Source organism: Bacteroides acidifaciens (assembly GCF_024623065.1).
Taxonomy (GTDB): Bacteria; Bacteroidota; Bacteroidia; order Bacteroidales; family Bacteroidaceae; genus Bacteroides; species Bacteroides acidifaciens.
Map to the genome: position 1 here is coordinate 1 of NZ_JANJZR010000002.1, position 57671 is coordinate 57671.

The window sequence follows — 57671 nt, forward strand, 5'->3', positions numbered from 1 at the left end:
AGTCCTTGAAATTAGTAGTTTTCATGAGAAAAAGCGACCAAACTTTTCCTTTAAATTACTAAATTTCAGGGACTTTCGCAAATTTAATCACTTAAAAATTAGATGTTTAACAGCATAAATTTAAATTTTGTCATCTACAAAAGTCCTTGATAAAAAAGATTGCGTTGAGTAGACCAGTCCCGCACAGCACCACCTGCTGTAGACCACAAGATACCTTCCTGGAAATCGAGTCCGGTTTTAGAGTCGGTTTGCGCGTTGCTATAATGCACTTCGCCTGTTTCCGGATCTATCCATTTGGTTTGCGTCCCGTGATTCAAGTCATTGACACCACGACCGGCTTCCACAAACACGTTGTCCCACGAAATCATGGCACTTGCGCGTAAGCCTTTTACAAGGAAACTCAAATCCTGTTCCAGTACAAAGTCGGTATTGACACGGGTAGTAGTAAGCATTTCATAGCCTGCATTGGCGAGATTCAACACAGAGTTCGGCGCACCTTGCGAATTGGGTTTGTAATATCCCCACGTACCGTCGGAATAACGGGGCAAGAAAGCGTCTGACGGAGAACTGTAGGCAGCCTGCCACAATTGTGAAGCACCAAATGAATCGTCGGCAACTCCCCACGGTGATTTCTTCACACCGTAAGAACCGAAAATATTGGCTTTCAATACGGTAGTTTTGGTTATCTTGAAGTCCAAATTACTACGTGCGTTGATACGGTTGAATCCATAACCTGCCTGATAACCACGGTTATTGTCCCATTCGCGGAACAAGTCACCTTCGTGCAGAAAGTCTACCGCAGCAAAATATTTGACGTGACGTGTACCACCCGACAGGTTGATGCTCGGATTGTATGACATGGCATAATCTTTGAAAAGCTCTTTCTGCCAGTCAACGTTCGGATAACGTTCGGCCTCTTCCAGATTAGCAGGATGGCGATATTTGTCAATCGTCTCCATCGGCAATACTTTATTCCAAGAAGCAGGATTCAAGCCTAACTCATATTCGGCAGCCTGATTACGCACATACAACGCATCTGCCGACTCCAATCTTCCCGGCAGAGCAGAAACCACTTTAGCCGTCATGTTCATGCTGACGTCAATCTTGGCGCGACCTTCGTTACCGCGTTTAGTGGTTACAAGGATGACACCATTGGCACCCTTCACACCATAAACAGCAGTTGCCGATGCATCCTTCAATACAGATATAGACTGTACGGAACTCATGTCCACACTGCTCATCGGACGTTCGATACCGTCCACAAGGATAAGCGGTTCGCTATTATTCCACGAACTAACGCTACGAATTACAATTTTCGGATCTTCGTCACCCGGCATACCAGTGGAGGCAGAAGTCACCACACCCGGCAAGTTACCCGTCAATGCCGCACCTACATTCGACACACCACCTGCACGCTGTAATGTCTCACCAGTGGTTTGTGCAATAGCACCTACCACACTCGCTTTCTTTTGTTGTCCGTAACCCACCACAACGACTTCTTCCAGTTGCTGGGTGTCATCTTCCAATGTTACTTTAATAAGACCTTTGGAAACCACTTTTACCTCCTGCGGTTTCATTCCTACATACGAAACAACAAGGACGGACTTTTCATTGGGCACAGTCAATACAAAATTGCCATCTATATCTGTGATTGTACCTACTGAATTATTACCTTTTAAAATTACCGAGGCTCCAATGATTGTCTCACCATGACCATCAAGAACCGTTCCCCTCACCGTTATCCCTTTCTGTGCTGATGCTGTTACAAAACTAAACAACATAAGGAGAAACAGGTAAGGAATTTTTTGAATTTTCTTCGTTACATTTTTCATTACCATTAGTTTAAGATGTTAATTAACTACATTGTTTTCTAATCATCATTCTTTTTTAATTGAATTAGCTATCATTATAAATACCACTCATAGTTACTAGTATTTAGATTTATATAAAAAAAATCATTATTTGCAAGTAGCGTATAATCCGATTGTAGCACCGGTAAATCCACCAGCCGTTGTAGTAGAGAGATAACTGGGGTCTACATCTTTACAAAGCAGTTTCCAGTTTTTTTCACCATCAACAGAATAATAGAAATCGTAACCAATTCCTTGAGATACTAATTTCAAATATACCTCATTTGTATCTGCATCTATTTCATCTGAAGCCAATGTCTGCTCCTTTTCACCGATTTGCTTCAGAGAAATAGTTTTATTCTCACCCACTTTATTCAAACAGAAGAAATATTGATGCGTCTCATCTTTAAACAACAACATTCCGGCTGTTTCCTTATCGTCAGAAGGATTGAACAACATACGGGTAGCACATTCAAATTTATGATGTTGTAACCGACGGCAGACAAATGCCGGGGTCTTCTTTTCCGTAGCGCTAATATCCGCACACTTCAAGGTCAGATATCCGGGTGTTTCCGTCAATGAATATAGTTCGGATGCAGAAGTTCTCAAAGTCATCCATCGCATATCAAGTACAGAAGAATCAAAGTTCTCTATTAACTCGAAATTACCATAAGTAACTGTCGTATCGCGTTTCGCACCTTCACGTTTTACAATCATAGGTACCAAATCATCGCCTTGAGTCATATACGGGAATCCGTCTTCGCTCCATTTCACCGGCATCATGAATGTTTCACGTCCCAAATTCTCAAACTGATTATTAATAGGGCGGCAAGCCAGAAAAACAGCCCACCAATCTCCCTCTTTTGTCTGAATCAAGTCAGCATGACCAGCACAAGTTACCGAATTAGGACGGTCAGAATTCAAATGTCTTTGCGTCAGAATCGGATTGTTTTTCCATGGAAGAAATTTACCCATCGGAGAATCACCACGGAAAATCACTTCCGAATGCCAATTCCCCGTTCCACCTTCGGCAGACATCAAGAAATACTTTCCATTTATCTTATACAAATGAGGACCTTCTATCCAGATTGGCTTGTCTGCCGGTTGAGCTCCTTTGTTTACAAGAATCTTACGGGGACCGATCGTCTTATCTGTTTTCACATCAAACTCTTGTATGCGTATGGTACGGTGTCCGCTATATTCAGGCTTATTATCCGGAGCCTCATCATTATTAACAATATATGCCTTGCCATCTTCATCAAAAAAGAAAGAAGGATCAATACCTCCGACTTCCGGCAACATAATAGGCTCCGACCATTCACCAAACGGGTCTTGTGTCTTCACAAAGAAATTTCCGGCCCCTACATTGGTTGTCACCATATAATAGGTCTTGTTATGCGGATTATAAGAAATAGCCGGAGCAAAAATACCGCCACTCACTTTCTGCCCTTCCATATTCACTAATTGCGAAGCACGGTTCAATACATGCCCTATCTGTTTCCAGTTCACCAAGTCCTTGCTGTGGAAAATAGGAACACCGGGGAAATAAGTGAATGTAGATGTTACGAGAAAGTAGTCACCTTCTCCATTTGTGCAAACACTAGGATCGGAATACCATCCCGGCAAAATAGGATTGTAGAAATAGTCCTCACCTGATAGAGGATTGGATATATAAAAGTCATCATTTCCCTTGTAAGAGAAATAATCAAAGAGAGCCACAGATTTTCCAATAGCCGGTAATTGCTGTTCTTTCTTTGAGTTACATGACATCACTGTCATCCCCAACATAAATGCGGAGAGCCAGACGATTGACATTAATTGCATTGCCTGTGTATTCTTCATAATACTTCTTATTTTTTGATAATCAAATACGATTCACTGATCTTTTCTGCAAAGGTATGCCAGTTCACAAAACTACAAATATAATTATGTTACGGGCTTCTTTTCCTAAATAACATCTTTATTTTCAATGTTACATCTATCTTTTCCCTTGTAGCACGCCCCAATAACCATATTGATTATCAACATATTACAATCCTATTTTTTTTTATGAAAAGCTATTTAAATTCCCAATAATCCAGATTGAAAAGTTTGTTTCCTTTCTCTCCTTTAAAGCAGAAATAAAGGTCATGTACCCCCTTTGCATTCTTAATCCGGCATGACATCTGTTTATATATATCCAGTCCTCCTGTCGGTGATATACTGACACAGCCTATTACCGGACCTTCCGTGCTGTCCAGACGAATTTCTATCATTCCGCCTTTTTCAACACAAGCTGCGCTTACACTGAATCTCTTTGCTCCCTTCTTGCCAAAGTCGACACCACGCACACACAGATATTCATTATCATCGATATCGGTGATATACAAACCAACATTCTTATGATTTTCAACTTTAAGCCCATATCCCCAAGCCATTGTTTCGGCTTCCACTCTACGGTAAGGATTAAAGTTTTCAATCTGTTCCAGTTTCGTATCCTGCCAATAAGGCACTTCCTGAATAGTTCCATCCGGATTATAATGCATTTTTGCAACGGATACCGAACGGCGTTCTTTATGGTCGAAAGTCTCCAGATGAAGCAAATCATAATTTAGGCCGAACACATAAGAACTGCCTTTATAATCAATAATTCCGGGATGATTCCCTCTGGTTCTTTCCGTTGGACGCATAATATATCCTTTCGTACTCCATGGTCCGGTAGCTTTGTCACTCATGGCATAGCCAATCCCTTCCGGACAACAAGTAGAAGCGAAAGCCATATAATAACGACCGTTACGTTTATATACCCACGGTCCTTCCTGATAATGTTCCGGTCTATCAGCCAATTTAACTATTTCCCCCGAATATGAAATCATGTCCTCATTCAACTTTACATAATAAACATTCGGATTGCCCCAATACATATAAGCTTGCCCGTCATCATCAATAAACACGGTAGGGTCAATATCATCCCAATGCTCCTTTTGCCAAACCAACGGTTTGTTCAAAGGGTCTTTAAAAGGACCGTAAGGAGAGTCGGATACCAATACGCCAATACCATTACCGTGAATCGGGCAATACATGTAAAACTTACCATTACGCTCGATGACTTGTTCTGCCCAGGCACCGTTATCACGTTTCACCCAATCAAAACTCTTCAGAGAAGCGACCGCTCCGTGATCGGTCCAATTGACCATATCGGTGGAGGTATAAAGCAACCAGTCCAACATTTTGAATCCTTCGGCATCATCCTCGTCATGGGTTGTATAAAGGAAAACGGTATCGTTATATACCATCGGAGCCGGATCAGCAGTATATTTTGTTTGTATAATAGGATTTTGTGCAGTTCCCGAAGTGGCGGCAGCCATTGCCAACAAAAACGACACGCCTAAAAATTTTAAGTTTCTCATATTCTTTTATTTTAAATGGTTATTGGGTTATCAATACTCCACCATTGCAAGGAATAGCCAACTGTAATTCTTGTTTCTTTCCTATTTCTATTTGTTTTACGCTACCCTGCAATGCCTTATCATCACTAAACAGTCTTACCTTTTCTCCATTGGAGAACATCGGCAAATTAACTTTAAGTTTCAGTGTTTCCTTCTGCGCATTTACTCCGGCAATATACCATTGGTCTCCATGACGACGGGCAAGAATAACGTATTTACCAGGATAACCGTCAATGAAACGTACCTCGTCCCAAGTCGTGGGCACCTCTTTCATAAAATCAATAGCCCACGACGGAGCATCGGTCAGATTATTCGGTGCCAGGGCGAAATGCTGTACCGGACTCTGAAATAGCACCGCCGTAGCCAGTGCGTAGACATCCGATGTCATCCGCCGGCTTCCCCGCGGAGCATTATCCGCATTATAATATTTGTTCAATGCACTACCGCCGAAATCCATGCTACCTACCGTGTTACGGATAAACGGATGCAGGGTGGCATTAAAAGCCTCATGATCACAGCTGCCTTGAGAGAAATGAAGATTTTCACTAGCCAATACAGCCTCGCTCGATGCGAAGTTAGGATACATACGTTCCCAGCCACGAGGCAAAGTACATCCATGGAAAATAACCAGAAGACCGTACTCGTTTGCATCCGACAAGATATCTTCATACAGCTGCATAGTCATTTGCTTGTCACCTCCGAAAAAGTCAACTTTTATTCCACGGATACCAATGCTTTGCATCCATTTCATCTCCTTGCGTCTGGCTATGGCATTATTCATAATCCCGCGCGGAGTTTGCGGAGCATCATTCCAATACCCATTCGAGTTATACCACAAATAAAGAGCTACCCCTTTGTCCTTCCCATATTTAGCCAATTCTTCCATTTTATCACGTCCTATTTGTTTATCCCACAAGGCATCCACCAGCACAGACTGATAGCCCATTGCTGCCGAGAAATCAATATACCGGAGTTGCTCTTCATAATTGGTACTTCCATCCATACCGATAATCCAGCTCCATGACCCCTTGCCATACGTATACTCTCCTTTTGCCTGATAAAGCGGTTTTACAACATCAAAAGGAACCGTTGTCTCCACTATCGGAGCCAAAGTCTTGCCCACAGTGATAGTACGCCAAGGCGTCTCGCCCGGTAACGCTATCCCCGGAGAAACCGTACCATTCCCATTCGCTTCACCTTCTTGCGGAAATCCGATTGTATACGTTCCTCCTTTGTGTCCCAACAGACGGCTCGCACAATATCCACCATTTACTCCCGTTTCGGAAACAAGCACCCAACCGTTATCCCCATTACGGAACAGACAGGGAAATGTGTATCCTTCTCCCCAGCCATTCTTCCCTGCGGCATCATCTGCCGTATAAGACGTCTCATAACTTGGAGAAGTACGGGCAAATCCTCCCATCGGTTTACTTTGCGGACAAAGGAAAGTGGTGGTTCCGTCAGGAAACACAAATCCTGTGGCTTCTTGCTCAACCACGCAGCTTAGTGTCTCACCTTGCGGATACATCTTATATTTAAAAGCAACATCGTTATTACTTATGCGGAATATAACGTCATAAATTGTTTTCCCTTGTTGTGTAAACGAAAATACAGCTTCATTCGCCACATAACGAACCTTGCTCTTTTTAATAGAAGTCAACTCGTATGTTTCATCTATTTTATTGGTTGAAACATTCTTCTCCAGCGACATCCCCGATGAGAAATCTCCTATATTTGCAACCATCCCCAATGGAGATGGTTGCAAAAAGAGAACATTGTCATAACTAACAGAATAAGAAGGTCTTCCATCCGTATCTGAGACTGTTACTACCAGCTTCCCATCAGGACTTGTTACCTGTTTATTTTCTGCACTTGCAACGCTACTCCCCAATAGCATAGCCATTACTATAAAAAACTTCATCCTATTTCTACTTTTCAGATTCTTTTCTACTGACATAATCACACATTTTATTTACAATCAAAACTTTACAGAAACTGCCTTCCCACTATAATCAACGCTTTTTTGAGTTCCGTCCTGAAGGGTTACAGTAAACTTACGGTTCTTCAACATTCCCTCATACGCACCTTTTCTTGCCCCTATCGTCAATTTACGAGATGCATTATTCCAAGAGATTGGAATTTCCGTATAAGCTCCTTTTTCGTAATTATAATTATCAAATTCATCTTCATATAAAATGAAGTTTCCATTCGCACCCGCATACACCTTCAATTCAAGATGATCCCACGGTTTTTCAGTTGCATACTGAACTTGTGGACCGACAGGAATGATACTACCCGCTTTTACATACAATGGAATAACATCCAGTGTAGTCTCTTTGGCAATTTCCTTTCCGCCTTCGTGTTTCTCGTTCGTCCAGAAGTCATACCATAGCGTTCCTGTTGGCAAGTATATGTTAGTAGATTTCGTTTCCGTGAAATCCACAGCAACGTCAGTTTCCGTTTTTTTCGCTCCATCTCTGTTCCATCCTTCTTCTTCGGAGACTTTTACTACAGCTTCCGGTGTATATTGTGCATGAGCAATCGGAGCCACAAGAATCGATTTACCAAACATATATTCGTCATTGATATCCCACACCTTTCTGTCGTCTACAAAATCCATCATCAAAGCGCGCATAAAACTCGATTGACGATTGCTCACCTCCCAGGAAGTAGAATAAATATAAGGCAACAGAGAGTAACGCAAACCTATCATCTTCTCAATAGCATCATATACAGGCTCGCCCTTCTTTCCGAACTTATAGATTTCCCTATAAACATCCGTCCCGTGCGAACGCATCATCGGATTGAACGTTCCAAACTGCAACCAACGCACATAAAGCTCCTGATACAATGGATTTTTCGAAGCACTATCATCATTCCAGCTTTTATTATAATGTCCTGCAAAAAAGCCGCCAATATCACTGTTCCAGTGAGGCATACCACACAAAGAAAAGTTTAATCCGGCAGGAATCTGATTTCTAAAACTCTCCCATGTGGAAGCTACATCACCACTCCATACATTTGCACCATAACGTTGCTGCCCCAAGAATCCCGAACGGGTTAAAATAAACACGCGTTTGTCCGAAGTCACTGCACGCTGATGGTCGTAAACCCCTCCGACAGTCATCAACGGATAAGCATTGCGCACCTTACGGAACGAGCCCAGATAGGTTTTGGTATCCATATCCTCCGGCTTCCAGTCCAAATGGTCGGGTTCGGTAGAGTCCATCCACCAGGCATCCATCCCCAGTCTGAAAATTCCGTCATTCAGATATTTCCAATAAATATCACGCGCTTCGGGATTGTAAGCATCATACACTCTTACACCGGAAGGATATTCCATGTTGGGGGGCCATGACTCCAATCCCGATTGCGGCCAGGTAGTGAAGTCAAACAACATCCCTTTTTTGTCCAATTCTCTATAAGGTTTGGTCATCGGTCCGAATGACGACCAGATAGATATAGCCATGTGTGCGTTCATCGCATGGACATCCTCAATCATCTTTTGAGGATTATTGAAAGTCGGATTCTGAAAATCCATCGCATTCCACAAATAGTTATGCCCCCAATATTGCCAATCCTGAATAATGCCATCCAAGGGAATACCCAATTCACGATATTTACGAACAACGTCTACCACTTCCTCCTGGCTTTTATATCTTTCTTTACTTTGCCAGTACCCATAAGTCCATAAAGGAAACATCGGTGCTTGCCCGGTCAGGTTGCGTACCTGTGCTATCACACCGTCGGCATTCTTCCCGTACATAAAATAATAGTCTACACAGTCACCTACTTCAGAACGGAAAGATGTTTCAACTTCGTTGTCCGTAAAAAGAGTCGGCGAATAGTTATCCCAAAACACACCATATCCTTTAGTAGACTGGAAGAAAGGTGACACATCTTCCACATTTCCCTGTATCAGATTTTTAGTCATGTTCCGCTGAATCATCTTTCCATTTTGCAATTGTCCCAAACCATAAATGGCTTCCTCCTTATCCAATACAAAAGGTTGATAAACCTGATAAGTTTTTGTCCCGGCATCATCGAAATCGATAAACTGCATACCGGATTTCTCTGCCAATAACACTTTGTCATCCTTTGAGAAATAAGAAACAATTCCCGTCCCGGTGTCCACACTGACACTTAGTTCGCTGGTGTTCAATACAATCTTATTATCTTGTATATCAGCCTTGAAACTTACCTTTTCGGGTTTGGCAATTACAGAAAGACTCTGTTTTTCATAGGCAACCCCTTCCGGCGACTTTATTACTCTCGCCACAGCAGGCGCAAAGAATTGTACTTCTATATCCACCGCATTCACAGTGGTCTTAATGCCGGACGATGTTTTCTGATAGTTCTGTGCGAATAAGATATGGGTGCTGAAGCATACACATATACCCCAAAACAGATGATGTATTTTCATAATTATAGAATGATAAGGTTTCTAATTAATTACCAACAGATGTTGCATACAAGCCAATCATTGCTCCTGTAAAACCACCAGCCACATTGGTAGAAAGAATATCACCGGAAACGGTTCCTCCTACATTGGTAAAACTTTTGCCATCAATCGAATAATCAAAACGATAATCATCTCCATTGGCTGCCACTTGCAGTGTCACAGGTTTCTCTATTTCTATTTTCACCTCAGCCAGGACACTCGCTTGCCCTTTTTCGGTTCTTTGCAGCATCAGGTAATAGTCTTTTCCCTTTTTAGTGATACCGAAAACATAGTGATATCTTTCATTTTGATAACATGTTATACCGGCAAAGTCTTTCTCATTTTTCGGCTTGTACTCCATGGTCGCTGCCGCTGTAAACTGATTATGCTGCTGACGGTAGAACAAGGTAGAAGTAGGTTTCACTTCATTGATATTCGTAGTAAAAGGGATGATGCGCAACCCTTTACCGGTCATATCAACAAAATCTTCACGAGGCCCTCTAAGACCGATCCATCTTAAGTCTAATGTCTTATCGGAAAAATCATCCTTAAAGACAAAGTTGCCACTAGGCAAATAACCGTTTTTCCCTGTCTGGTTCTCTACTCCCGAAGGCATCTTCAATGTAGGTTTCATAGGGATAAGCCCATTCTCGAAAACGGGAAATGTTCCGCTCCAGTCCACCGGAAGAATAAAAGTTTCGCGTCCGGTATTCACTCTGTTCTTCTCATTGGGGCGTATTCCTAAAAATACACCATAATATTTTCCGTCGGGTCCCTCCACTAAGTCTGCATGACCAGCCCAGTCTACTTTATCCGCCCGGTCTGCAGGAAAATAACGTTGAGTCAAAATAGGATTATTATTTGCCGGAAGATAAGGTCCTTTCGGATGATCACTCACAAAAATGACTTCGCTATGCCAGCCTCCGGTTCCTCCTTCGGCACACATTAAATAATAACGTCCGTCTTTCTTATAGATATGAGGAGCTTCAATCCATACCGGCTTTTCTTCTATATTGACGCCACCGTTTACGATGATCCGGTCTGTTCCCGGAACCACTTTATCATTTTCCACATCATAATCCCATATTTTTATGACACGGTGTCCCGAATAACGTTCTTCTCCCTGAGCAGGAGCATCATTATGCACCACGTATGCCTTGCCATTATCATCAAAGAAAAGGGAAGGATCAATGCCTTCAAATTGAAGTTTGACCGGATCACTCCAGCCATTCTCCGGATTCTTTGTCTTTACCACCATATTTCCAAAGCCGCCGGAAAATTGAGTGGTTATCATATAGAACGTATCATTATGGGGATTATATCTTATAGCAGGAGCATATACACCGGCACTAATGCCACAATCTTCAACCTTTAATTGTGACGTTCTGTCCAGCACATGACCGATTTGTTTCCAGTTGACCAAATCATTAGAATGGAAAATAGGCACCCCGGGAAACATGGCAAAAGATGAGCACACTAAATAATAATCATTCCCTTTCCGCGTTATACTCGGATCGGGATAGCAACCCTGCAAAATAGGATTATAGAACTCACCCGGCTTTAAAGGATTGTTTTGATAAATAGCATCCTCTCCCTGATAAATAAATTGCGTAAAGACAGGAGCATTTTTCGTTATTTTACCCTTGCCACTCACCTCCATATTAAAAAACAGCATAAAAAATACGACAAGCGCCACGGATTGCCAACCCGACAAAATCAATTTTAATGTTCTCATAATATCACTTTTTATTTTCTATAATTTTCTGTTCCATAGTAGTGTTTGCAAATGTATCGATTCGGTTTTATCATATATGTAGAATCATGATACAGGCATCTATATACAGGTTACATTTATCACAGACACGTAACATTCTTCTTTTTCGATGTTACACCAGTCTTAAATCCATAAAATGATAAGAGGTATGTCAGATTGAAAAGACAACTAAGGACAATTGCCTGTGGAATGAGAAGATTTCACGATAAGTATTAATGGAAAGGATCTGATCTATTAATAATAAACTTGCTCCCTATTAATTGAAAACTTCTGCAACTCAGTATATAAACTTGTTTTTTCTTAATTACAATCTATAATTGCAAGCTTTGTTTATAAAAACAGAACTTGCAATTATATAAACGCAAGCTTCATTTATAAAAACAAAACTTGCGTTTATAGTTTGCAATAGGCGCAAAACAACTTTACCAGTAACTAAAAACAGGTTTACCGGTAATGAAGAGTAATTTTTCTATTAATGAATCACACGTGAAGTAGCTCTATATATCTCATAGGATAGAGAGGCAAACAAGGGCATTTGACTATGAGAAATACCTTGATATGCCCCCAAATAGGATGAGAATAAGAATAAAATAAGGAGGAAAAGTATGAGAAATGAATTTCCGGAAAGTATTTCTCATAAGAAACATACTTGATAATCTGCGTATTATCTAAAATGATGAGAATATGAGAAATAAAAGAAGAAAATCTTTTCTAGTAGGAAGCTGTCTAAAAAGTCAGTTCTATCATTATTCTCCTCCTTCCTGAAGGAGGAGTACCCGTAGGGGGAGGTGGTAGGTAAATATATATAAATACATAAGTATGTCATCTACAATAAGATAGGAAGAGCCTCGTTTATCCTACCACCCCGTCCTTCGGACACCCCTCCTTCCTGAAGGAGGGGAGTTAGAGTTACTGGCGACTTTTTTAGACAGCCGCTTATTTATATCAGCAGTAGAAAGTAAATAATTCCAATGTATTGGATAAAATCAGGAAGTATGATTATTGCACGTTCATCACTATCGCTTTCAACTGATTTTCATCGGAAGAGCCTCCATACAGCAATTCATACGTACCAGCCACCGGATGCATGGTATTAGTCGCCTCATCAAACCATTCGAAACTCTCATAGGTAAGAGGAATGGTTACTGATTTAGTTTGCCCGGCAGGAATGTGGACACGCTTGAAAGCACGCAAGGTATAACGAGGACCGTCTTTATCTGCCGGAGACCGCAGATAAACCTGAACCACTTCATCTCCGTCGCGCTGCCCTACATTACTTACCGGAACAGTCAGCGTAACCGTTTCTCCATTTCCAATCGTATTCTTACTTAGATTAGCCTCACCATAAGTAAACGTAGTATAACTCAGCCCATGACCGAATGGGAAAAGTGGTTGCTGTTGCATATACCGATAGGTACGCCCCTTCATGGAATAGTCTTCAAAGTCCGGCAATTGATTCACATCCTTATAGAAAGTGACCGGCAAGCGTCCGCCGGGATTATATTCTCCCCAAAGAGCATCAACGATAGCCGTACCACCCGCCTGTCCCGGATACCATGCCTGCAGAATCGCTTCACAAGTAGTTGTCTCCGGCACCAACCCGATAGCCGAACCGGAATAATTGATAAAGACCACCTTCTTTCCTGCCTTCTTCAATGCTTTCAACAGATTACGCTGAACAGCGGGAAGTTCAATATCCGTACGGTCACCACCTTTAAATCCGGGAACAGCAACCGGCATTTCCTCTCCTTCCAGACTTGGAGAAATTCCACCTGCAAAAAGAACCACATCGGCATCTTTTACTTTCTCTACAGCCTTATCCAGATTGATTTCCATCTCTTTGCCCATATCAAAATCGAGGGTTGCCCCTTCATTCCGTTGAGTGAACAGAATTTCGACCTTATATTCTTTTCCGGCTTTTGCCTGCAAGGTATAAAGATTCGTCGGATTTTTTACATATACTTTTTCCGCCACTTGTTCGCCATCGATAATAAGTGTCACCGCACCGTCCAATTGAAAACGAAAAACAACATCACCCGACTGCGAAGGACGAAAGACTGATTCATAACGAGCCGAGAAACTAGTGATTTCCACACCGGGCGCAAATGTAGTAGCCCCTGTTGTCGCAAAATGGAACGGAGTGGAAATCTGATCGGTAGCAACGACTTCCCCTTCACGATCACGATTATTCCAGTATTCTGCCAGGAAACCGGGTTTACCGTTTATGCTACATTCATCAAACAGGCTTTGGAGTGTCTTTCCGTCCACACGGTCACAACCTGGTTCGTATATGATTTGCCCTTCCGGTAGTTTGGCACGGACAGCTTCCAATAAGGTAACCGTATGTGCCGGAATACCGTTATAATTTCCCCACTGCATCACGGAGTCATTGGCATTAGGTCCCATAACGGCTACTTTCAGATGGGTATTCAGAGGCAGGATGTTGTTTTTATTCTGTAAGAGCACCAATGACTCACGAGCCATACGCAAAGCCAATGCCTGATGTTCCTTACTATTCAGCACAGAGGCCGGAATTTCCGACCAAGCCGGTTGTTCGTCCATTTCTCCCAGTTCAAAACGTGCTGTCAACAAACGTTTCAATGAAATATCTATTTCTTTTTCGTCAATCAACCCGGCTTTTACAGCATCCGCCAGTGAAGCATATTCACTTCCACATTCAAGGTCTGTGCCTGTCCGCACAGCAGCGGCCGAGGCGTGTTCCTTGTCCGGATGAGTCCCATGCGTTCCCGGTCTATGGAAATCGGAAATCGCTCCACAGTCAGAGACTACAATGCCTTTGTATCCCCATTCATCCCGCAATATTTGCATCAACAGGCGATTGCTGCCACAACAAGGCTCTCCTTCAAAACGATTGTAGGCACACATCACTTCCTTTACATGCGCTTTCTGTACCAAATCTTTAAAAGCAGGCAGATAGGTTTCCCATAAATCCCGGGGAGCTATATTCTCCGCATCAAAACTATGCCGGTTCCACTCCGGTCCTGAATGAACGGCAAAGTGCTTGGCGCATGCGTGCAGCTTATCATATCCGGCATCTTCCGGTCCTTGCAAGCCACGGACTACAGCCATTCCCATTTGCCCTGTCAGATAAGGGTCTTCACCGTAGGTTTCCTGGCCACGTCCCCAACGAGGGTCACGGAATATATTGACATTCGGCGTCCAGAATGTTAATCCCTGATAGCGTTTCAACACGCCACTTTCACCGAAAATACGCGATTTTACGCGAGCCTCATCGGAAGTGGCATTGAACACTTCATATAATAATGAATCATTAAAAGAAGCTCCCATACCGATAGACTGGGGAAAAACAGTAGCCAATCCGGCACGTCCCACACCGTGCAACGCTTCATTCCACCACTCATATTCTTTAATTCCCAGCCGGGGGATAGCAGGTGACGCATTTTGCATGATTGATACTTTTTCTTCCAAAGTCAACCGGGGCAACAAATCCTCCGCCCGTTGTTCCGCCGTTAAAGAAGTGTCCTGGTAAGGCAGCAACTGCTTACATGCCGAAAACGATAACACCAAACAAACACCCATAATCGGTATCCAACCTCTTTTCATCATATTATATACTTATTAGTTATGATTAATTTGGAAACAAAAATAGCCTATTTCCCAATAAAACAATGTTCCATTGGTGACAAATACATATTTGTGTGTTACATTGACGCATCACAGAACGAATAATCAAAAGAGTCTACATCCACATAACCGCCCACGGAACGTGTAGCATAATTAAATATGGCAAACTTACTGCCCATGAACATACGGGTGTAGTCAAACTTCATCTTAATAGGCAGACCGACAGGTATCCATGCTTTCCCATCAAGACTATAAGAGAAACGAGCCTCATCCCGTCCATTGGTAAAGTCGCCTTCCACACGCAAGTAGACAAGCTCTTTTTTAAGAGGTATACGGGCTTGTTCGGTCATATCCACACGGCTAATGGCATGCTTCGTTTTATCAAACACACTTTTCTGTTCACTCATCACAAGAGACAGTTTATTTCCGTTCTTTTCAATCGTAAGCACACCGCTGTCACCATTAAAAGCCGATAATCCCGCACGGTCACCATCTTTCATCCCCGCCAGAGAGAGACTGACAGTGCCCATGCATTTCGGTCCTACCATACGTTGGGTCAACGTATTGGGAGCAACAAACAGGTTATCTACCACACGGGAGGTTTTCAAACGCAGAAATCCGGGACGATCGGTAAGACTCCATGCCTGATCGACGGGGTTATGATTCCACTGCCAATAGAGAGAAAGCCCGGAAGCGGAAAAATCATCCGAACCGCAGATACCCTCCATTGACATATACGATAAAGTGGTATCATTCGGGATGCGCCCATTCTTGTCTCCCAGCATAGGCCAACCATCTTCCGTCCATGTACAAGGCATGAGGCACGGCACACGCCCTACGCCACCACGATCCTGAAAAATCAGTCCGTACCATTCACCGTTTTTCCCGTCTACGATGCATCCCTGACCAACACCGCCATGCCCGTCGAACTCTGTTTCAAGAATGACACGTTTTTCGTAAGGTCCGGTAATCTTATCGGCACGATAGCATACTTCACGACGCAGACGGCCGGGAATACTCCAATCCATAGAAATCATCAGCAAGTAATATTTCCCATTATGCTTGATGACGGAACTACCTTCCAACAGACCTTGTTCGTCAGCATCCCGTTCAAAGATCTGCTGGTTGATGCCACCGGGAAGCACATCGGTCAAATCGGGTTTCAACTCCGTAAGCTGTCCTGTACCGTGAAAGAGATACACCCGCCCGTCATCATCAAAAAGAAGCGAACCGTCATGGAAATGCGGGGGGCGCGAAAGAAGTTTCCAGGGACCGGCCGGATCTGTCGCAGTATAGACAAACCCACGTCCGGGCGCGCCATTGGCTGTAAACCATACATAGAATTTACCGTCATGATAGCGGATGGATGATGCCCATTGTCCTTGCCCGTAAGCAGTACCTTCGAGCAGATCATAACGGGGACCATCGTCAATGCGGGGAAATACGTAGCTGATAGTTTCCCAATGTTTCATGTCCGGCGAACGCATGATTGGCGCTCCCGGCATCAGGTGCATAGTGGTGGAAACCATATAAAAGTAATCGCCTGCGCGACATACTGACATATCGGGCACGTCAGCATAAAGAATAGGATTACGGTATTGTGCTCCGGCTGATAGCGGGAAGAACCATGTAAAAAGAGTACACAGCAGAATAGTGTTGATTTTTGTTTTCAGCATAATCATCGTTTTTTGTTAACTGGCTATATTATCTATTATTTGAAAGCGAATTATTTGAAAGCGAATTATTTAAATTGCCACCAATCGAAATCAAACAATTCATCGTCACCACCCCGGAAAAGCAAATACAAGTCGTGTATGCCGGTCACTTTCTTCTGAATATCCGCTTGCCACTCTTGCTGCTTCTTATCAGTTGGTGCGACAGGCAATATAGCTATCGGTTTTCCACCCAAATTGTCTACATAAAATTCAATGGTTCCACCTGCTCTTACTTTAGGAAGAGAAGCGACAACATGATTCGCTTCTCCGTTCTTGAAGTCTACGGCACGAAGTCTCAGCCAATCGCCGTTATGAATGGAAGTCAGATAATGATTATTGCCAGGCTGGCGGTCCGTCTTCAAGCCATAACCGAAAGCCATTGTTTCAGCCTCTACCCGTTGATAAGGATTCAGGTTGGCAGTCGGGGTACGTACTCCTTCTTTAGTGAAAGGAATAAAAGGAATCTCACCGTTCTCACCAAACGTGAACTCCTCAATGGCAGTAGACCGACGAAAGCCTCCACCGTTCGGCAAAAGGCCGTTGTGATAGAACATGAAATTCCGCCCTTTAAATTCGATGCTTCCACCATGAATGGTAAAGCTGTTTTCCGCTTCATTCATTATACGCCCCTGATATTTCCACGGACCGTTGATATTCTTTGCAGTAGAATAAGCCATATGTTCCGGTACTCCACCGGCAGCATAGACAAGATAATAGATTCCGTTGCGTTTGAACACCCACGGGCCTTCCTCATAATTGGTTTTCGGGATTCGTTTATTCAACTGATAATCATGTTTCATCACAAGCGGTCCGAAAGCGTCCGTATCTTCTGTATTGACTTTTATCACTTCACTGCCTAAAGAGATCATATCTTCGTTCAATCTGGCATACCACAGCCCGTTGTTTCCCCAGAAGAGATACGCCTGCCCATCATCGTCGATAAAAACGGAAGGATCGATATACCCCCAGTCGCCCGGAATAAGCGGACGTTTCAGAGGATCAGTATAGGGACCTGTGGGAGAATCTGCTACGCCTACGCCAATTCCATGCAAATGCTTCGTAGTGTCTTCGGCGCAAATATACCAATACCACTTGCCATTGCGTTCTACTGCTTGTGCAGCCCAAGCATTGTCTCCTTGTTTAGCCCATTGGAAAGTAGCTGTCGACATAGGAGTCCCCCGATAAGTCCAGTTCACCATATCAGTGGTACTGTACAGTTGCCAGTCTTTCATCTTGAAGTATTGGGCATCATCCTCATCATGATCTGTAAAGAGGAATACGGTGTCCCGATAAACAAAGGGTGCCGGGTCAGGAGTGTACGAGGTTTGCACCACTGGATTCTGTGCTTGCAACGCAGGACAGATCGTGAGCAAAACAAGACCAGCCGTCAATTTGAGTTTTGTTTTCATGATATTTGTTTTCTATAAATGTTCCTTGTTATCTTCCACATCACAAAAATAGAAAATGCAAACAGATATATTACCCCAAGTATGCTACATGATTTCTTTGTGATGCTACATATCGGATAAAGGATGTTACATCTATATTTACCCATGTTACATTACCCCATCTCACACCTATTACATACCCGGAACAACGGGCATCAACAACTATACTTATCAAAAGGACCTATCAAAACTCAACCAAGATACGGAACACCTTTCCCGGATTAGCCGCCCATTCCTGCATAGCGTCCAAAGCCCCTTCCGGTTGGGCTATCTTCGAAATCAGTTCTTCTACCGGACAATCCCCTTCTTTCATATAATTGATTACGGCACGGAAATCTGCCGGCAACGCATTTCTCGAACCACGGATATCCAGTTCTTTCTGTACGAAAAACTTCGTCTGGAAAGCCACCTCGCTCTTGGCATAGCCAATGCAAACCACACGCCCCGTGAATCCGACTTCGTCCACTGCCATTACATAAGTGACCGGACTGCCGACAGCTTCAATCACCACATCAGCACCGAATCCTTCCGTTATTTCCTGCATCCGCTCGTGTACATTTTCTGTCTTAGAGTTAACCACATAAGATGCACCGACCTTCTTCGCCAGTTCCAGTTTGTCGTCATCCAAATCGACAGCAATGACCGTTGCTCCTCTCAAAGCAGCACGTACAATGGCACCGATACCGATCATACCGCAACCAATAACCATCACAAACTCATTGTCAATTACCTGCGCACGAGATACCGCATGAAATCCGACACTCATCGGCTCAATCAACGCACAATCGCGCGGAGAGATATTACCAGCCGGAATAATCTTTGTCCAAGGCAATACGGCATATTCGCACATCACTCCATTGCGCTGTACGCCTAACGTTTCATTATGCTCACAGGCATTGACACGGCCATTGCGACAAGAAGCACATTTACCACAGTTGGTATATGGATTCAATGTCACGTTCATCCCTTTTTCGAAGCCTGCCGGAACATCCGGACCGATTTCCTCAATCACTGCTCCCACCTCATGCCCCGGGATTACCGGCAACTTCACCATCGGGTTACGTCCCAAAAAGGTATTCAGGTCAGAGCCGCAGAAACCAACATACTTGATTCTTACTAATACTTCACCGGCACCAACGGTCGGTTTTTCCAGTTCAACCACCTTCATTTCGGAGGGGTTGACAATTTGAACTGCTTTCATTGGATATGTTTAATAAATAAGTTTATTAATCGATTACTTTATAGCCTTTCCTATTTAAGACACCCCTCCCTATTCAGACATATTCTTGATGTAAGGCAGCACGGGAAGGTCTGTAAAGCCATAGAAGTGCCGGGCATTTTCTCCCAGGAAAAGCGCTTTTTCCTTCTCTGACAATTCAGGCGATTTCAGCACAAAGTCATAGGACATCTTGTAGGTGATGGCCGTAATAGTACGCGGATAATCCGAACCCCACATCAGCTTCTCCATCCCTACCAATTCTGCCGCTTCACGAATAGCCCTAACCGCGCCTTTGAAGGGATAGAACTCGTCATTGAACAGCCACGTGATTCCTCCGGATTCAATCATTACATTCGGGTGACGTGCCAACTTTATCTGTTCGAGCCAATCCGGCAACGTGACCATCCCGAAATGTCCGATAGCTATCCTCAGCCGGGGACATTCTTGAATTATCTCTTCCATTTCAGGAACTTGTGTCGCCCCATCCGCCAAATCAATGGAAAGCATCACATTCCGCTCCTCCATATAGTGGAACATCTGCATCATCTCCCAGCTATTCAGCATCACCCTGCCCGCTCTCAGCAACAGACGATGTGCGGGAATCTTGATAGCCTTAAAGCCTTTGGCTATAAGTGTCTTTGCCTGTTCCAGAAATCCCGGTTTACGAAACTCACACATTCCGCATACAAAGAAACGATTGGGATAACGGGCAACAACCTCGGCTAAATATTCGTTCTGTATGCCATCAATAAATTCCTGCGTAATGACAGCGGCAGACACTTGCGCATAGTCCATATTCGACAAAAAGACCTCCGCACTATTCACTCCGTCTATCATAAAAGGTGGAACCATCTGCCGGATTTCTCCCATAAACAACGAACGGCCGTTTTCAAGCGTTCGGATAGGGAGTCCATCTACGACTGTATCCTGCCGTAACCACAGATGAGCATGTGCATCAATAATTGTGTAGTCCATGTTTGGATGATTTCTTATTTATGAGTTTGCCCAACTTACGCGTTTCTGCTCTCCGATGATGTCCTGCACTTCCCGAACGAGTTCCCAATCAACCGGTTCTTCGATAAAGGCGATGTTCTTTTTCACATTCTCCGGATTGGTCGTACTGAACAAAGTGGTAGCAATGCGAGGATTGCTGACAGAGAATTGCATGGCAAGTTTCTCAATCGGATAGTTTTTCGCTTTGCAATGTTCCATTGCTTTGCGACAAGCCTCTACTAAAGACTTTGGAGCCGGATGCCAAGCGGGAACACCCCGTTCGCTCAAAAGTCCCATTGAAAGCGGCGAAGCATTGATTACACCTATTTCTTTAGATTCAAAGTAATCCAGGAAGTCAGCCAGTTTATCATCGCACAGGCAATAATGGCAGAAACTAAGGACAGATTCAACCGTACCGTTTGGAGAATGGTCGATGACCCATTTCAGATTCTCCAGTTGCAAGTCGGTGATTCCGACATGACCTACGACACCTTTCTCACGCAATTCCACCAAAGCCGGCAGCGTTTCGTTCACCACCTGATTCAAATCGGCAAATTCAATATCGTGCACATTTATCAAGTCGATAAAGTCTATGTTCAAGCGTTCCATACTCTCATATACACTCTCGGTAGCACGCTTGGCAGAGTAATCCCACAGGTTCACTCCATCCTTTCCATAACGTCCCACTTTGGTAGAAAGGTAATAACGGTCGCGAGGAAGCTCTTTCAGTGCCTTTCCCAGCACTGTTTCCGCTTTATAATGTCCGTAATAAGGAGACACATCGATAAAGTTCATCCCCGCTTCAACAGCAATAAACACAGCCTGGATGCCTTCTTTTTCTTTCAAATCATGGAAAACTCCCCCTAAGGAAGAAGCTCCGAAACTAAGAGAGGAAACTTTCATCCCCGTCTTTCCGATTTCATGGTATTGCATACTTTTAGGTTTTAAATCATTTTGTATGCGACAAAAATAGGTCAGTAATAGTTTCAGTGCAGCAGAAAGCAGTCGAAAAACCAACGTAACGGTTTACGTAAAAAATATGGTTCTTTATGTTCTTATTTTCTATAAATGTACTTTCTTTGTAAAAAGAATCTAAGTTGCAGACTTTCAAATGGACAACCGGAAACATACTTCATTAAAAGATCTCGCCCAAGCATTGGGGGTGTCGATTCCTACTGTATCCAGGGCACTAAAGGATAGTCCGGAAATCAGCCGTGAACTTTGCGCCAAAGCAAAGGCACTGGCTAAAGAGATGAACTACCGCCCCAACCCTTTTGCCATGAGCCTGCGGAAAAATGCACCGCGCATCATCGGAGTAGTAGTTCCGGATATCGTTACCCATTTCTTCGCTTCTATCCTGAACGGGATAGAAAACATGGCTATCGCCAACGGATACTTTGTGATTATCACGACCTCGCATGAGTCTTACGAGCACGAAAAGCGGAACATCGAGAATCTGGTCAATATGCGTGTGGAAGGTATTATCGCCTGTCTGTCTCAAGAAACAACCGATTTCTCCCACATCTCCGCCTTGAAAGACATCAATATGCCCCTTATCCTGTTCGACCGTGTTTGCCTGACAGACCGGTTTTCTTCGGTCGTAGCGGATGGGGCACAATCAGCGCAAATGGCAACACAACATCTGTTGGATAATGGAAGTAAACGGGTAGCCTTTATCGGTGGAGCCAATCATCTGGATATTGTAAAGAGAAGAAAGCACGGCTATCTGGAAGCCTTGCGTGAGAATCGTATTCCTATTGAAAAGGAATTAGTCGTCTGCCGTAAGATTGATTATGAGGAAGGTAAGATTGCCACTGAGACATTACTGTCTCTCCCCCAGCCACCCGATGCCATTCTTGCGATGAATGATACATTGGCTTTCGCAGCTATGGAAGTTATCAAGAGCCATGGTCTCCGGATTCCGGATGATGTAGCAATTATCGGATATACGGACGAACAGCATGCTAATTATGTGGAGCCCAAATTATCTGCCGTGTCTCATCAGACCTATAAAATGGGGGAAGCAGCCTGCCAATTATTGATTGAACAGATTAAAGGAGATAAGACTATCAAGCAGGTGACGATTCCGACACATTTGCAGATTAGGGAGAGTAGTATTAAACCACTACGTTAATATACAAACCCGAACATCCATAACGGAATAATATTTCTCATGCCATATTCGATGTCATCTTTCACGATATAAGCATTTTCCACATCCCGTACCTGCTTCTGCGTCTTATTTTTACCCCCTATTTCAAAAGTATAATCGCCTATCGAGAAATCGGAAACTGAAGAAGTTACAATAGGATAAGTTGCTTTCATGGTAGAAAAGAATACAGTTTCCCGTATATTTCCAATATCAGGCACATTGTTGGCAAGAGCATAAGCCAAATTCGTATTATTCAAATAAACCTTGTCCACTTTCCCCAACAGCCTGATACCTTCCGTATCCGAACGAAGTTGGTTAATCATACCGGCTTTCTCCAAATAGCACATAAGATCAGAAACCGTGTTTCTATTTATATCAAGCAATGTAGCCAATTTAGTAAAGTTAGGTTTGAAAGGAACACTTTTTGCTATAATATACAGCAGCTTTTTTATTTTTTGCGCAGTAGTTATATTCATCTTGGCAAACGTAGGTATATCATTTTCCAAAGTCTGGTTTACAATACTTTGTAACCGTATAAAATAACCTTTTTCCTTAAAGAAAGGATAAAAGCCTTGTTGCAGATACTCTTTGAATAATTGAAGAGGGCGCTCTTTGTCATAAGGGAAATCGACCTTATGATTTAATACGTCTTCCAAAGAATAAACAGGCAGATGATATCCACGAGATATAGCTAGAAACTCACGAAAAGACAGCCCGGTCATACGATATTCCAACTTTCTACGACTCAAGTCCGTTTCTCCCGTCTCTAACTCTAATATGGAAGACCCGGTATATACTACTTGTAATGCGGGAATCAAATCGTATATATTTTTTATTTCCCGAGCCCATCCGTTATATTTATGAATCTCATCAATATAGAGTTTCTTCCCACCATGTTGATAAAATTCCATAGCTAAATCAACAAGTTTATGTTCAGTAAAATACAAATCATCAGCAGTGACAAACAAAGTTTCATCAACGTTATCATATAACTTGATATGTTGCAAAAGCATAGTTGTCTTACCAATGCCTCTAGCACCCAAAATCGCAATTAAACGGCTATCCCATTCTATTTGGTCGTGAAGATATCGTACAAATTCTGTTGATGTACTGTTAAGCAACATCCTAAATGTTCTATAAAGCGTATCCATAATCCATTGTTTATTAATGATGTAGGCAAATATAAGATAAATTGCCGAATAAAAACAGCACTTTTCGTTAAAAGTGCTGTTTTTATTCGGCAAAATTGTCTTCTTGAGTAAAAAAGAGGTATTGTATCTATTACGATACAATACCTCTTTATCCTCATTATATTATATAAGACTATCTATCTACAATCTTATCTAACTTTACATTATAGACTAATGCAGAATATGCCTGTAAAGATCCATCACTACCGGTACCGGAACCATAACCACTTTGATATGGAATATATAATGTCCAGAAATCACCTGCTTTCATATGAACCAATGTATAAGACCAGCCGGAAATTACACCATCCAAAGAAAACTCTGCAGGGGAATCAAACTCTGTCGGCTCTGTGCCGGTGAAAGTCTGCTGAACTACATCTCCATTCAAATAAGACATACGATAATAGGCACTGATAGTAGAAGTATATACAGGAGACTCTGTTCCATCCCCGTCTTGTATCTTCTTTACATATATCTTTTGATTATTGGTCAAATCTGTAAAGGCATAGAGTCTCTCCTTTTCATCTGTAACTGCTATGCTGCCATTTTGTTGCCCAGCATATACATTCGCTATAGAGTCGATAAATGCCTCACTACGTGCCTGCCAATTATCATACTTGCCAACTTCTTCCGTTTCACTACAAGCCGTGAACGTCAAAGCCAGTAATACTAAGGAGAATAAATAGATCTTTTTACTCATTCGTCAAAGGTTTATTGTAAAGTTTTCAATAGAGAAGTGATGCTTACTCTGTCTGCGATGATGTTATTCAGTTCAGAGATAGCTACACGCTCTTGTTGCATGGTATCGCGGTTACGCAATGTCACGCAGTTATCTTCTAATGTTTGATGATCAACTGTCACACAGTACGGAGTACCGATAGCATCCTGACGGCGATAACGCTTACCGATACTATCCTTTTCATCATATTGGCAATGGAAGTGGAACTTCAGGTCGTCGATAATCTCACGAGCCTTTTCAGGCAGACCGTCTTTCTTCACCAACGGCATAACTGCCAGCTTCACCGGAGCCAAAGCAGCAGGCAATTTCAACACTACGCGGCTTTCACCATTTTCCAGCTGCTCTTCGCAATAAGCTGCGCTCATGATGCTAAGGAACATACGGTCGACACCGATAGAAGTTTCGATTACGTACGGAGTATAAGACTCGTTCAGTTCCGGATCGAAATATTTGATGCTCTTGCCGGAGAACTTCTCATGTTGAGACAAGTCGAAGTTAGTACGCGAGTGAATACCTTCCACTTCTTTGAATCCGAACGGCATCAGGAATTCGATATCAGTAGCGGCATTTGCGTAGTGAGCCAGTTTATCGTGATCGTGATAACGATAGCTTGCATCACCGAAGCCAAGAGCCTTATGCCATTTCAGACGGATTTCTTTCCATTTCTTGAACCAGTCAAGTTCAGTTCCCGGTTTTACAAAGAACTGCATTTCCATCTGTTCGAACTCACGCATACGGAAGATGAACTGACGGGCAACGATCTCGTTACGGAAAGCCTTACCAATCTGTGCGATACCGAAAGGAACTTTCATACGACCAGTCTTCTGTACATTGAGGTAGTTTACAAAAATACCCTGTGCAGTTTCCGGACGAAGATAAATCTTCATAGAACCGTCAGCAGTAGACCCCATTTCAGTAGAGAACATCAGGTTAAACTGACGAACTTCCGTCCAGTTCTTCGTACCGGAAATCGGACATACGATTTCTTCATCAACGATAATCTGGCGAAGTTCTTCCAGATTACCGTCGTTCAGAGCTTTAGCAAAGCGAGTGTGAAGTGCGTCACGCTTTGCCTGATGCTCCAATACACGTCCGTTGGTAGAACGGAATTGAGCCTCATCAAAAGATTCGCCGAATCTCTTGGCAGCTTTCGCTACTTCTTTATTGATTTTCTCGTCATACTTTGCCAACTGATCTTCGATCAACACGTCAGCACGATAACGTTTCTTAGAGTCTTTATTGTCAATCAAAGGGTCATTGAATGCGTCAACGTGTCCGGAAGCCTTCCAGATAGTAGGGTGCATAAAGATGGCAGAGTCGATACCGACAATGTTTTCGTGCAACAGCACCATGCTGTCCCACCAGTATTTCTTGATGTTATTTTTCAATTCAACGCCCATCTGACCGTAGTCATACACAGCGCCTAGTCCGTCGTAGATATCGCTCGAAGGGAATACGAAACCATACTCTTTGCAATGCGATACAAGCTTCTTAAAAACGTCTTCTTGTGCCATTTTCTTTTCTATATCTATTAATTTGATTTTCCTTTTTTCGTAAAAAGTGCCACAAAGATAGGGATTTATCTCATAAATAAGACAGGGAGGGTATTAATTTATCTTATTCCTGACCTTCTTCGTCTCATTTTCATTGTTTGGAGAGTGTTGACGCCTGCTCTTTACGCTTTCAAGTATTAATGACTGACGTCACAACTGCCAATGCACAACGTTTCAAGTATTAATACCTGATATCCCAACTATTAACAACTGACAGTTCAGCTATTAACAACTGACAACCTCAACTGTTAATACCAGACAATCGGACAATTCGCACCCGACACATCCATTCAAAAGCCACATCCCCCCTTCCACATACGGATATTACATGCGGATGCTGCATACAGAAAGCTCAATATTGTATGCAAAAACAGCGATACTGCATACAAAAACGGCAAAAAACGCGGTTTAACCGGCAAAATCTCCACAAAGAAAAGAAAAGAAAAGAAAAGAAAAAAGAAAGAAAACATCCTCCCTAACCCTCCTTCGGAAGGAATGAGGAAGGAGGGAGACATCCATTTTTTTGATACACGAATTTATACACGCACATTTTCCAAATCACTTGTCTGGTCCGTATCTTTGCCGTATCTTTGCGCTGACGCATCGACCGCTTCCATTTATGCCGGTGGGTCTGGGGACAAAAAACGTGAGTTCTTTGCGTCCCTATATGAATTTATTTCGTATTTTTGCATGGACATCCTCCTTTTTTGATGTCCGCAAAGATAACCTATTGTAAAAGCAAAGCGAAGATTGATATATGAGTGACGAAATCAACGAGATACCGGAAGAACATTCAGACTACAAACCGGCGGACGCGCGGGACGAAAACGTAAAACATCAGTTAACAGGCATGTACCAGAATTGGTTTCTGGACTATGCCTCATACGTTATTTTGGAACGTGCCGTACCTCATATCAATGACGGTTTAAAGCCTGTACAACGCCGTATCCTGCATTCTATGAAACGTCTGGACGACGGACGGTATAACAAAGTGGCAAATATTGTGGGACACACCATGCAGTTCCACCCCCACGGTGATGCTTCCATCGGGGACGCCTTGGTACAGTTAGGACAGAAAGACCTGTTGATTGACTGCCAGGGTAACTGGGGTAATATCCTCACCGGAGACGGCGCAGCTGCTCCCCGTTATATCGAAGCACGCTTGTCCAAGTTTGCGCTGGATGTTGTCTTCAATCCCAAAACTACCGAATGGAAACTTTCTTATGACGGACGAAACAAGGAACCGGTCACTCTTCCTGTGAAATTCCCGTTATTATTAGCACAGGGAGTGGAAGGTATCGCCGTTGGACTTTCTTCCAAGATATTGCCACATAACTTCAACGAACTTTGCGATGCTTCCATCAGTTACCTGCGTGGAGAGGAATTCCAACTATATCCCGATTTCCAGACAGGCGGCTCGATTGACGTAGCCAAATACAACGACGGAGAACGTGGCGGAGCAGTGAAAGTACGTGCCAAGATCAACAAGATTGATAACAAAACGCTTGCAATCACAGAGATCCCTTATGGGAAAACCACTTCAACAGTGATCGACTCTATCCTGAAAGCTGTCGATAAAGGAAAAATCAAAATTCGCAAGGTAGATGACAACACAGCTGCCAACGTAGAAATATTAGTGCATCTGGCACCAGGTACATCATCGGACAAAACAATCGATGCATTGTACGCATTCACCGATTGCGAAGTAAGTATCTCACCCAACTGCTGCGTGATTGATGACAGCAAACCTCATTTCCTCACTGTCAGCAAAGTCTTGAGAAAGTCGGCAGACAACACGCTGGATTTGCTAAAGCAGGAACTGGAAATCAAGAAAAACGAAATACTGGAAGCGTTGCACTTTGCTTCGCTCGAAAAAATATTTATCGAAGAACGCATCTATAAGGACAAAGAGTTCGAACAATCCAAAGATATGGACGCAGCCTGCGCACATATTGACGAACGCCTGACGCCATTCTATCCGACATTTATCCGCGAAGTGACCAAAGAGGATATTCTCAAACTGATGGAAATCAAAATGGGGCGTATTCTGAAATTCAACTCGGACAAAGCGGACGAACTGATTGCCAGAATGAAAGAGGAAGTGGCCGAGATTGACGACCATTTGGCTCATATCGTAGATTATACCGTCAACTGGTATCAGATGTTGAAGAACAAATACGGCAAGAACTTCCCGCGCCGTACGGAACTTCGCAACTTCGACACCATCGAAGCTGCCAAAGTAGTAGAAGCAAACGAGAAACTTTATATCAACCGCGAAGAAGGATTTATCGGAACAGCCTTGAAAAAAGATGAGTTCGTGGCATGTTGTTCGGATATCGATGATGTCATTATCTTCTTCCGCGATGGTAAGTATATCGTTACTCCTGTTGCCGACAAGAAATTCGTCGGCAAGAATGTTCTTTATGTCAATGTATTCAAGAAGAACGATAAACGCACGATTTACAACGTAGCATACCGCGATGGAAAAGAGGGAACGACCTACGTTAAACGCTTTGCCGTGACTTCCGTAGTCCGCGACCGTGAATATGACGTCACCCAAGGTACCCCCGATTCACGTATCACCTATTTCAGTGCCAATCCGAACGGGGAAGCCGAAATCATCAAGGTTACGTTGAAGCCTAACCCACGCGTACGCCGCATCATCTTCGAGCAAGACTTCAGCGAAGTGGGCATTAAAGGTCGACAGGCACGCGGTATCATCCTCACCCGTCTGCCGATACACAAAATTACCCTGAAACAGAAAGGCGGTTCGACCCTCGGCGGGCGTAAAGTATGGTTCGACCGTGACGTACTCCGCCTCAACTATGACGGACGAGGTGAATATCTGGGCGAATTCCAGAGTGAAGACACCATACTGGTCGTTCTGAACAACGGTGACTTCTACAACAGTAACTTCGACCTGAGCAACCACTACGAAGATAATGTAAGCATCGTTGAGAAGTTCAACCCCAACAAGATATGGACTGCCGCGCTTTATGATGCCGACCAACAAAATTATCCGTACCTGAAACGTTTCTGTTTTGAAGGTTCCAACCGCAAGCAGAACTACTTGGGCGAGAACAAAAACAACCGTCTCATCCTGCTGACCGACGAATACTACCCGCGCCTGGAAGTTGTATTCGGCGGACACGACAGTTTCCGCGACCCGCTGGAAATTGATGCGGATGAATTTATCGCTGTCAAAGGGTTCAAGGCAAAAGGCAAACGTATCACTACCTACACAGTTGAGACGATTAACGAACTTGAGCCGACCCGTTTCCCCGACCCCGAACAGCAAACGCAGGACGAACCGGAAGAAGAACCGGAGAATCTGGATCCGGACAACGGCAAGAGTGAAGGAGATATTATTGACGAAATCACCGGGCAGATGAAGTTATTCTGATGAAGAAAAAACTAATATACTGGGGGCTGACAGGATGCATCCTGTTCGCCCTCTGCACCAGATTACAAGCGCAGACCGACAGCCTGCAAACCCATCGCTATGTAACACGTGCCACCATGTACGGTATCGGATTCACCAACGTATTCGATACCTATCTTTCGCCTCAGGAATATAAAGGAATCGATTTCCGTGTTTCCCGCGAAACGATTCGGATGACCAGACTGTTCGACGGGAATATTTCCGTGCAGAATTTCTTCCAGGCAGACATCGGTTATACGCACAACCGTGCCGACAATAATAACACATTCTCTGGCCTGGCCAACTGGAATTACGGTCTTCACTACCAGTTCCGGCTGACGGAGAACTTCAAGTTACTGGCAGGTGGATTGATAGACGCTAACGGTGGCTTTGTTTACAATCTCCGAAACACCAACAACCCCGCTTCCGCAAGGGCTTACGTCAATCTGGATGCCTCCGGAATGGCAATCTGGCATCTGAAAATCAAACAATATCCGATGGTATTGCGTTATCAGATCAATCTGCCTGTAATGGGAATGCTTTTCTCACCACACTACGGACAATCCTATTATGAGATATTCTCCTTGGGCAACGCCGGAGGAGTGATAAGATTCACTTCCCTGCACAACCAGCCTTCACTCCGTCAGATGCTTTCCGTCGACCTGCCGATAGGATATACAAAAATGCGTTTCAGCTATCTGGCCGATTTGCAGCAATACAAAGTAAATAATATCAAGACACATACCTACTCACACGCATTCATGGTAGGATTTGTGAAAGACCTATACCGTATCCAAAATAAAAAAGGAACAAGCGTCTTACCATCATCGGTAAGAGCCTACTAAGAGAACGGAAATTTAATGTTGAAACTTCAAAGCGTGAGAGATAACAAGAATGAAAAATAAGATTATACAACTACTTTTGCTAATCTGCTGCCTGCCGGCGCTGACCGGCTGCATCAGGGAGGATGAGTATGCCGATGATCCCGTAGGCAACTTCGAGCAACTATGGAAGATTATTGACGAACAGTACTGTTTTCTGGAAGCAAAAGGAATTGACTGGGATGCCGTCCACGAAGAATACAGAAAACTGATTATACCGACCATGTCCAACGATGACCTGTTCGACATTCTAAGCCAGATGCTGTATATCCTGAAAGACGGGCATGTCAATCTATCTTCTGCAAAACGCACTTCTTTCTACGATGACTGGTATCAGGGATACGACTGGAACTACCGGGAAGATATTCTTTATCAGACTTATCTGGGCAGTGCCAGCAGTGGTTATTACACTGCTTCCGGCTTGAAATATAAGATATTCGATAATAATATAGGATATATCCGTTACGAAAGTTTCAGCGCAGGAGTCGGAAACGGCAACCTGGACGAGGTTCTCCTCTACCTGGCACCTTGCAACGGATTAATCATTGATGTACGCGACAACGGCGGTGGAAATCTGACGAACTCTACCCGTATCGCCGCCCGGTTTACCAACCAAAAGACGCTGACCGGATACATTCAGCACAAAACCGGACCGGGACATAATGACTTCTCTAAGAAGGAACCGATTTATCTGGAACCATCCGGCAGTATCCGTTGGCAAAAAAAGGTCGTTATATTAACCAACCGCCGTTGTTATAGTGCGACAAACGATTTTGTTAATGCGATGCGCAGCATAGAAGATACAGAAATCATCCAGGTCGGCGATTGGACCGGTGGCGGTTCGGGACTTCCTTTCTCATCTGAATTGCCGAACGGATGGAGCATCCGTTTCTCTGCCAGCCCGCACTTCGACAAAAACGAACAACCGCTGGAAGAAGGTATCGCACCGGATATTGCCATCAATTTGTCTGAAGCAGACCAACTTAAAAAGAAAGATACCCTGATTGAAAAGGCATTCGAGATATTAAGTGAGTAACTTTATTACCGAATAATTTGTCAAATCAGAAAATCTTCCTATCTTTGCACCGCTAAACAACAAAGCTACACATGCGGATGTGGCGTAATTGGTAGCCGCGCCAGACTTAGGATCTGGTGCCGTGAGGCGTGTAGGTTCGAGTCCTATCATCCGCACAAACTACCCTGTATTTACAGTTAAAAAGCCCCTAAAACGGACATTTTAGGGGCTTTTTTGTGTCTTGAGCAGTGGTGGTCTTACTGACCACCTCCGCCACCGGTGTTTCCACCGCCTTCTCCACCTTTCACATCATCATTATTGATGCTTCGGGCAGCTTTCTTCACACTGGCTTTCAGTTCTCCAATCCGGTAGCCGATACTGAATCCGACATAACGGTTCGGATATTTCCCGCTACTCTTTGATATAAAATTATCACCTTTCGTATGACTGTTATATGTCCTGTACTTCTCAAAAATATTGTTGCAATACAGGTTCAGCGTGAGACGGTCATCCTTCAGGAACGAACGATTCAACCCGATGCTGTAATACTGATAGCCGGAACCTTTTCCCTGCAAACTGATATACGGAGTACTCCCGCCCCCATTCAGGCTCAAACGGATTTTCAAAGGCAACGTATGCTGGATACCCCCGTGGCAAGAAACGTTCCATCCATAATTGTGCAACCCTTGCGCCTCACTTTTCAAATCCCTGTAACTTCCGCGCCCGTTCACGTAAATACGTGTTTTAGGAGAAGCGTTCCAATTCAGATAAAGAGACAACCCCGTATCCCGGTTCTTGCCGATATTGTCATAAGTGCTGTACATAGCCCCATTCGGCGCCATATGCTCCGGATTATCATCAAAGATTTCTCCGTTCTCATTGGTTATCAAGCGGCTCACCATCTCTATTCCGTTATTCCCGAATGAATGGCGTAACGAAACGTTTATATTGAACTTGGCACTGAAATTACTGTACGCAATATCAAAAGCATGGCTTTTCTCACTCTTCAAATCCGGATTTCCCTGACTGATAGACATCGGATCTTGATTATTAAAATAAGGATTCAGGTTCCAGATTCCCGGACGCCAGATGCGCATATTATAACCGACACGCAAATTCTGCGTCTTGCCTATTTTCATTCCCAAAGAGACGGACGGAACCCAATCGCTGTAATTCGTATGGAAGTCCTCACCCGGCCCTACGATATATTTCACCCGTTGTATGGTCTGCTCATAACGTACTCCCGGCTTGAAAGAGAAGTCCTTATACTTTAAGGTATATCCCACATAAGCCGACAGGATATGGTTGAGATGGCGGTACTCACTGCTGCGGTCTTCATTATACACATAATTATCGCTTCCGCCTGCCGCCTCATAAAGCGCGTTATCACTGCTATTGCGACGGAAAATGTATTTCGTTCCCGTCTCAATGGTATGCAATTTCCCTATCGGAGTCGTATAATCCACCTGGAAAGTCTGCTCCATCGTATTCGTCTTTCCATCCGAATGGTAATTTTCCAACCGCAACCGTTCCGCCAGTTCCTCTTTCTGCTCGTCGGGGAATATGTCCAGATAAACATTCCTGGAATTATCTGTTTGAGGTTGCGTATTTATCTTATAAGATAAGGTCAGCATCCGCTGCTTATTCCTCCGCGAAGTACGCTGATAGTCTATATTTCCATTTATGGAATACCACGAGTTTTTATTACGGCTATCCGTCCGGTAACGATAAGCCACGTCCTCATGGTTCGTCCTATACATTACCGTATTTCCGTTATTGTCGCTCTCATTACTGCCGCCATACATTCCGAAAGCCGCCGTCAGCAGCCTCAACGTATCAATCTCATAACTTGCTTCCAGATTGCCATGCTGGAAATTCCCTTTCGATTTGGAACTGCTTTGAGATTCGAGAAACTTCTCGTCCCTCGCCCCCGGCTCGTAATTCTCACGGTAATTGTCCGAGTAGCTGCGCGGGCTATTATTATAATCGTAGTTATAATTGACGGAAATAGTCATCTTTCCCTGTTTCACCATCGCGTAAGTACCGGCTCCGGCTCCGTTGTTAGAGACATTTCCCCGGAATGTAGCCGTATATCCCTCGAATCCGCCGCCCACGGTGACGATATTCAGAATACCGCCTACGCCTTCCGCATCGTACTTCGCCCCCGGCGAAGTAATCACCTCAATATATTTAATGGTATTTGCCGGCATACTTTTCAGTACTTCTTTCGGATTATTGCTCATCATGTTATTCGGCTTCCCGTTCACATGTATCTTGAAACTGCTGCTTCCGTTCACCTGCACATTATCTTCCCCGTCCACCGTCACCAAAGGAACTTTGCGCAGCATCTCCAGAATACTGTTCGACTTGGAGTCGGGGTCGTCTTCAATGTTATATTCTATCTTGTCCACATCTACCTTCACCAAAGGCTTCTGGGCGACAACTTCCACTCCCTTCAGTTCATTATTGGCTTCCGAAGAATACAACGTCCCGAGGTCGATTATTTTCGTAGAAGGTTTCAAAGTGAAGTCTTTCACAACAGGCGCTTTACCTATCGAAGAAATGCTGATTGCATAATCGCCTGCCGGTACATTCAATTTCTCCTGGAACTTACCATTTGCCCCGGTCACCGCCATTTTTACAGCTTTGTCCGGAACACCTTTCTTGGTAATCCTGATGGTGGCATACGGTTCTCCCTCTTGGGTTAACGAATCCAGAAGAACACCTTTGATGGTAAAAGAAGGAGCTACATCTTTTTGCGCCCACCCCGCCGCAAACGTAGCAAACATGAATAGTAATAGTAGCAACAGTCTGTGTTTCATGATTAGAATGATTTAGTTTTTTATTTATTAGACGCAGGACATTCTGAAATGCTGCAAATATGAGGGGATAAAAGTAGGTGGTTTCGTGCCAATTACGAAACATTCGGAGTTAAAAAAGTAGAACGAACAGATAAAATTTCTTACTAAAGCATCACCTTTCCTGAAGCATATCCTCCAAAAACCGGTGGTCAATGTTCGCCGGCCTCATGGCACAGCCACGCAGGAGATGCGCCGCTACGCTTCATTCATCGGAACGAGCAACCACAAGGACCTGCTGACGGACACTTCCGGCAGCCGACGCTACATCGTCATCAACGTAACCGCCCCATCGACTGCTCCCCGATTGACTACGAGCAGCTTCTCGCCATCGAGATACTGGAACAGGTGCAGCATGACAGCAGGATTCATGTATCAAATTGCAATATTATTCAGTTCGGCAGAATATTACAGAGGAATCAAGTGCCTTCCGTGCATACCAAACGGGGGAATGTCTACAAAGTGGTTCGGATTAAGCCGAAAAGAGAATAAATATACAGTCCTCAGGACGGTGATAGGTGATAGATGAGGTGATAGGTCAGAGACAACCTATCACCGTTCTGTAAGCACGATGAACAGGGAGTTTCAGAAGGGTGGTGATAGGTTGAAAGAGGAATTGGTGAAATCACTATGGAGTGATTCGTATTTAAAGTTACTATTCCTCAGCAATTATCCAATCTCCGATAGTTCTTGTCGTACTGTCGAAGTTTACTCCTATCTTTATAACTTTCCGATGATCGGGTTGATAAGGTATAGCATATCCTCTACTATTTATCTGCGCCAACGCTTCTTCCGGGGTGCCATCCATCTTGAATTCAAAGACATAGATGGCATCATGCAGTTTTACGACTACATCTGCACGCCCAATCGCACTTTTTACTTCCACATCTACATACTGTCCCATCAGCCGGAACAATAGATAGAAGATAGTCTGATAATGCTTCTCTTGTTTATTCTCCAAATCATTGGGGATAGAAGCAAAGAAAGACCTTATCCGTTCCAAACACTCAGTCAGTTTTCCGGCTCGCAAATCCTTAATAAAAGAAACTACATAGAATGTGTTTTCCCGGGCAGGCAAATGCACGTAAGCAGGCATAAGAGATTCGATGAATCCTTTCCGCACCTCTTTGTTGGGATAAGCAAGTGTATAAAGCTGAAATTCAGGGTCATATCCTTTGATAGTGAGATAACCGCTTTGATAAAGTACGGGAAGAGGGTCAGTAATAGCACTCGTCGGGGCATCAAACTGCTCGGCAGTAGCCGTAGCACCGTCCAATTCACGAATATCGAAATTACTTTGCTGCAATATGTTTATCAAGAAAGTAGGCGTTCCGGTAGAAAACCAGAAATTTTCATAACTCTTTTGAGCAAATGCATTAAACAAACTGAACGGATTATAAACATCTTCACATTTCTTACTGAAATGATAACCGTCATACTGTTGTTTCAGATGCATGCAAGCCTCCTCATAGGTTTCATCATTGGCCTGTGCCATCATCTCAATATCAATTTTCAGTTGCGTACGCAATTCCTGCTCGGTAATACCACAGATAGCGCTATAATCATCCCGCATACTGATATTCTGCAAATTATTCAATTCACTGAAAATACTCATCTGACTGAATTTGCTGATACCTGTCAGGAAAAGAAAGCGTAGATATTCCCCTTGTGCTTTCAAAGGACTGAAGAATTTCCGCATTTCTTCACGAAGATCATTTTGCAGTTCCGGCAAATGATTACTGTCTAATAAAGGAGCGTCATATTCGTCGATAAGTACTACTACCTGCAAACCTGTCTGCTGATATGCCCTTTTTATTATTCCGGAAAAACGAGCCGCATAACCTTCTTCTTCCGGATCATTACCATAAATTCGTTCCCATTCACGAAGTTGAAGATTTAAACGTTCTTCTAAATCAGACATAGCAGTGTACTTTGTCATGCTGAAATCTATGTGCAACACCGGATAGACATTCCACTCTTTCTCCAAACGTTCCATCGCCAATCCTTGGAACAAATCTTTCTTCCCTCGAAAATAAGCATCAAGAGTAGATACCAGCAAACTTTTCCCAAAACGGCGAGGACGACTCAAAAAATATACCTTATTGGTATTTGCCAGACGATATATCAACTCCGTCTTATCTACATATACGTTGTTGTTATTACGTAAATCTTCAAAATTCTGTATCCCTATCGGGTATATTCTGAAAGTGCTATCCATAACGCTTATCTTTATTAAAATGAAATGTAGACAAATATAGGGATTAAAAAAGATACCACAAATAGTACATACTGTTTTCTACACCTCATTCTGTTAAAAGCAATCATCTTATACTTTTCTCTTTCTAAAAACAATGAAGTAGTTGGAAATTTACTACCTTTGTGTAATTGAGTTATAAAACCGGAGTATATGAGTAGTAAAATTTACCCTATTGGCATACAGAATTTCGAAAAGATTCGTAATGACGGTTATTTCTATATTGATAAAACGGCATTGATGTATCAAATGGTAAAAACCGGTAGTTACTATTTCTTAAGCCGCCCGCGCCGCTTCGGAAAGAGTCTGCTCATCTCCACTCTGGAAGCTTATTTTCAAGGAAAGAAGGAACTGTTCACGGGACTGGCAGTAGAAAAGTTGGAAAAAAACTGGATAAAATATCCCGTGTTACATATCGACCTTAACACCGAAAAATACGATACTCCGGAAAGTTTGGAGAATAAGTTGAATGGAGTATTGGTGGAATGGGAAAAAAAATACGGAGCAGAGCCATCGGAAAAATCTTTAGCCACACGCTTTGAAGGCATTATCAAACGTACCTGCCGACAAGAGGGGCAACGCGTAGCCATTCTTGTGGATGAATACGACAAACCAATGCTGCAAGCTATCGGCAATGAAGAATTACAAAAAAGTTTTCGTAACACTTTAAAGGCTTTTTATGGTGCATTGAAAAGCCAGGATGGATGTATCAAATTCGCCATGCTGACAGGAGTTACCAAATTTAGCAAAGTCAGCGTGTTCAGTGATCTGAATAATCTGGACGATATATCAATGTGGAACGAATATATCGAAATTTGCGGTGTCAGCGAACGGGAAATCCATGAGAATCTGGAAGCTGAGCTTCATGAATTTGCCGATGCACGGAGAACGACATATGAAAAGCTTTGTACTGAATTGAAGGAGTGCTATGACGGTTATCACTTTACTCATAATTCCATCGGCATGTATAATCCGTTCAGCCTGCTCAACGCGTTCAAGCGTAAAGAGTTCGGCAATTATTGGTTTGAAACGGGAACACCTACCTATCTGGTGAAGTTACTGAAAAAGCATCATTATGATCTGGAACGGATGGCACACGAAGAAACTGATGCACAAGTACTAAATAGCATCGACTCCGAATCAACCAACCCGATTCCAGTGATTTACCAAAGCGGATACCTCACCATTAAAGGATATGACGAACGTTTTGGCATATATCGTCTAGGTTTTCCCAACCGTGAAGTGGAAGAAGGTTTCATCCGTTTCTTACTTCCTTTTTATGCGAATGTGAATAAGGTGGAATCTCCATTTGAAATTCAAAAATTCGTTCGTGAAGTAGAGGCCGGAGACTATAGCTCTTTCTTCCGCCGCCTGCAGAGTTTCTTCGCTGATACGACTTACGAAGTAATCCGGGAGCAGGAATTACATTATGAAAATGTACTTTTCATCGTTTTCAAACTGGTTGGTTTCTATACCAAAGTGGAATACCACACCAATAACGGACGCATAGACCTCATCCTGCAGACAGACAAATTCATTTATATAATGGAGTTTAAGCTGAATGGTACAGCGGAAGAGGCGTTGCAGCAGATTAACGACAAACGATATGCATTGCCTTTCGAAGCAGATGGGCGAAAACTGTTCAAGATAGGGATTAACTTCAGTGAGAAAACCCGTAATATCGAGAAATGGGTGGTGGAATCCTGAATGAGATATTCCCGCACATTGAAAAAATGCATAGATTCAAACAACATCAAGTTATTCAAATCTATGCATTTACAATATACAATAATACTATTAACGTATTTCTTTCACAAAATAAATCAAGGCCGGGAAGTGGTCACTATATCCATTTATAAAAGTATTACTGGAGAAACTCTTTATTATCTACGGTAATATTTATTCTAACCCAGGCCAAGCTTTTGTTGAGTAAGTGGCTTCAAGTGCATTTTCCAAGTTATCATTAAGATTGGGAAAGAAATCAATTCCTGTTTTTTCTTCCAGTTCGTCTATCGTAAGGGCGTAGTCGGCGAGTCTGATTGTTGACGGTTTGCTGTCTTGGTGTTCCATCCAAAAGGCTATCGCTTTGAACGATTCGCCTTTCTTAAACAATAAAGCCATGTAGTAATATTTGGGAACGGGCTTGCTGCGGTCGCCGCCGATATATTCCTTAATATGTTCTTCCTTATCAATCGTTCCGCCTTTCACTACGTACAAGGTGTCGGAAGCGGTACAGCTACGTCCCCACGACTGCACTTGTCCTTCCAATGCCAGCCAAACGCCTGTATTGAAATTGTTTCGTTGCGGGCTCATGTTGGTATAATAGAAAGTCTGATCATTGGCTTCTTGCAAATAAAGTCGGTCGGCTGAAGCACAGAGGTGCCCTCTATCATAACCTCTTCTCCCGAAGTCTGCTTGTACGCGCTGGTATTCTGTGCCAAGCAAAGGGTCTGGGATAAATTCATTGCCACGGGTTGCTGTCTGTAACCGGGTCTGATTGTCGAACCGGAATGCAATCCAACGGGAGTGTTTCTTGCTCTTATCGTACTCTGTACTAAAGGTGGTCACTTTCTGTCCGTTGACTATTGTAGAGTGGGTTAAGAATACATCGCTTGCACCATTACGAAGGGCGGGGAGTTCTACGATGCCGGTGGCAAAATTATTGGAATCGTAATTGTCATCGTTTTTGTCACAGCTATGGAAACTCAGACATAACAAACACAGAAAAATAATTCTTGAAAAATACGTCATACTTATCCTTTTAAAGAATGAATTTACCAAACTATTATATCATATTAGAATAAATTCCCCTGCTGCAAATACATACAACAGGGGAAATTTATATTAAAGTTGTAATTCCAAGTTATTATTCTATTTTTACGAGTTCCATATCGTCATAATAGATATAACCGCCACCAGTTCCTTTAGCATCTTCACCACGATAAGTTCTCACTTCATATCTTATCTTAGCTACATTTTCAGGAAGCGTGACTTCAATTTTCACCTGTTGCCATTCCGGATTATCTTCAGAGTAAGAACTTTGCTGAATTTCACTATTCAGGTCATTTACAGTTTTATTATTTGCATCTACCAAAGCAAACCAATAACGTGAACGAGCTTTAGGATCATTATCTAAAAACCAATAAGATATACGATATTTTTTGCCACCTTCCACTGCAACTTCTTGCTGTATCTTTTGTGTACCATCATCTGATTTCTGTCGCAAAGAATTGTTTCCACCATGTTTAATAGTAGTTTCTTTTGTTATCTCACCTGTATTATACTTATTATCCCATGCTGTCGGCAATTTCTCTAACCACTCTTCAAATCCAGGATTTACAAGCAGGTTAGCTCCAGGAGTCGGTTCTGGTTCCGGTTCCGGTTCCGGCTTTGGTTCTGTTCCGCTACCTTCACCATATACAATATCATCAAGTCCATAAGTCTGTACATCTTTTTCCCTCAACGCTACATATTGGAAACCAACAAAACCATTCTGCCCAGCATAAGCAGTCAAGTCTACCATCAAGTCATTTGTCCACTGATATGTTCCAGTAGTAGGTATACCGTTAACCGGAATTTCATGTTGCTCCATTTTTCCATCTTTCAACTGCAAGAAAAATACTTTCAAAGACATCGTTTCACTATACTTATTAACCGTAGCTTTAAAAGTAAATTTCTTATCAGCACTAACCGTAAAATAAGGAGTTACAAACCAATATTCAGCAGTTTCACCTTCCTTGATACCATAAGTAGAAGCAGCCAAATATTTCTGAGGGTCATAAATAGCTCCTTGCCATATTCTCGTTCCTTTTACTGCTTTGTTAATCCAACCGGTTTTTGAATAATCTTTTTGATGTTCAACATCTGCAAAATCGTTAGAGAAATCAGTCAACGGAGTTACAGTAATATCCAATCCTAAAGGATTATTCGGGTCTAATTCCTCTTCACCACCTTGCTCCTCACCAATTGGTTGATTATTAAACACCGCAGCTGTTGTATTAATCAACGCAGCCTTTCCAAAGCCCTTGCTCAACTCACCTTGAATCAACAACAGACCACCTTTATTATCCGGATGATCTTTCAGATTTAAAGCATTTGCCAAATCACTTCCGTTCTTTATTTTAACCGGCAAACATTTGCTTTCATTAGTTTCGTCAGGACTTTCTGCTATCAAAACATTAGATGTAATATTGAAAGGAGCAGTAAAACTAGCCTTATTACCAGCAAATTCACCTTTATCATCATATACATTCTCAATTGCTCCTACAATATACCCTTGCACCCAAGCGATAGAGCCATCTTGTTTCTGCTGAGCAGCTTCAATATTATATGGATTTTCCTTAGTACCATCTCCTACGACTCCCGGAGCATCACCTTCTCCCAATATATCATAAGGAGCAGGAACATCACTACATGAACTAAATGTAAACACCGCAAGCAGTGTTAAGAATAAAGCATTTAGAATCTTTTTCATAATTATATGTGTTAATTGAGTTAATTATTTCGTTTGATATCATTTAAAGTGCGGACAATAACCTCCCATTGGTTATTGTAACGTAACAAAATACCTGTAATATTCACACTACCTTGCGGCATTACCTCCTTTGAGAAGTTTGCGTAAGCACTAGTATAAAGGAACAAGTTACTTCCACTCTCTGTACCATCAGCATAAGTGAAATAACGCTTTACGGAACCTTCATCACCAGGAGCGTAGGTTGCCGTTCCGTCTGCTTCGGAAAGCTTTACGTTTTTAAAAGTAACCAATACCGGTGCTACCTTCAAATCAATAGCAGCAAGCTCGGCAGGCGTACTAACCTCAATCGGTTTCAATTCCTCATAATACAACTTCGGTTCATTAATCAGACGAACATGCTGCTTCCATACATACTCGGGCATACGTCCAACTGAATTATTATAAACAGTACCAATTTGCGCTTGCTTACGGTAGCTACCGATCTGCAAACCCTTACAATCGATTACCACTTTCTGGCCTACCGGACAAAATGCATACAAACCGGTTGCATTAACGCCAATAACAATAGCACCTGTTTCGTCTGCCACGACCAACTTCTTGTACAGATTACCACTCTCGTCATCACAGGTAATTACACCTTCAATACGGGTTTCACCTTCAATAGTAGTATAAGTATCTTTACTCGTATCTATAAAGTCATTATATTTTTCTTTCAACGCAGCGATTGAAATTGTGCGCCCTTCCGGAATAGAATTATTGCCATAGGCATTACCTGTTACCGGGTCATCATAGTTCTCGCAAGAAGTAAGAACTGTACCACATAACAGCAATCCGGTACATAATATAGATAGTAATTTCTTCATAATCGTTTCTTCCTTTCTTTTTGTTTTGGATTGATAACTACACATTCTTAAAATCTATAACCAATATTCAAGAAAGCATTGAACGGGAATGCATAGAAATACTTGGAGTTCTTAGAGAACTTGTAAATACGCGCGTCACCGTCTTTGTAATTATCATCACGGTTTTGTTCAAAGCCACCTGTACGGAGATCTGTATTATTCAAGATATTAGTCAGACTCAGATTAAGGCTAATACTCTTGCCATTACGCAAACGGATAAATTTCCCGATAGAAGCATCAAGCATAAATCCTCCGTCCAGTTTTTCCTGTCCTGGAACATTAAGAACCGGATTACCGTTAGCATCTACACCTGCACCGTTCTTATCCAATACACTTCCAAGGCGACGATAGCTTGAGAAGTCAATGTATACACGATCATAGTAATTACCTGTCAGGTTGAAGAACCAACCATTTATGTTATAATCCAGGGCAAGGCTATAAGCAGACAACGGTGTTCCATTAGCATGCAGACCTTTTGCATAAACACGATCAAGATTTGACTCATTTTCACTCTCATATGTCAACACAGCATCAGGATTGTTTGCATATTTAGCATCACTCCAAGTACCAATAGCGGTTAATGAAAGTTCACTTGTCAGCTTAAATGTAGCTGCCGCTTCTATCCCCCAATGCTCCTTTTCAATACCGTTCATAGAAAGATAAGTGAAACGTGCTTCACTGTCATTATAGAATGCATCCATTTCCACCTGATTTTGGAAGCGTGTATAATAACCGGTTAAACGTCCCATTACCCATGAAGTATTGAAATTGTAAGTCAGATCACCACCGAAAATACGTTCTGTTTTCAAATCTTTCACAAAATCATTCTTAATACGCGGAGCAATGAAAGAGTTATAGGCAAGCGGTGCACGATCTTCATATCCTGCATTCAATGTAAACGAATGGTTGCCATTGATAGCCCAGCTTAATCCGGCTTTCACTCCCCCTTCCAAGAACTTGGCAGTACCGCTGCTACCCAATGACTTCAATGGAGCACGTCCGTTTCTCATTTGTCCGTCACGGAACATTTGTGTAGACCCAATCTTACCGGATACAAAATAATTGAGCGAACCGGCATTGTTTCCTTGATAGCGTATCCAGGCACTCTGTTTATTTACATAAATATTATAATTGTAACCAAACTTATCGCCTTCACCGATACGACGGTTCGGATTATCGAGGTCATTCTGTACCATAGTAGAACTTGCACCATGATCGCGCACTGCAAACTTATCAACATCAGTATAGAGTTGCGCACCCAACAAATCTTTCATTTTTTTATAGTGCATACCTTTCGTTGTATTCACCGCGATTCCTGCAACATAACTGTTACGTTCGTTCCATTGATGGTTGAATACTGAGTTGAAGTTGAATGCTAACTGGTCGTCATGACGTTCTTCCACATAATAGAGCGCTTCCTTACCCAATGAATTGGCTTGTTTATTGGCAAAATAAAGAGCATCCCAATCCAATTGACGATAAGCCTTATTATTCTTCCAGTTATCAGTTACTTCATTAAATTGCTGCAACTCGTCAGGAGTAGGAACTGACTCCCATACGTCAAAAATAGAACTAGGCAACTTCTTATAATAATCCGGACGTGGATCCGCCGCATTACCATTCCAACCCAAAGCACTCTTGCCATAATTAGAATACTTGAATCCGGCACTTGTCACCAACTTCTTATTATCATCAATATTGAAGTTCCAAGAAGCAATAGCCGATGGTTCAAACTGACGCACAATACGTGCATTTCGTTTCTCACCATTTTGATATCCCCAGTTCGGATTGTAATAATGGCTATTGGCTAAATAATAAGCTTCTTCAGTAGCTGCCATCTGTTGACCTCTCTCTGTAGGTGTTCCCCATGTAGCTAAAGAAAGGCTGTGACGTTCATTAAATACTTTCTCTGCACCAAGGAAATAAGAGAAAGAGTTATACTTAATACCTTCAATATTACCTTCATTACCCCAACGATATCCCAATGAACCGGTAAATGCCCAGCCATTGTTCATCAAACCTGTGGAATAAGTGTACATTCCACGCAAAATGTAATTACGGTTACTACCAGACAATGTGAGTTTTGAACCGGCGGCATATTGACTGGCACGTAAATTAATATTAGTAGCTCCCCCTATCGCTCCAAAAGTAAAATTATTGACTTCAAAAGGACCGATACCTTCTTTATTACGGGTCGCGTCATTTAATCCCCCGATTAATCCGTAGCTGAAACGTCCTGTTTCTACATCATTGAATTGTACCCCATTGATGTACATATCGCTATACTGGGAATCATATCCCCTTACGCGAAATCTCATCGGGCTAAACAGATAACCTACATTTGACAGATAAACATCATTGTTGGAAGTGACTAACGCAGAGGTACTCTGAGCTGTATCATCTTCTTCATTCAATTGTGATTCTGTAAACATGAAAGAAGCATTGTCTTCACGGGCATTTTGCTTTGCCTTTTGCTGAGCCAAAAGTGCTGGTGTTAAGCAAAATAGCACGATCGCTAACCCTAGTCGTTGTTTCATAATTTAATTTATATTAATGTTAATTGGTCTTTCATTTTGCAATACAAATGAAATAAACTATCATGCAAAATAACAAAGAAATTTACGAATAACAATGTTTTTTTCGAAAAAAGTCGCTGCAATAGGCGGTTTTTCCGTTTTCTTTTTAGATATTTGTCATACGAATGTCAAATTACCCACTTTTAAAATGAATTTTAAAGATGAAAAAAAACTTAATGACTCTCGGCCTACTTGTCTTTTTTGTCCTAATGGCTTATGGACAAGAAAAGAAATACGCCCTCTACAGTGTAGCTTTCTACAACATGGAGAATTTATTCGACACAATCCATGATGAAGGTAAAAACGACTACGAGTATTTGCCCAATGGAACGAACCAATGGAATTCGATGAAATATAAGGCAAAGCTGAAAAATATGTCGGAAATTTTAAGCAAACTTTCAACTGACAAGTTGCCAATGGGACCTGCCATTATCGGTGTATCTGAAATCGAGAACTACAGAGTTCTGGAAGATATTCTGAAACAACCGGCTTTAGCTGACAGAGAATATAAGTATATTCATTATGAAGGCGAAGACAGGCGCGGCGTAGATTGCGCATTCTTCTACAATCCGAAATTATTTGAACTCTCAAACAGCAAGCTTGTTCCATATGTATATATAAATGATACAGTACATAAAACACGCGGCTTCCTTATTGCCAGCGGCTATATAGCTGGAGAGAAAATGCACTTTATTGTCAACCATTGGCCTTCACGCGCCGCTGCATCTGCTGCTCGCGAACGTGCGGGTGAGCAAGTCAGAGCAATAAAAGATTCTTTACTAAGGGAGGACTCTGCTGCAAAAGTGGTTATCATGGGAGACATGAATGACGACCCGATGGACAAAAGTATGGCTGTGGCACTTGGCGCCAAGAGAAAACCGGCAGATGTTGGTCCGGAAGATTTATACAATCCATGGTGGGATACACTGAAAAAAGGCTACGGTACATTAATGTATAGAGGCAAATGGAACTTATTTGACCAAATTGTATTTACTGGAAACCTGTTAGGTAACGACCGTAGTTCATTGAAATACTATAAACATGAAATTTTCCGTCGGGATTTCATGTTCCAAAAAGAAGGGAAATATAAAGGATATCCAAAACGAACGCAAGCAGGTGGTGTATGGCTAAACGGATATAGCGATCACCTACCTACCATAATTTATTTAATTAAAGAAGTAAAATGATAAAAGAATTATTTAAGTTATTTATTCTGTTCATAGTTTATAGCACAGTTGTATCTTGTAGTGAACAGAATATTCCGGACCTACCAGAAAATCCGGGCAATACCAATCAAGGAATTGCCTCTATTGACCAAACGCAAATCAATGCCAATGGAGGCGGATTTATCATCCGAGTAAAAACAAACGGAACTTGGGAAGCTTCAAGCAGTGAGACTTGGTGTACATTAAGTAGAGCATCGGGCAATGGAAATGGCTCTATCAGTGGATATATGAAAGCAAATACCGGAGCTGAACGAAGTGTCATTATTACAATCATAGCAGGGAAAGAAAAAGCAGAGTTTACACTCAAACAATTAGCAGGCAATGGCTCCAATCCTGATCCTGACCCAAGCCCAGACCCAAATCCGGATCCAGATCCGGAAAGACCTTCGGGATATGCAGGAAGAATTGAGATTCCTGTATTAAAGGGAGGAAGTATGAATATATTTCATACATGGACTACCAAAGAAAATGGCAAAGAAACTGTCACATACAGCTATGAATATGACTGTACGAAAAAGCATGTACGCTGGGTAGCATTTACCTTCGACAATGTAACTTCTCAAAAGAATGTAGAACGCAAAGATGCCTATCAAACAGATCCCAACATTCCAGCGCAATACAGAACTGAACGAAGTGACTACTATCAACCATATAATAGAGGACATATGGTTGCCTCAAGCGATAGATTATATAATCGTGAAGCAAACAGTCAAACCTTTTATTACTCTAACATTAGTCCACAATTAATAGACGGGTTTAACCAAGGTGGCAGCACTTGGGATGCTATAGAGAATAAAGTACAAGAATGGGGAAAAGTATCAAATTCTCAGGATACAACTTATATTGTAAAAGGAACTTCTATAGATTATGCAATCCTCGCAACGGGCAAGAACGGAGTACAAATACCTAAATACTACTTCTCTACAATTCTATCTTATAAAAATGGACAATATAAGGCAATAGGATTTTACATAGAGCATACATATGATAAATCACAAAATATAAAACAATGCGCCAAATCCATTGATGAATTAGAAAGTATAACCGGTATTGATTTCTATCACAATCTACCTGACAATATTGAATCTGAGGTTGAAAGAAGCTACAAAGAAAGTGATTGGGCTTGGTAAAACATTTAATTTTCTATGATATTATTCTAAACATCCCTATCTGCGATTGAGATATAGCAAATAGGGATGTTTTAGTATAATAAGAATATGTAGATAAAATCAATTTTTTTAGAATCGATAAGAAGTCCCCACCGAAAATGCAGCATGTACAGGAGTCAAATCTCCACCTGCAAAAATATTTTTAGTATACATACGCAAGCGAGATCCTGCAAAGATTCCAAATCCTTTAATTAATTTATAATAACAATGCAAGCCGCCTTCCAGACCAAAGGTTGTCTTATTAGGTTCTGAACCAAAAGCCAGTACCGGACCTGCCAAAATCTTTACTCCCAATTATAAGCTAAATCTTCTACTTTTTCATACTATTTACGCAAAAGAAGTCATAACACAAAGAAAAAAATAAGTTAGCAGCAAAACAACATGGCTATATTTTTCTTAAAGATAGAAGAATAATAATAAAACAAGATTACAGCCAATCACCACACCGAATCCTCCCAAAATCCAAGGGCGGAGTTTGCTCCCCTTTCCGGCAAAAAACAGCGCATAGAGCATATTGACTAGTATATTACTGATGATAGCCTGCATGCTACAAGCCGTAATAACCAGCACAGCAACACTGCCTGTATTTTGCAACAGGTTTAATATGAAAGGCGTGATATCACTAAAGCCTGATACAAAAGAAAGAAGATTCAATCCGCCTGTACCTGCATAAACCAAAGTATAGTGTGTCAGAATAGTAAAGACTACAAAAAGTACGGCAAAAATCAATGCTACTTTGAACTCCAACGGGTTGCTGCTATCATCGTCTTCTTCGGTAGCAGGCTGACCTTTCGGGCGTTTTTGCCGGGAATGGATAAACCATCCCACAACGGCTGCTACGACTGACATAATCAGCAGATACGGATAAATAGACAAGAAGATTTCCCTGCTAAAGATAAGTATCAGTATCATAAAACGCAAGAACATCATGCTAACAGCCAGCAACATGGCGCCCACATATTCGGTAGCTTCTTGTTCCGAGGCTTTCCGGCTCTTACGGGCCAGCACCGAGATAGTAGCCGTACTGCTATACAATCCACCAATAATGCCGGAAACTAAAGTTCCCGATTCATGGAATACATACCTCTTTAATAAATAAGAGAGATAGGAAATACCGGAGACGACAACCGTCGCCAGCCAAATAGAATAAGGAGTGAGATTAATATCCGGAATCAGGTTCTTATGCGGAAGCATCGGTAATATGATACCACTGATAGCCAAGAATTTCGCCAACGTTATCATTTCGTCATTCTTCATGCGTTGGGCAAACTCGGTGAAGGTATGTTTGAGTTCAGTCAATAAAAGTACAGTCACTATCACCATGACGTAGAACCAGGAAGGCTGCGTAGCCACAATGGGAGCCATACAATACGTAATCAAGGCAATGATAATAGTTGTAACGCCAAAGACATGGAACTGGGATTGCTTCACATAATAGTTTAATCCCAACAATAAGCCCAGCACTGCGCCACCACCCATAAACAGACGCATATCGGTAGAATCCAGTATATAGAGCAGGTATCCCAATATACCTATGAAAGTAAAGGTACGGTCGGTTCCGAAAAGAGTCGTTTCTCCCTCACGTTTCAAACTGATCCGACGTTGCGAGAGTCCGATTAATAAAGAAAACAAAGTTACCAATACAAAAGTAACCAATTCCCGCGGCACATAATTGTACAACTGTTCCATATCCATACATTACTCTTTTTAGATAAGAACAAATATACAGTTTATTTGTTAACGTTCACCACGTTTTATACGGTTTTTTCATTAGTTGGGAATTGTAGTAACGTATATCTCCTGTCACCTCTTCGCCTATAAAGTCAGGTTTCACAAAAGCTTCATCCTCCGATTCAAGCTCTACTTCCGCCACAACGAGCCCTTCGTTCTCACCATAGAATTCGTCAACTTCGAATACATGTTTGCCACTGCGCACCAAATAACGGGTCTTGTCAATAATACCCGGTTCGCAAAGTTTCATCAACTCTTCTGCTTCTGACAAGGGTAGCTCCTTTTCCCACTCATAGCGACTGGTGCCGGAAGCATTAGACGCTCCCTTAATAGTCAGATACCCTCTATTGTCACGAATACGGACCCGGACAGTTCTCCCGCGAGCACTGCTGATATACCCTTGCACAATACGGCTCTGCGCAAATGCAAAAGGTTTGAATTCTCCGGAAACTAAAAATTTACGTTCTATTTCTTGTGCCATGACGCAAAGATAAATTAAAAATTGAGAATTAAAAAATGATTGTTTAGTACCCCTCACACTACCCACAAAAGAACCGCAACAGCTTAATTCTCATTTTTTAATTCTCAAATTATTTCAGAATCTCGTCATAAATTCAATTATGATCTTATCCTGTTCGGATTCTTTAGGTACACCGGACTTCTTATAGAAATATTTTTCGAAATTCAGCCGCAAGTCAGCGATAAAGGCTTTAGAAAGACTTAGTGTGATTCCGCCTGTCACACGATGGCGGTCATAATCATTGATTATCAAAGCCTTGGTTATTTCATCTTTCCTGCCGTCACTATGATCCGTCATCATGTCATAACGGGCAAGAAATGAAATCTTGTTGAATACCTTTTTCAATGGTAAATCGTAATTAATGAAACTATTCATAGCATGCACATCCTTGAACGCTTCATGCCCATACATCTTATATAAGTATTCTGCTTCAATATGGAAACGGTTATTCTGATAATAAATACCGACATCATACACATTGATTCGTACATCTTCCGGTTTTATCATTTGGGTGCTGAGTGTTACATTCCAATTCTTATCAGGCAACAGTTGCGCTTTCACCGAATAATTCAACGTCTTATGCCATTCTTTCTGATTCGTCAAGCCGGAACCGTTGAATAATCCTCCTTCAAGGATAAATGGGACGCTTCCTTTATTTATATAAGCCGTAGTAAAACCAACATCGCGTACATTCCCGACTTGTTTGGCAATGAACGAACGGTTTGCGAAATATTGCTGATGGGGAGAGCGATGTGCGTCTATCGTGAAAGGAACACGCATTTGTCCAATCGTAAAATTCAAGTCTTGCAGCGGAAAGACACGCGCATAGGCATCAAGCATTTTAATAGATCCTTCGTCCGAAAGGTCGATTTCCGCTTTATAAGCCACCAACGGATGCACATTTCCTGAAACGCTGAAACGCGCATTACGTACCTCGAAACGGCTTTCCTGCGTTTCCGTCTGGTATTCATATTTTCCTCGGATGGTTCCATGAATTTCAGGCAGATAATCTTTAAATTCCATTGTTTTCATCTCCAGTTTTTTGCCATCCCCGGCATCTTCCTTGGCCTGTCCGAAGACCGATGTCGCTAGCAAAAGCGTAACGACTGTTGTTGTGATTCTACTCATTTCAGTTGTTTGCTACTTAATTCGTAGCAAAAGTACAACTGCGAGGATACACAAAAATGACAATTTGAATACGGATAAATTACAGAGAAGTTACATTCCTATTACATGGGTTACGGATGTGTTACAAATTAAAAGAGTTCACTACAGATTACACGGATTACACAGATTTTTCTCCTATAATCTGTGTAATCTGTGGTGAATAATCAGCCAAAAAAGGAATATGCGATCAGCATAATCAGCGCCAAAATAATCAATGAGACAAACACTATTTTGACAACTCTTTGGGCTTGCTCTTCTTCCTTTTTGCTTATCGCTGCTTTTTTCTTACTCTTACCCATAATAGTTAGCTTTAAAGTTCAACGCTAACAAAGTAAGAACAAATCTTTTAACTTTCCAAAAATAACACTTGCTAATTTTGCACTTTATGACTCTTGTGAGGAAAATTCCATCAGATAGGCTTTGATAAAGCCATCTATCTTACCGTCCATCACACCGTTCACATCCGAAGTCTGATAGTTGGTACGATGATCCTTCACGCGACGGTCATCAAATACGTAGCTACGGATCTGGGAACCCCACTCGATCTTCTTCTTACCGGCTTCCACCTTTGCCTGTTCTGCCATGCGGTGCTGCAACTCCTTATCATATAAGATAGATCGTAATTGGCGCATTGCATTCTCACGGTTCTTCGGTTGGTCGCGGGTTTCGGTATTTTCAATCAGGATTTCTTCTTCCTCGCCAGTATAAGGATCTTTGTATTGATAACGCAAACGGACACCGGATTCTACCTTATTTACATTCTGTCCACCGGCACCACCGCTTCGGAAGGTATCCCAAGAGATACGTGCAGGTTCAATGTTCACTTCAATACTGTCATCTACCAGCGGAGTAACGAACACGGAAGCAAAGGAAGTCATCCGTTTACCTTGTGCATTGTATGGAGAAACACGAACCAAGCGGTGCACACCGTTCTCGCCCTTCAAATAACCGTATGCAAAACCACCTTCAATATTGATAGTACAGGTTTTGATTCCGGCTTCGTCACCTTCCTGAAGGTTGGCAATGGTAGCTTTATAACCGTTCGTCTCGGCATAACGCAGATACATACGCATCAGCATGGAAGCCCAGTCCTGACTTTCCGTACCACCGGCACCTGAATTGATTTTCAACACACAATCCATCTGGTCGGCTTCGTCACGAAGCATATTTTTGAGTTCGAGCGCTTCTACAGCTTCGTAAGCTTTCGCATAAGCTGCGTCCACATCTTCCTCAGTCACCAACTCTTCCTTATAGAAATCAAAAGACAGTTCGAGTTCGTCTGCCAGCGTCTTGACTTCGTTATAGCCGTCAATCCACTTTTGCAGGTCTTTCACCAATTTCATTTGAGCTTCGGCCTTCTTCTGGTCATCCCAAAATCCCGGAGCTTGTGTTCTCAGTTGTTCTTCTTCGACTTGAATTTTCTTCCCGTCGACGTCAAAGATACCTCCTCAGCGCATCAGTGCGCTCTTTCACGTCTTTAAGTTGTTCAATAGTAATCATTTGATTTACAATTTTATTATTTACAGATTTCAGATATCGGGTACAAAGATACGCAAAATTCCGCTACTAAAAAGAAACAACAGACTATGCGTTTTCTTCATACATCTTTTCTATCAAATCTTTATAGTTTTCCGAAACGACCGAACGTTTCAATTTCAACGTATTAGTCAGTTCCCCACGCTCCATACTGAACGGTTCAGGAAGTAAAGTGAAACGCTTGATCTGCTCGTAATGCGCAAACTGCTGTTGCAAGGTCTCTATCCGTGCACGGAACAGACCGACAATCTTAGGATGCCGCAACAATTCAGCCATATCTTTATATTCGATGCCTTTTTCCTTTGCGTACTCTTTCACATATCCGTATACAGGAACAATCAGAGCAGAGACAAACTTACGCCGATCGGCAATAATGGCAATCTGGTCGATATACCGGTCGATGACCAGTTTCGTTTCCAAAGCCTGCGGAGCAATATACTTGCCATTCGATGTCTTGAACAAATCCTTGATACGTTCCATCAGGAAAAGCTGACCATTCTTGAAATAACCCGCATCCCCCGTGTGAAACCATCCATCGGCATCAATGGCAGCAGCCGTAGCTTCCGCTTTCTTATAATATCCTTTTGTGATAGTCTTACCGCGAAGCAGGATTTCATTATCCTCACCTATCTTCACTTCAATTCCGGGTAATACGACACCTACCGAACCGATGTCATAGCCTACGGGCAACGTACAGGATACAGTAGCCGTAGATTCTGTCAACCCATATCCAACCACCATATTGATGCCTACCGAATGGACGAATTCATTGATTTCATCGGGCACGGCAGCACCGGCAGTAGGGAAAAAGTTACCATTCTCAATGCCAATAGTCTTCTTCAGTAAAGAATAGATGGTCTTTTCGTAAAACTTATATTTCAACTGATTCATCATCGGCGGAGTCTTGCCCTGACGCAGATAATCCAGATTATGGATTTTACCTACCCGGATAGCATCCAGCATCAGTGTTTTCTTCAACCCTGTTGTTTCGTTTATTTTCTCCTGTACGCCTGCATACACTTTCTCCCAGAAACGGGGAACACTACACATCAGTGTCGGACGGATTTCCTTAATAGTCGTCTGAATATCCGCCGGACGGAGATTGATACAAATCTGCACCCCCTTATGGATACAAAAATAACACCATGCTTTCTCAAACACGTGTGTCAAGGGGAGGAAGTTCATAGACACATCCTTATCCGACATCGTTGTCAAACGGTCATCGTGTGTATGAAACTGTTCCAAATAGCAGGAATGATGAAGCATGACGCCCTTCGGTTCACCCGTTGTACCGGATGTATAGAGAATGTTTGCCAAATCATCGTATGAAGCCCGTTCGGTACGGTCTTCTACCGTATCATTGTGAGGCAGTCCCTCTCCCATCGCCATAAACTCGTCAAAATAGATAGAGGATACGTCACGAGGATCCTTCACTACCGAACGGTCAAAAATAATCAGTTGTTGCAGGGAAGTACAGAAACCGAAGATACTGAAAGCAGCATCATACTGGAATTGCTCACCTACAAAAAGATAACGTATTTGTGCATCATTGATAATATATTGCGCTTGTGCCGGAGAGCTGGTTGCATAGAACGGAATTGTAACAACCCGATTGGCAAACGCACCAAAGTCTACATAAAACCATTCAGGTTTATTCTGCGAAAAGATTCCGATATTTTCTTGTTCCTCTACTCCCAGTGCCACAAGTGCGTTGGCCGCTTGCCTCACTGTCCCGGAGAATTGATTCCAGGTAATCGGAATCCATTGTGCCGTCTCATAGTCGCGATATCTCAGAGCTACCTTGTTGCCATATTTTTCAGCCTGACGATGGACTAAGACAGATAAATGATGATAAGTCATACTCTTTGTATTAGTAAATATGGCGCAAAGGTATTGGTTTTATTTGAAACTATTGCTCAAAATTAGTCAGAAGTTTTAGTTTCAGGGTTTGAATAAAAGGGAAATAGAAACGGAAGAATTGCGTTTAAAGATTCATTCAGAATGCATATCTCAAACGACCTTAGACAGATTCCATTTCAGTACAAGTCACTACAGGATGCTCCTTGCTTTTGAAGTCCACACGAAGTCTGCGCATATAGTCCGGTCGAGCCTCTTCGCCGGCAGGCTTCAACGCCTCAATGAAAGGGGTGATTTCGAGCTTTCGATATGCCTTGCAGTGATATACTGCCGTTGTGTCCGAGGGATGTATCTCCACATCAAACTTCTCTTTAGCCACCAACACGACTTCCAACTGTTCTCTTCGGCGCCAAGCATTTATAATAGGATGGAATTCGGATATATGCCGTTCAATTAAATATTGTTTTCCTTTTTCTGTGAGCCATACGGTGGCACTGACTGAGGCACTGTCTCTACGAATGACATTATATGTTATCAGACCGGCGTCCCGATAGCGAATCATGCACGAGTCGCATCCGTGACATTCGTATGTCTCGCCCATATAATTACCGTTTACAATCCACACATTACTGATGGGAGTTTCCGTACCTCCCGGAAGAGGATGGGTGACATGCGGATATTTGCCCCCGAGAGGCAAGGTAACCTTACCTGTCTGCAAAACAAGAGCATACAACTCCTTATAAGGCTCGAGATGATTGCGGACTGCACGTTCCACATCAGCGTAGTTGCCACCACTACAGGCCGTGCAAAAGCATATCACAGCCATAGCAAACACTCCAACAGTGACAATACTTCGTGAAATAATATTAGATAGCATGTTAAGCATATAGTCAAGCATATAGTCAGGAATAAACAAGTAATCAATAATAAAAAGGAAAGAACACAAACTGCACAAGTTATATTAGAAAATAGGGGAATTCTCAGAATACCTGACCTATGCAATTTGTGTTCTTTCTATCACTCTACACTACTTGATAAAGGTAATCTCGTAGATATCCGGTCCTGTACCACCGCTGGTTGTCAACATCTCATCAAACTTGAGGGCATGCATATTAACGGGCTCCTTGAACTTCATATATATAACGCCATTGTTATTTCTGACAAATCTACCATACGAAATGAATCCGCTGCCTTCATCCACATACACGTTCATACTTCCAAGCTTGTAGCTATTAGTAACAACATCGATTCTGACTCCCAGTATTCTGGTAGGCTCTGAGAAAGTCATCGTCAAATAATCATTTCTGCCAGGATACCACTTAGTCCCCGAACGGTTTCCATCATACAGATATGACAGATTATTGGTTTTGCTTGACTCAAAAATAACATTATTGTTAAAGTACTCTCCTTCAATCTCATCATTAGACGGATCAATATTGTCCTTTTCAAACGTGAGGATCATCTCTATCAACACGCTATAGCTCTGTTCCGAGACTTTCACTCCACTGATAGCATCTACAAATTCCAAACATAGCGGGAGAACATATCCCGGCATTGCATTCAATACATCCGGCTTGGTGATATCCAAAGCGATTGTCCCCTCTCTGCTTCCGGCAGTTATGATGGCATCATGCAGTTCAAATGCTTCGTCCGGCAACTCTGCCAAAGTATGTCCTTCCAACAAATCGAGATCCTTTCTAAGACGTACCTTGACATCTTGATCCAAAGCCTTTTTCAATTTTACATTAAAGGTGAACTCAGTCCCTTCGGTTATCGTAGTCTTACTTCCATCACTCTTGGCATTCAGTTTCATCACAGTCTTACCCTCCAGATACAAAATATTGGAAGGATCAAACGGAAACTCCTCTGGAATATCCACAAATACATAGTTTGCATCAAGCTGATAAGCCAAATCCTGGCTTACCACTTCTCCCTGATTGTCATCGCTACAGGCCGAAAAAAGAGCTACAGCCGACAACAAATACAGCAATTGAATTATTTTTTTCATTTGTCTTGATTTTTAATTGATTACACAAACAGAAGACTTATCATTCGATTTCTTCTTCGGAATTTTCCGGCTCTATAATAACCAAATCTTCCGATGGAAATTTCACATTGTCTACATACTGCATCGCAGGAGGATCTTCGTCCCATATACCCAACGTAGCGAAGTCTGAGAATTCCCAATTGCCGGTCAACTCTTCCATTTTATCATCTGCCACCCTTGTGAAAGGCATATACATAATCAGACCGGACTCTGCCGACGGATCGAGAGGCAGATACTCCTTGTCTATGATTTCGCCTTCGGTCAACGCCCTGTTCCACATACGCGCTTCGCGGAGGTAGACACCGGAGTATTTGGTATTACCGATATACAAGCAACACTTGGGGTCGTCAGAGAAAGCGATGGGCGAAGTCGGGAACGTTTTCTGCAACTCTCCGTTCACATAAACCGATACGGTGGAAGCATCTCTGTGGACAAAAGTAATATGCAACCATCTATTATTAGACAGAGACTTTTGAGTGAAAGTTTCCTCTCCGTCGCGCCCGTTCTTAACCTGTATGCCCCGCTGACGTTCAATACGGGTATAGAAATTGCCCGCACCGTTTTGGATGGACATAACCGTCCAGTTACCATCCCTATTAGGCAAGTTCCTATAGTACATGCTCACCTGCATGGTCCAATTAAACATAGGATCTTTTCTGATTTCCTCATTAGGTACCAGTGCGATACTTCCTCCACGTCTGAATTGTCCAACAGAAGTGATTATCTCACGGTTCAGACGGATGAGGGTAGACCTCGGCGAACTCAATATCTTATATTGGGAAGCAGCAGTCACACTTACCGGCACGGCCAAACGCTTAAAAGGAGGATATTTGGTCTCATCCAATTTCGGAATCCTCACCTCCACACTGGCGTTGTACTTTCCAGGCTCGATGGTCACCACGGCTTTTCCATGCGTTTCTTTCGTTTTTTTGGCATCCTCGCTATCTTTAGTGACGAACACAAAATCTTCTGCCGCCAAAGCTTCCATCGACAGACCAGCCTCGGCATTATATGCCGCCAACATTTCCTCATCCAACTCTATGGTCACTTCCACCGGTTTGTCAGCCAAATTAGCCAATCGGGGAGTGATTACAGCACTGGCACCCTCATTGGTCACTACCACTGAAATTACGCCATTACTGGTGGAGTTGCCCATATAAACCGCATTGCCGGTACCTTCTCCTTCACCGGTGACCATATCGCAAGCGGTAAAAAGTCCTAAGGACAGAACTACTAACGCTATATATTTTTTCATTTTATGCTTCATTTTATAACGTGATTATTTACTTAATAGGAGGATTCATGATAGAAATCGCCTTCCGTACGTTACGATACTCGTTCTTCTCGGCTGCATCTGCATTGATGTGATAAGCACCGATTCCACCTGCCACACCGTCAAGGGTCTTCACTACGAAATCCGCATAGCGAGTAAAGCTTTCTTGGTTTGCGACGGCATTTTCAAATGTCTCCGTATAGATAATCCGGTCTTTCACATCGTTTCCCAAACGCTCGGTTACCGTAGACGGCCAATTAGAGTAATTACCATGATAAGATTGTGCCACAAAGTAAGAGAAAAGATCTTTCATATTCGGAGACAGCCAATGAATTGAACCATTAATATTCAGGATTCTCTCTTTGCCGTCCTTAGCCTCCAGTTCGTCCAAACCATCGCGCAACGCTTGAAAGAAGAAATTCTCATAATCTTTATTGCTATCTCGGTTACAAGAAATAATGGGCATTTCCTTACTCCATGGTTCTACCTGATTCCAGTTTCCACAGTGCATTCCTCCCCAAGGAGAAGAATAAGAAGGTTCATAGTCGATATCAAAGCCATCGTATCCATACTTGGCTATGGAATCGAGGATGGCATCGGCATATTGCTGAATTCCGGTATACGGGTCTTCAGACCATCCCCCGGCAGGTTTGTTT

The 57671-nt window shown here is 42.5% G+C and carries 38 protein-coding genes, 1 tRNA gene and 2 pseudogenes (1 of these 41 running past the window's edge); 9 read left to right on the forward strand and 32 right to left on the reverse strand.

The genetic code is table 11. The features are described 5' to 3' along the window. Positions 1–137: 137 nt before the first annotated feature. The 12 genes and pseudogenes from NSB03_RS00570 to NSB03_RS00625 form a co-directional block, all read right to left on the reverse strand. Positions 138–1838: pseudogene (locus tag NSB03_RS00570) on the reverse strand (SusC/RagA family TonB-linked outer membrane protein); the annotation flags it as partial. A 120-nt stretch (positions 1839–1958) separates the two neighbouring features. Then, a complete protein-coding gene (locus tag NSB03_RS00575; protein ID WP_257466136.1) occupies positions 1959–3692 on the reverse strand; it encodes a glycoside hydrolase family 43 protein in 1734 nt (577 codons plus the stop codon). A gap of 215 nt (positions 3693–3907) precedes the next feature. Then, positions 3908–5239, reverse strand: a complete 1332-nt coding sequence (locus tag NSB03_RS00580; RefSeq protein ID WP_257466137.1) for a glycoside hydrolase family 43 protein — start codon at positions 5237–5239, stop codon at positions 3908–3910. Positions 5240–5258: 19 nt separating this feature from the next. Beyond that, complete coding sequence (locus NSB03_RS00585; protein ID WP_257466138.1) at positions 5259–7235, reverse strand: glycoside hydrolase family 97 protein; 1977 nt, start codon at positions 7233–7235, stop codon at positions 5259–5261. Between the two features lie 21 nt (positions 7236–7256). After that, positions 7257–9701, reverse strand: a complete 2445-nt coding sequence (locus NSB03_RS00590; RefSeq protein WP_024986175.1) for a glycoside hydrolase family 31 protein — start codon at positions 9699–9701, stop codon at positions 7257–7259. A 25-nt stretch (positions 9702–9726) separates the two neighbouring features. Further along, entirely contained in the window at positions 9727–11454 is a 1728-nt protein-coding gene (locus NSB03_RS00595; RefSeq protein ID WP_024986174.1) for a glycoside hydrolase family 43 protein, read from the reverse strand. Positions 11455–12492: 1038 nt separating this feature from the next. Then, a complete protein-coding gene (xyl3A, locus tag NSB03_RS00600) occupies positions 12493–15078 on the reverse strand; it encodes a xylan 1,4-beta-xylosidase (RefSeq protein WP_257466153.1) in 2586 nt (861 codons plus the stop codon). Between the two features lie 98 nt (positions 15079–15176). Further along, positions 15177–16775 carry a glycoside hydrolase family 43 protein gene (locus tag NSB03_RS00605; protein WP_024986173.1) on the reverse strand — a complete coding sequence of 533 codons (1599 nt, stop codon included), beginning with the start codon at positions 16773–16775 and terminating at the stop codon, positions 15177–15179. 65 nt (positions 16776–16840) lie between these two features. Further along, entirely contained in the window at positions 16841–18223 is a 1383-nt protein-coding gene (locus NSB03_RS00610) for a glycoside hydrolase family 43 protein (protein ID WP_024986172.1), read from the reverse strand. A gap of 223 nt (positions 18224–18446) precedes the next feature. Further along, positions 18447–19463, reverse strand: a complete 1017-nt coding sequence (locus NSB03_RS00615; protein WP_024986171.1) for a zinc-binding alcohol dehydrogenase family protein — start codon at positions 19461–19463, stop codon at positions 18447–18449. A 69-nt stretch (positions 19464–19532) separates the two neighbouring features. Further along, a complete protein-coding gene (locus NSB03_RS00620; protein WP_024986170.1) occupies positions 19533–20456 on the reverse strand; it encodes an amidohydrolase family protein in 924 nt (307 codons plus the stop codon). 18 nt (positions 20457–20474) lie between these two features. Continuing rightward, positions 20475–21407 carry an aldo/keto reductase gene (locus tag NSB03_RS00625; protein WP_024986169.1) on the reverse strand — a complete coding sequence of 311 codons (933 nt, stop codon included), beginning with the start codon at positions 21405–21407 and terminating at the stop codon, positions 20475–20477. Positions 21408–21585: 178 nt separating this feature from the next. Between NSB03_RS00625 and NSB03_RS00630 the strand changes: the two genes are divergently transcribed. Beyond that, positions 21586–22608, forward strand: coding sequence for a LacI family DNA-binding transcriptional regulator (locus tag NSB03_RS00630; RefSeq protein WP_136014159.1), 1023 nt, complete (start codon positions 21586–21588; stop codon positions 22606–22608). Here NSB03_RS00630 and NSB03_RS00635 read toward each other — a convergent pair. The 3 genes from NSB03_RS00635 to NSB03_RS00645 all read right to left on the reverse strand — a co-directional run bounded on the left by NSB03_RS00635 (position 22605) and on the right by NSB03_RS00645 (position 26069). After that, the gene (locus NSB03_RS00635) at positions 22605–23777 is read right to left on the reverse strand and encodes an ATP-binding protein (protein ID WP_024986168.1); all 1173 of its coding nucleotides are present in this window, start codon (positions 23775–23777) and stop codon (positions 22605–22607) included. The genes NSB03_RS00630 and NSB03_RS00635 overlap by 4 nt on opposite strands. 172 nt (positions 23778–23949) lie before the next feature. Next, on the reverse strand, positions 23950–24516 hold the full coding sequence (gene bamJ / locus NSB03_RS00640; RefSeq protein ID WP_024986167.1) for a BamJ family beta-barrel-assembly machinery protein: 567 nt from the start codon (positions 24514–24516) through the stop codon (positions 23950–23952). Positions 24517–24527: 11 nt separating this feature from the next. Next, the gene (locus NSB03_RS00645; RefSeq protein WP_024986166.1) at positions 24528–26069 is read right to left on the reverse strand and encodes a glycine--tRNA ligase; all 1542 of its coding nucleotides are present in this window, start codon (positions 26067–26069) and stop codon (positions 24528–24530) included. A 796-nt stretch (positions 26070–26865) separates the two neighbouring features. Here NSB03_RS00645 and NSB03_RS00650 point away from each other — a divergent pair. From NSB03_RS00650 to NSB03_RS00665, 4 genes are all read left to right on the forward strand, one after another. Next, positions 26866–29511 (forward strand): DNA gyrase/topoisomerase IV subunit A, encoded by a 2646-nt coding sequence (locus NSB03_RS00650; RefSeq protein WP_135036423.1) that lies wholly within the window; start codon positions 26866–26868, stop codon positions 29509–29511. Next, positions 29511–30374: a DUF3316 domain-containing protein gene (locus tag NSB03_RS00655; RefSeq protein WP_024986164.1), complete on the forward strand. Its 864-nt coding sequence runs from the start codon at positions 29511–29513 to the stop codon at positions 30372–30374. The genes NSB03_RS00650 and NSB03_RS00655 overlap by 1 nt, the downstream gene beginning before the upstream one ends. Positions 30375–30423: 49 nt before the next feature. After that, positions 30424–31446 (forward strand): S41 family peptidase, encoded by a 1023-nt coding sequence (locus tag NSB03_RS00660; RefSeq protein WP_024986163.1) that lies wholly within the window; start codon positions 30424–30426, stop codon positions 31444–31446. A gap of 73 nt (positions 31447–31519) precedes the next feature. Beyond that, positions 31520–31601 (forward strand) — tRNA-Leu (locus tag NSB03_RS00665). 81 nt (positions 31602–31682) lie between these two features. On the opposite strand, the gene NSB03_RS00670 is transcribed toward NSB03_RS00665, so the two are convergent. Further along, positions 31683–34247 carry an outer membrane beta-barrel family protein gene (locus tag NSB03_RS00670; protein ID WP_024986162.1) on the reverse strand — a complete coding sequence of 855 codons (2565 nt, stop codon included), beginning with the start codon at positions 34245–34247 and terminating at the stop codon, positions 31683–31685. A gap of 157 nt (positions 34248–34404) precedes the next feature. Between NSB03_RS00670 and NSB03_RS00675 the strand changes: the two are divergent. Continuing rightward, positions 34405–34775, forward strand: a pseudogene (locus NSB03_RS00675) (DUF3874 domain-containing protein); the annotation flags it as partial. A gap of 163 nt (positions 34776–34938) precedes the next feature. On the opposite strand, the gene NSB03_RS00680 reads toward NSB03_RS00675, so the two are convergent. Continuing rightward, the gene (locus NSB03_RS00680; RefSeq protein ID WP_121766575.1) at positions 34939–36501 is read right to left on the reverse strand and encodes a PD-(D/E)XK nuclease domain-containing ATP-binding protein; all 1563 of its coding nucleotides are present in this window, start codon (positions 36499–36501) and stop codon (positions 34939–34941) included. A 189-nt stretch (positions 36502–36690) separates the two neighbouring features. On the opposite strand from NSB03_RS00680, the gene NSB03_RS00685 reads away from it, so the two are divergent. Then, positions 36691–38244, forward strand: a complete 1554-nt coding sequence (locus NSB03_RS00685) for a PD-(D/E)XK nuclease domain-containing ATP-binding protein (RefSeq protein WP_257466139.1) — start codon at positions 36691–36693, stop codon at positions 38242–38244. A gap of 192 nt (positions 38245–38436) precedes the next feature. On the opposite strand, the gene NSB03_RS00690 is transcribed toward NSB03_RS00685, so the two are convergent. The 4 genes from NSB03_RS00690 to NSB03_RS00705 all read right to left on the reverse strand — a co-directional run bounded on the left by NSB03_RS00690 (position 38437) and on the right by NSB03_RS00705 (position 44450). Next, positions 38437–39288, reverse strand: a complete 852-nt coding sequence (locus tag NSB03_RS00690) for a DNA/RNA non-specific endonuclease (RefSeq protein ID WP_024986161.1) — start codon at positions 39286–39288, stop codon at positions 38437–38439. 115 nt (positions 39289–39403) lie between these two features. Then, entirely contained in the window at positions 39404–41011 is a 1608-nt protein-coding gene (locus NSB03_RS00695) for a DUF6359 domain-containing protein (RefSeq protein WP_024986160.1), read from the reverse strand. Between the two features lie 20 nt (positions 41012–41031). Further along, positions 41032–41874 (reverse strand): DUF5689 domain-containing protein, encoded by an 843-nt coding sequence (locus NSB03_RS00700; RefSeq protein ID WP_024986159.1) that lies wholly within the window; start codon positions 41872–41874, stop codon positions 41032–41034. A gap of 47 nt (positions 41875–41921) precedes the next feature. Further along, a complete protein-coding gene (locus NSB03_RS00705; RefSeq protein ID WP_121766571.1) occupies positions 41922–44450 on the reverse strand; it encodes a TonB-dependent receptor in 2529 nt (842 codons plus the stop codon). Between the two features lie 200 nt (positions 44451–44650). Between NSB03_RS00705 and NSB03_RS00710 the strand changes: the two genes are divergently transcribed. After that, positions 44651–45676, forward strand: coding sequence for an endonuclease/exonuclease/phosphatase family protein (locus NSB03_RS00710; RefSeq protein WP_024986158.1), 1026 nt, complete (start codon positions 44651–44653; stop codon positions 45674–45676). Further along, complete coding sequence (locus tag NSB03_RS00715; protein WP_024986157.1) at positions 45673–46845, forward strand: DNA/RNA non-specific endonuclease; 1173 nt, start codon at positions 45673–45675, stop codon at positions 46843–46845. Before NSB03_RS00710 ends, NSB03_RS00715 begins: the two co-directional genes overlap by 4 nt. A gap of 108 nt (positions 46846–46953) precedes the next feature. Here NSB03_RS00715 and NSB03_RS00720 read toward each other — a convergent pair whose 3' ends face one another. From NSB03_RS00720 to NSB03_RS00770, 11 genes are all read right to left on the reverse strand, one after another. Then, the gene (locus NSB03_RS00720; RefSeq protein ID WP_257466140.1) at positions 46954–47163 is read right to left on the reverse strand and encodes a hypothetical protein; all 210 of its coding nucleotides are present in this window, start codon (positions 47161–47163) and stop codon (positions 46954–46956) included. Between the two features lie 117 nt (positions 47164–47280). After that, complete coding sequence (locus NSB03_RS00725; protein WP_024986155.1) at positions 47281–48573, reverse strand: MgtC/SapB family protein; 1293 nt, start codon at positions 48571–48573, stop codon at positions 47281–47283. Between the two features lie 55 nt (positions 48574–48628). Then, complete coding sequence (locus tag NSB03_RS00730; protein ID WP_024986154.1) at positions 48629–49096, reverse strand: CYTH domain-containing protein; 468 nt, start codon at positions 49094–49096, stop codon at positions 48629–48631. A gap of 114 nt (positions 49097–49210) precedes the next feature. Continuing rightward, on the reverse strand, positions 49211–50263 hold the full coding sequence (locus tag NSB03_RS00735; RefSeq protein ID WP_257466141.1) for a porin: 1053 nt from the start codon (positions 50261–50263) through the stop codon (positions 49211–49213). Positions 50264–50466: 203 nt separating this feature from the next. Next, positions 50467–50601, reverse strand: coding sequence for a hypothetical protein (locus tag NSB03_RS00740; RefSeq protein WP_024986153.1), 135 nt, complete (start codon positions 50599–50601; stop codon positions 50467–50469). A gap of 84 nt (positions 50602–50685) precedes the next feature. Then, positions 50686–51802, reverse strand: a protein-coding gene (prfB, locus tag NSB03_RS00745) for a peptide chain release factor 2 (RefSeq protein WP_128824206.1) whose coding sequence is annotated in 2 segments (ribosomal slippage) — positions 50686–51738 and positions 51740–51802 — 1116 coding nt in all. Because the reading frame shifts where the segments join, the coding sequence is not laid out codon by codon here. A gap of 84 nt (positions 51803–51886) precedes the next feature. Further along, positions 51887–53698, reverse strand: a complete 1812-nt coding sequence (locus NSB03_RS00750; protein WP_024986151.1) for an AMP-dependent synthetase/ligase — start codon at positions 53696–53698, stop codon at positions 51887–51889. 160 nt (positions 53699–53858) lie between these two features. Then, positions 53859–54581, reverse strand: a complete 723-nt coding sequence (locus tag NSB03_RS00755) for a hypothetical protein (protein ID WP_128824205.1) — start codon at positions 54579–54581, stop codon at positions 53859–53861. Between the two features lie 141 nt (positions 54582–54722). Further along, a complete protein-coding gene (locus tag NSB03_RS00760; protein WP_024986149.1) occupies positions 54723–55703 on the reverse strand; it encodes a BT_3987 domain-containing protein in 981 nt (326 codons plus the stop codon). A 40-nt stretch (positions 55704–55743) separates the two neighbouring features. Then, positions 55744–56997, reverse strand: coding sequence for a DUF1735 and LamG domain-containing protein (locus tag NSB03_RS00765; protein WP_024986148.1), 1254 nt, complete (start codon positions 56995–56997; stop codon positions 55744–55746). 28 nt (positions 56998–57025) lie between these two features. Continuing rightward, positions 57026–57671 carry the 3' portion of a glycoside hydrolase family 18 gene (locus NSB03_RS00770; RefSeq protein ID WP_257466142.1) on the reverse strand. 473 nt of this gene lie beyond the right edge of the window, so only the last 646 of its 1119 coding nucleotides appear in the window; its start codon lies off the right edge, out of view; its stop codon occupies positions 57026–57028.

Coding starts and splice junctions, on each gene's coding strand:
- NSB03_RS00575 (WP_257466136.1), bottom strand. CDS start 3,692: ATGAAGAATACACAGGCAATGCAATTAATGTCAATCGTCTGGCTCTCC.
- NSB03_RS00580 (WP_257466137.1), bottom strand. CDS start 5,239: ATGAGAAACTTAAAATTTTTAGGCGTGTCGTTTTTGTTGGCAATGGCT.
- NSB03_RS00585 (WP_257466138.1), bottom strand. CDS start 7,235: ATGTCAGTAGAAAAGAATCTGAAAAGTAGAAATAGGATGAAGTTTTTT.
- NSB03_RS00590 (WP_024986175.1), bottom strand. CDS start 9,701: ATGAAAATACATCATCTGTTTTGGGGTATATGTGTATGCTTCAGCACC.
- NSB03_RS00595 (WP_024986174.1), bottom strand. CDS start 11,454: ATGAGAACATTAAAATTGATTTTGTCGGGTTGGCAATCCGTGGCGCTT.
- xyl3A (WP_257466153.1), bottom strand. CDS start 15,078: ATGAAAAGAGGTTGGATACCGATTATGGGTGTTTGTTTGGTGTTATCG.
- NSB03_RS00605 (WP_024986173.1), bottom strand. CDS start 16,775: ATGCTGAAAACAAAAATCAACACTATTCTGCTGTGTACTCTTTTTACA.
- NSB03_RS00610 (WP_024986172.1), bottom strand. CDS start 18,223: ATGAAAACAAAACTCAAATTGACGGCTGGTCTTGTTTTGCTCACGATC.
- NSB03_RS00615 (WP_024986171.1), bottom strand. CDS start 19,463: ATGAAAGCAGTTCAAATTGTCAACCCCTCCGAAATGAAGGTGGTTGAA.
- NSB03_RS00620 (WP_024986170.1), bottom strand. CDS start 20,456: ATGGACTACACAATTATTGATGCACATGCTCATCTGTGGTTACGGCAG.
- NSB03_RS00625 (WP_024986169.1), bottom strand. CDS start 21,407: ATGCAATACCATGAAATCGGAAAGACGGGGATGAAAGTTTCCTCTCTT.
- NSB03_RS00630 (WP_136014159.1), top strand. CDS start 21,586: ATGGACAACCGGAAACATACTTCATTAAAAGATCTCGCCCAAGCATTG.
- NSB03_RS00635 (WP_024986168.1), bottom strand. CDS start 23,777: ATGGATACGCTTTATAGAACATTTAGGATGTTGCTTAACAGTACATCA.
- bamJ (WP_024986167.1), bottom strand. CDS start 24,516: ATGAGTAAAAAGATCTATTTATTCTCCTTAGTATTACTGGCTTTGACG.
- NSB03_RS00645 (WP_024986166.1), bottom strand. CDS start 26,069: ATGGCACAAGAAGACGTTTTTAAGAAGCTTGTATCGCATTGCAAAGAG.
- NSB03_RS00650 (WP_135036423.1), top strand. CDS start 26,866: ATGAGTGACGAAATCAACGAGATACCGGAAGAACATTCAGACTACAAA.
- NSB03_RS00655 (WP_024986164.1), top strand. CDS start 29,511: ATGAAGAAAAAACTAATATACTGGGGGCTGACAGGATGCATCCTGTTC.
- NSB03_RS00660 (WP_024986163.1), top strand. CDS start 30,424: ATGAAAAATAAGATTATACAACTACTTTTGCTAATCTGCTGCCTGCCG.
- NSB03_RS00670 (WP_024986162.1), bottom strand. CDS start 34,247: ATGAAACACAGACTGTTGCTACTATTACTATTCATGTTTGCTACGTTT.
- NSB03_RS00680 (WP_121766575.1), bottom strand. CDS start 36,501: ATGGATAGCACTTTCAGAATATACCCGATAGGGATACAGAATTTTGAA.
- NSB03_RS00685 (WP_257466139.1), top strand. CDS start 36,691: ATGAGTAGTAAAATTTACCCTATTGGCATACAGAATTTCGAAAAGATT.
- NSB03_RS00690 (WP_024986161.1), bottom strand. CDS start 39,288: ATGACGTATTTTTCAAGAATTATTTTTCTGTGTTTGTTATGTCTGAGT.
- NSB03_RS00695 (WP_024986160.1), bottom strand. CDS start 41,011: ATGAAAAAGATTCTAAATGCTTTATTCTTAACACTGCTTGCGGTGTTT.
- NSB03_RS00700 (WP_024986159.1), bottom strand. CDS start 41,874: ATGAAGAAATTACTATCTATATTATGTACCGGATTGCTGTTATGTGGT.
- NSB03_RS00705 (WP_121766571.1), bottom strand. CDS start 44,450: ATGAAACAACGACTAGGGTTAGCGATCGTGCTATTTTGCTTAACACCA.
- NSB03_RS00710 (WP_024986158.1), top strand. CDS start 44,651: ATGAAAAAAAACTTAATGACTCTCGGCCTACTTGTCTTTTTTGTCCTA.
- NSB03_RS00715 (WP_024986157.1), top strand. CDS start 45,673: ATGATAAAAGAATTATTTAAGTTATTTATTCTGTTCATAGTTTATAGC.
- NSB03_RS00725 (WP_024986155.1), bottom strand. CDS start 48,573: ATGGAACAGTTGTACAATTATGTGCCGCGGGAATTGGTTACTTTTGTA.
- NSB03_RS00730 (WP_024986154.1), bottom strand. CDS start 49,096: ATGGCACAAGAAATAGAACGTAAATTTTTAGTTTCCGGAGAATTCAAA.
- NSB03_RS00735 (WP_257466141.1), bottom strand. CDS start 50,263: ATGAGTAGAATCACAACAACAGTCGTTACGCTTTTGCTAGCGACATCG.
- NSB03_RS00740 (WP_024986153.1), bottom strand. CDS start 50,601: ATGGGTAAGAGTAAGAAAAAAGCAGCGATAAGCAAAAAGGAAGAAGAG.
- NSB03_RS00750 (WP_024986151.1), bottom strand. CDS start 53,698: ATGACTTATCATCATTTATCTGTCTTAGTCCATCGTCAGGCTGAAAAA.
- NSB03_RS00755 (WP_128824205.1), bottom strand. CDS start 54,581: ATGCTTAACATGCTATCTAATATTATTTCACGAAGTATTGTCACTGTT.
- NSB03_RS00760 (WP_024986149.1), bottom strand. CDS start 55,703: ATGAAAAAAATAATTCAATTGCTGTATTTGTTGTCGGCTGTAGCTCTT.
- NSB03_RS00765 (WP_024986148.1), bottom strand. CDS start 56,997: ATGAAAAAATATATAGCGTTAGTAGTTCTGTCCTTAGGACTTTTTACC.